This window comes from Azonexus sp., assembly GCF_049652925.1.
In the GTDB taxonomy this organism is placed as follows: Bacteria; Pseudomonadota; Gammaproteobacteria; order Burkholderiales; family Rhodocyclaceae; genus Azonexus.
This window is the reverse complement of the sequence record NZ_JBASFI010000001.1, coordinates 1-42450: the sequence shown is the minus strand read 5'-3', so window position 1 is coordinate 42450 and position 42450 is coordinate 1. Positions and strand designations below refer to the sequence as shown.

Below are 42450 nucleotides of genomic sequence, written 5' to 3'. Positions count from 1 at the left end.
CGAGAAGGTCGAGAAGGTCGAGAAGGTCGAGAAGGTCGAGAAGGTCGAGAAGGTCGAGAAGGTCGAGAAGGTCGAGAAGGTCGAGAAGGTCGAGAAGGTCGAGAAGGTCGAGAAGGTCGAGAAGCGGGAACGGCATTGATATGGCATTTTCATCGAGCACCATAAGACCACATTAAAATCATGGTTTTTTCCACATTCCATCAGGTACACGCTTGAAAACACGACTTCTCGCCGTTCTCTGCCTTCTGTCAGTTTTGCCCTGTCACGCTCAAAGCAGCCTGACCATGAGTACCGGCATCGATTACTCAACCGGGAAATACGGTGCATCCGAGAGCACCGACACCCTCTACATGCCTTTCGGCGTGAAATATGAAACTGGTGACTGGACTTTACGCGCGACTATTCCCTACGTCGAAACTAGCGGCCCTTCTACAGTTTCCGGCGCTGGCGCCGACCGGGTGACACTGACCAACGGCGAAGGCACGCGCAAGAAGGAAACCGGCCTTGGCGACATTGTGCTGTCCGGCAGCTGGAGCGCGCTGCAGCAAGGCCCTTGGCTCGTTGAGCTGGGCGCCAAAGTCAAGTTGGCCACGGCCGATGAGAACAAGGGACTGGGCACCGGCGAAAACGATTACTCGGTGCAGACCGAGGTTTATCGGACCCTGGACAAACACACGCTGTTCGGCACCCTCGGCTACAAGAAAATGGGCGACCCCGATGGCACTGATCTGAAAGACCCCTTCTACGCCTCACTGGGCTGGTCTTTCCGGGCCACTCAGGCAAGCGCACTGGGGTTGAGCTACGATTTCCGGCAAAAAGTCCAGGACGGTGGCACACCAATCCGCGAGGTTACCGGTTTCGTCACCCACAAGCTGGACCCTAACTGGAAATTGCAGGGCTATCTCGTGTCAGGCTATTCCAACGCCAGCCCGGATCTGGGTGGCGGCGTCTTCGTGATGTATACCTACTGAGCACTGGGGGCTTATTGCGCCTTCAGGCGAAAAGCCTGCGTAATCAGATTGATCGCTTCCGGGCCATCCCAGGCCCGCGAGCCGGCAATTTTCTTGATGACCCGACCTTCGCCATCGACCAGCACGGTGAGCGGCAGGCGGTCAGCACCGAGCATGTTTTCAAGGACCAAATTGCGGTCGATGTAATTCGGGAAGCTGACGCCGGAAACCTTGAGGAATTTGGCGGCTGCCCCCTGATCGTCGTCGGTCGAAATACCGACGACGTTGAAACCCTTGCTGCCGTAACGCTGGTACAAGCGTTCGATCGATCCCATTTCGGCTCGGCAGGGGCCGCACCAGCTGGCCCAGACGTTGATCAGCAGCGGCTTGCCGCGGAAGGACGAGAGCTTCGCAGCGCGGCCGACCAGCGCGTTGAGTTGCGCCTCAGGCAGCAGCGCACCGACTGGCACCTCGCCGGGCGTGCCGGCGACGGCAGTGGTGGCAAACTGCATCACGCACAAGCCGATCGCCAAGCACTTCATCGACAAAATCCCCCAGCCATTCCGACGCATGCCAAACTCCATGAGATCGTCTCCACGTGGGGCACTCCGCCCCGCCGAAGGCTGCTATCGTAAGGCATTTTCTTGATCTGTCTTGCCTTGACGCAGGCCAGCCCTATTTATAATCGAACGCTTATGGCAGCCACCACTTCTCTGGCTCAGCATCTTCAACTGGCGGCGACCGAAAGTCCGCAGGCCAGCGCGTTGTTGCATGCTGGGCAGCGCTACAGCTTTGCCCAACTGGTCGCTGACAGCCGTGATCTGGCCGACCGGCTGGCCGGCCGCCAGGGGACGATCATCGAAGCCGGCGACAGCCTGCATCTGGCGCGCCATGCCTACGCCTGCAGTTTTCAAAATCGGCCGTTTTTTCCGGTTGACCGTGGAAATGCGCTCCCGGCGATCAACCGGCCGCTTATCGACGTCGCGCTGATCATCGCGACCAGCGGCAGCGAGGGCAAGCCGCGCGCCGTGCTGCTCGGCAATGCCCAGCTCGACGCCGCTGCAGCCAATTCAAATGCCTGCCTGCCGCTGCACCCCGGCGACCTGTGGCTGAACTGCCTGCCGCTTTACCACATCGGCGGCCAGTCCATTTTGTGGCGCTGCGCCCGGGCTGGCGCCACCGTGCTGCTCCATGACGGCTTCAGCGCTGAGCAAGTTGCCACCGACCTCGCCGCCCATCCGGTCACGCACATTTCGCTGGTCCCGGCCATGCTCGCCCTTTTGCTAGACCTCGGCGCCAAACCGCCGGCCAGCCTGCGCGTCGCCCTGATCGGCGGCGCCGCGCTTTCCCGGACGCTCTACGACCGGGCCATCGCCGCCGGCTGGCCGCTCTACCCTAGCTACGGCATGAGTGAAACGGCGGCCCAGTTCGCCACTTTCAATCCCGCCGACGGCGCCTGGCACGAAGGCCTGGTCGGCCGGCCTATGCCCGGCCACGACATCCGCACCGGCGCCGATGGCCGCCTGCTGGTGCGCGGCCCGCAAGTCATGCGCGGCTATCTCGATGGCAGTGGCATCGACGCCGACGGCTGGCTGACTACCGGCGACCTCGGCCACATCGACGACGGCGGCCGCCTGACCATCCTCGGCCGCGCTGACGACATGCTGATCAGCGGTGGCCGCAACGTGCATCCGCAGGAGATCGAATACTGCCTCGCCGCCTGCCCAGGTGTGCTCGATGTCGCCGTCACCGGCCGGCCCGACCCGCTCTGGGGCGACCTCATCGTCGCTCTCGTCGTCGGCCCTGTCTCGCCGGCCGACCTGCTGGCCCACGCCCGCCACCATCTGCCATCTGCCGCCTTGCCGCGAAAAATACAGCCCATCGACCGCCTGCCGCGCAACGCCACCGGCAAGCTGGAACGCGCCGCGCTACGCCGACTCGCCGCCGAGGCCGAACGATGATCCACGCCCTGCGCCGCTGCCTGAGCGCACCGGAAACGCTGGCCCGGCTGGAAGCACTGGCCGCCGGCGCCCCGGCCTCGGCCCCGGTCAGTCTGCGTCTTTCGCTCGGCCGCGGCACGACTGACTGGCTGACGCTGCTGCCAGCCAACGCACCCTACTGGTATCGCGCCCGCCCCGATCACCATGAGTATCGTCTGGCCATCGGCCATGCCCTGCACGTTACAAGCGCCGGCCCCAACCGGCTGGCCGCGCTCGACAACGCCTTCGCCGGCTTTTGCCGCGACTGGCGACGCAACGGGCCGGCCTTCGCTTTCGCCGGTTTTGCCTTCGATGCCGCGAACAACGCACCGCTGCCCAACGCCCTGCTCGCCATCCCTGCCATCCTGCTCGAATCGGTTGCCGGCGAATGTTCTGTCACGCTCAGCGCGCCAGCCGGTCGCCTCGTCCAGGCCGCCGTTGAATGGCCGCAATGGCTGGCCACCCCGGCCATCGCCAGCGCCCCGCAACAACGTCCGAGCCGCCCCGAAACGCTGGCCGAACGCGCCTGGATCGGCCGCGTCAATGCCGCGCTGCGCGACATCGAGGCCGGCCGGATCGACAAGATCGTCCTCGCCCGCAGCCGGAAAATCGAGGCCGATACGCCGTTTTCGGCGGCCTCGGTACTCGGCCAACTGGTTATCCAGCAGCCATCGAGCCTCATCTACGCCCACGGCAATGATCAGTGCAGCTTTGTCGGCGCGACGCCGGAACGGCTGGTCCGCCTCGAAGGAAGCCGCGTCGATGCCGATGCACTGGCCGGCACCTCGTGGCCCGGCTCGCTGGCCCTGTCCGAAAGCAAGAACCGGCACGAGCAGGCGCTGGTCGTCCAGGCCGTCTGCGCGGCGCTGGCGCCATTCTGCGAAAAACCGCCGGTCGCTGAACCGGCGCAGGAACACGCGGCCGGCCAGCTCCTGCATCTGCGCAGCCGGGTGACTGCCACCATCCGCCCGGGCGCGACGCTGTTCGAACTGGTCCGCGCCCTGCATCCAACACCGGCCATCGGCGGCTTTCCCGTCGCTGCCGCACAGACCTGGCTGGCCGCCCACAACGAGCAACGCAGCGGCTGGTACAGCGGCGGAATTGGCCTGCTGACGGCGGAGGGCGACGGCGAATTTTCGGTCGCCCTGCGTTCGGCCCTGCTCGCCGGGAACACGGCCGAACTGCAGGCCGGCGCCGGCATCGTCGCCGGTTCGGACGCCTCGCACGAACTGGCTGAAACCACCGCCAAGCTGGGCACCCTGCTCGCCGCATTGGCCCCGCCGATCACGCCGGAATCCGACGGCAGTCTTCGCGCCTGAGAATTTGGCCAAAATTTCCGGTTGACCGTGGCAAACAGCCGTCGAGTGTCATCGCACCGTAATCTTAGTGCAACAAAATGATGGACTTAAAGCCTATACTTCAGAAAAAACATGGAGATGACGCGATGACCCATCCGCTGCCAAAACCCCGCTTCCCGACCGAAAATTACCTCAACCGCGAACTCGGTTTGCTCGCCTTCAACCGGCGCGTTCTGGCCCAGGCCGAGGACGAGCGCATGCCGTTGCTCGAGCGCCTGCGCTTCCTGTGCATCGTCTCCAGCAACCTCGACGAATTCTTCGAAATCCGCATGGCCGGGCTCAAGGAGCAGGTCAAGGCGCACGCCACCGTCACCACCACCGATGGCAAGACGGCACAGGAGGCCTACCGGCTGGTCTCGGCCGAGGCGCACGCCATCGTCAACGAGCAGTACCAGCACCTCAACGACATCATCCTGCCGGCGCTGGCCGAACAGGGCATTCGCTTCCTGCGTCGTTCGACGTGGAACGAGGCGCAGCGCGAGTGGATCCGCAATTACTTCATCCGCGAAATGGTGCCGGTGCTGACGCCGATCGGGCTCGACCCGTCGCACCCTTTCCCGAAAGTGCTGAACAAGAGTTTGAACTTTGCCATCGAGCTCGAAGGCAAGGACGCGTTCGGGCGCAGCTCCAACGCCGCCATCGTCCAGGCGCCGCGCGTCCTGCCGCGCGTCATCCAGTTGCCGGAAGAACTGGCCGGCTGCGAGTACGGCTTCGTTTTCCTGTCGTCGATCCTCCATGAATTCGTCGGCGAACTATTCACCGGCATGACCGTGCTCGGCTGCTACCAGTTCCGCGCCACGCGCAATTCCGATCTCTTCGTCGACGAGGAAGAAGTCACCAACCTGCGCACCAAGTTGCAGGGCGAATTGCCGCAACGCCACTTCGGCAACGCCGTGCGCCTCGAAGTCGCCAACAACTGTTCGGAGGCGATGGCCGAATTCCTGCTCGCCCAGTTTGCCCTCAAGCCAGCCGATCTTTTCCGCGTCAATGGTCCGGTCAATCTGGTCCGCCTCATGCAGGTGCCGGACTGGGTTGATCGCCCGGACATGAAATTCCGCCCCTTCGTGCCCGGCCTGCCCAAAGTGGTCGGCAAAGGCGTCAATATTTTCGACACCATCCGCAAGACCGACGTCCTGCTCCATCACCCCTACCAGTCGTTCGCACCGGTTATCGAGTTTCTCAACCAGGCGGCGACCGACCCGCAGGTGGTTGCCATCAAGATGACGGTCTATCGCACCGGCACCGACTCGGTGCTCATGGAGTCGCTGATCCGCGCCGCCCAGAACGGCAAGGAAGTCACCGTCGTCGTCGAACTCATGGCGCGTTTCGACGAAGAGGCCAATATCAGCTGGGCAACCAAGCTCGAAGACGTCGGCGCCCACGTCGTTTATGGCGTCGTCGGCTACAAGACGCACGCCAAGGCACTGCTCATCGTGCGCCGCGAAGACGGCGGCCTCAAGCGCTACGCCCACCTTGGCACCGGCAACTACCACCCGCGCACCGCCCGCCTCTATTCCGACTTCGGCCTGATGACGGCCAACGAGGAAATCACCAACGACGTCAGCGAAGTGTTCAAGCAACTGACCGGACTGGGCAAGGCGCGCACGCTCAAACACCTGTGGCAGGCACCGTTCACGCTGCAGCAAAATGTCGTCGCCGGCATTCTTGCCGAAGCGGAAACCGCCAAGGCCGGCGGCAAGGCACGCATCGTCGCCAAGATGAATTCACTGCTCGAACCGGAAGTCATCGATGCGCTCTACCAGGCGTCGCAAGCCGGCGTCGAGATCGACCTCATCATCCGCGGCGTCTGCGCCCTGCGCCCTGGGGTTCCCGGGCTTTCCGACAAGATTCGTGTGCGTTCGATCATCGGCCGCTTCCTCGAGCATCACCGAATTTTCTACTTCCTGGCCGGTGGCAAGGAAACCGTCTATCTCTCCAGCGCCGACTGGATGGACCGCAATTTCTTCAAGCGCATCGAACTCGCCTTCCCCATCCTCGACCCCAAGCTCAAAAAACGCGTCATCACCGAAGGCCTCAAGTTCTACCTGGCCGACAACCAGCAAGGCTGGGACATGAACGGCCAAGGCAACTACCAGCGTCGCCGCTCCTCCCGCAGCAAACCGCACAATGCCCAAGGCGAATTGATGCTGACGCTGGGCACCAGCTGATCGAGACTTCCACGGTCAACCGGGTTTACTACGTGAAACGTAAAAAACAGCGAAAAATGAAATGCGGCTTGCGGGCCGCATTTTTATTGGCTTCGCGCCATATATTCCCCAAGCCTTGAGACGGCCTGAATATGCTTGAAATTCTGCGCCCGGAAAGCCCAGGCTGCATAGGCAGCCTGTGTTCAAACCTGACCTGGCCGAATCAATAATCAAGGGACTTTACGACATCATGGACCGTGCAATCGGGGCATAGCGCGCGCCGATCCACCAAGTCAAACCTCTTGAGCGGAAAACGCCCAGTGAATCCCCTTCTGTCGCGACGCTGGCTATCAGACCTGCCGACTGGCCACGAGGGGTGGAATTTCCTCGGCCGGCACGCCGGGGCTGCAGTAGAAACCCTGATATTCGTCACAGCGATGGTTGCGCAGGAATTCAAGCTGCTCAACCGTTTCGACGCCCTCAGCGATCACCTTGCGTTCAAGCTCCATCGCAATGCCAATCACCATGCGGATGATAGCTGCATCGTTGTTGCTGAGCTCCAGATCACGGACAAACGAACGGTCGATCTTGATCTTGTCGATCGGGAATCTTTTCAGGTAGGACAGACTGGAATAGCCCGTCCCGAAATCGTCAATCGATAGGCCGACCCCCAGCGTCTTGAGCTCCTCCATGATGCGAATGACCCGTTCCGGATCCTCGATGATGACGCTTTCGGTGATTTCCAGTTCGAGATAGCGAGGGTCCAGTCCGGAGATCTGAAGCGATTTCGACACCATGGCGACGATATCGGCACCATGGAACTGGACGGCTGACAGGTTGACGGCCACGACCTTGGGCGCCATTCCGGCATCCTGCCATGCCTTGTTTTGCCGACACGCCTCTTCCAGCACCCAGGTACCGATCGGCAGGATCAGCCGGCTTTCTTCGGCAAGGGGAATGAACCGTACCGGCGACACCATACCCAGTTCCGGATGTTGCCAGCGCAGCAGACACTCGAAACCGATGATTTCACCGTTGTGGATATCGACCTGAGGCTGGTAGTGCAGCAGCAGTTCATTGCGTGAGAGGGCCCAGCGCAAATCGCTCTCCAGACGCAGGCGTTCCGCCATGCGAACATTCATGTCGGCGGAGAAGAAGCGGAAGATGTTCTGCCCGGCATCCTTGGCGTGATGTAGCGCATTGTCGGCATTACGCAGCAGGGTTGGCACATCGTGGCCATCACTGGCCAAAAGACAAATACCGGCCGACGCCGTAGTCACGACGTCGCTTCCTTCGATCATCACCGGCTTGGCAATCGCATCGAGCAACTTGCGAGCGACCACTTCCGCCAGAATGGGGCGGGTGCCCTGAGCCAGCAGAACGCCAAACTGATCACCACCCAAGCGACCAAGGAAATCGCCATCGCGAAGTATCTTTCGCAAGCGCAGACTGATCCGGTGCAACACGGCATCGCCAGCAGCGTGACCAAAGGCATCATTCACCCGACTCAACTGATCAAGATCGATCAGGATCAGTGCCCCCTCTTTTGCCGCCGCCAGCCACTCGCCCATGATCCGGGAGAACCCCTGACGATTCGGCAGGTCGGTCAGCTGATCGACGTGGGTCAACGACTCGATGCGGGCCTCGGCCGCCTTCCGCTCGCTGAGATCGGTCACGAATACCGCCCAGTTGACTACCTTGCCAGCATCGTTGCGAATCGAGCTGATATTGCAATAGATCGGCAGCGCACCGCCATCCTTGCGCACGGCCTTCATTTCACCTCGCCAGGCGCCCTGCTCTTCAAGCGTTTGCACGATGCCATCCAGCAATACCTTGTCCTGAAAACTTTCCAGCATGAAGCGCGGCAGCTTTCCCCGAAGATCATCCAGGCTGTAACCGCTGATCGTCGTCACCGCCTTGTTCAGCGTGACAACCTTGCGTTCTGCATCAAGGATCAATACGGCATCGTTGGCATGATCGAAGAAGTGGGCAATCAGGCGCTGGCGTCCCTCGGCCTCATAACGGTCCGTCATGTCCCAGGCTACGCCTGCCAGGCCTTTTGGCTGACCGTCGTCGCGGTAGACCGGCACGCGAAGAAACTCGAACGGCGACAGCTTGCCACGCAGATTCAGCCAGACGACCTCGCGCACTGGCTCGCCCCGGCGATATACCTCAAGCTGGCCGGCACGCAGCACCTTGGCCTCTTCTGCCGGGAACAACTCATCGACGGTATGGCCAAGAACCTGATCCATCGGCAAGCCCTTGTAGTGACAGAAGGCTTCATTGACCGCCAGATAATGCCCCTCGTTATCGAGCAACCAGGCCGGGTCAGGAATCGAATCAAGCAAGGCTCTGCCTTCGCGGGACTTATCGGCAAAATCCTGGGCCAGCCGCTCGGCCAACGCCTCGGCCCGGCGATATCCCATCACCCAGGAACGCATCAGCGCAATCAGTGCAGCGACCAGTGCGAAACCGAGGAGCGCATAGACCACCGCCCGGTGTCGCCATTCGGCAAGCACCTCGGTTTCCGCCAGACCCACCGTGACGACAAACGGAAAGCCTTCAATGGCCCGAAAAACGAATATCCGTTGCACGCCATCCAGGCCACCCGCGCGACGGAAACTGCCCGTTTTCTCGCCCGCTTCCAGCCTGTCGGGAATCGGGGAGTCCGGCAGAGTTCGCCCCTGCCGGCCTGGCAACTCCGGCCAGCGGGCAAACAAGTCCATGTCCCGACTCCACAGCGCAATGACGCCATGCGGACCGACATCCAGATCATGGTAGTAACGTTCGAAGTAATCGGCACGCAAGGTGCCCAAGATGATGCCAGCGAAATTTCCTGCCCTGTCCTGCAAGCGACGAGCAAAAACAATGACTACATCGTTGGTAACGCGTGAAACCAGCGGCGGTGAAATGACCAGCCCGGCGTTGGGATCATCACGGAGACGAATGAAATATGGGCGGTCGGCAATATTGACATCAGACAGTATTCCACTGGCATCGTAAAGATAGCGACCTTCGGCATCGGCAACGCGAAAACTGTGTATTTCGGGAAAATGGACAAGGAAGTGCTTCAACTCGCCTTCAATGCGCTCACGCGGGACACGATCGACGACATCCTGTTGAAAACGCTGCGCAAAATCGGAGAGATGAAAATCGACCTTGCTCGCCGCACCCTGCAAATGGCTCTCCAGCAATTTTCCCAGCGTATGGCCGACATGCTCGGCAGCCTGCAATTCCCGTTCGCGCGATTGATAAAGATCGGTAGCAACCCATCCGAACAGAGATAGACATAGGAGCGCCACCAGCAGCGCACCAGAACGCATAGAAAAATTCGCTGCCATCTCCCCCCCAGGATTGAGCTTAAGCCCTAATTTGTTTCAGTTTACCATGTGAAACTTGGGAATCCGGGCGAATGAATCGCCGTATCCCCAGCTCTCACCAGATTGCCTGCGAATGGAGGTAAAGGATCAGGCGCTCAGGCACTTTCAGGGCTTGCTTGAATCATCCGGCGTAAAGAACAGGCCAACCCCCAGCACGATCAGCACCAGCGGCCACCATTTCCTGATCAGCCCGACCAGATCCAGTTCAAACAGGTCGAGATTGACGGCCAGGGCGATGGCGCCGATGGCAATCAAGGCGACGGCAGCGAAATTGCCTTTCATGCTTTCTCCCGGTTAGCCCGAATGCTCAGGCGCGGCGTACGCCGACGACGCCTTCGACCTCATGGATGAGGGTCAGCGTCTTCTGCATTTGTTGCAGGTTGGTGATTTCGACGGTAAAGCTCATGTGCGCCTTGCCCTGCTTGGACTGCGTGTTCACGCCGATGACGTTGAGGCGCTCGCGCGTGAATATTTCGGAAATGTCACGCAGCAGGCCCTGACGGTCATGGGCATCGACAATGATGTCGGCGGCAAAAACGCCCGTCGTCGTCAGACCCCAGTCGGTTTCGATGACCCGTTCCGGATGCAATGCGGCGAGATTGGAGAAATTGGGGCAGTCCATGCGGTGAATGGAGATGCCTTTGCCACGCGTGATGAAGCCCTGAATTTCATCGGGCGGAGCCGGCTTGCAGCAACGGGCGAGTTGGGTCAGCAGTTTGTCGACGCCAACGATCAGGATGCCCTGGTTGCCTTGGACCGGCTTGCTTGGCTTGGCCAGCACTTCGTCCGGCAGTTGGGTTTCGGCCAGCAGGTCGCCACCCTTGGCGACGGCCTGGAATTGCCGCTGATTGAGGTCGCCACGCGCGGCGGCGATATACAGGTCAGCGGCCTGGGTAAAACCGAGCTTGTGCGCCAGTTCGTCGATATTCGCCCCGGTCTGGCCGGCCCGCTGCAGTTCCTTGGCGATCAGGCCACGGCCTTCGCCCAGCGTTTCTTCGAGTGCCAGATTGGAGAACCAGGCACGGACCTTGACCCGGGCGCTCTTGGTGTGGATGTAGCCGAGCAGCGGGTTGAGCCAGTCGCGCGACGGACCGCCGACCTTGGCGGTGACGATCTCGACTTCCTGCCCGGTTTCGAGTGCCGTGTTGAGCGGGACCAGATGGCCGGCAATCTTGGCGCCCCGGCAACGGTGGCCGAGATCGGTATGCACGCGGTAGGCGAAATCGACCGGCGTCGAGCCGGCCGGCAAATCGACGACCTTGCCTTGCGGCGTGATGACGTAAATGGTCTCGTCGAGCGCCGCCTGCTTGTAGTGCTTGACCCAGTCCGAGCTGTCGGCGACTTCGTCCTTCCAGGTCAGCAGTTGACGCAGCCAGGCGATCTTTTCGTCGTAGTCGTCCTCGGTCGTCCGCTTGCTGCCTTCCTTGTAGCGCCAGTGGGCGGCGACCCCGAGTTCGGCGTGCTTGTGCATTTCCCAGGTACGTATCTGGATTTCCAGACTGCGCCCGTCCGGACAGCGCACGGCGGTATGCAGCGAGCGATAGTTGTTGCCCTTGGGATTCGAGATGTAGTCGTCGAATTCCTTGGGGATCGGCAGCCACAGGTTGTGCACGATGCCGAGCGCGGTGTAGCACTCGCGCAGGTCGTCGACGATGATGCGCAGGGCGCGCACGTCATAGACCTCCGAGAACTCGACGCCTTTTTTGCGCATCTTGTTCCAGATGCTGTAGATGTGCTTCGGCCGGCCGTAGATTTCGGCGTTATGCACGCCGGCCGCTTCGAGTTCGGTGCGCACCCTGGCCACGGCATCGACGATGAACTGCTCGCGTTCGCTGCGTTTTTCGTCGAGCAGTTTGGCCAGTTTCTTGTAGGTGTCCGGATGAATGAAGCGGAAGGACAAATCCTCCAGTTCCCACTTCAACTCCCAGACGCCAAGCCGGTTGGCCAGCGGCGAATAGAGTTCCAGCGTTTCGCGCGCCACCTGGACGCGCAGGTCGTCCGGATTGGCCGCGTAAAAACGCAGGGTCTGCGTCCGGCTGGCCAGGCGCAGCAGAACGACGCGAATGTCTTCGACCATGGCCAGCAGCATCTTGCGCAGCACTTCGATCTGCGCCTTCATCTCGACCGGATTGACCTCGCCGGCCTCGATGTTGGTGGCGACAAAACCCTTGGCAATCGGCCGCAACTTGTTGAGGCGCGAAATGCCCTGCACGAGATGCGCCGCCGGCTTGCCGAAACGCGTTTCGATGCTGGCTATGCCGTGCTCGTCCTGGGCCGGAATGGCGAAGAGCAGCGCGGCAATGCGCGATTCAACATCGAGCTTGAGGCCGGTGATGATCACCGCCATGCCCAGCGCGTGCGCCCAGATTCGCTCGCCGCTGCCCAGCGTGCGTTCGCCGTAGGTGGTCCAGGCGTATTCGACGGCAGATTTTAGACGTTCCGCGTCGGCAGGGGCCAAGCCCTCTGCCAACGTGACCAGGAACTGTTCGAAGTCGCTTTGCGAGGCGACAGAATGGACGACGGAAACCATGCGGTAATTATAAGACCGATCACCCGGGGCCAGCATGACAAGCGCCAAATTGCCCGCGACACGGCCACGCAGCCCGAGCCACGGCCCGATCAGGCATAATCCGGCGACCATGAAAAAACTGTTCGCCAACCCCTATCTGCTGCTGATCCTGACCGTTCTTTTCTGGTCCGGAAACATGGTGATCGGCCGTGGCGCCCGCGGCGACATTCCTCCACTGGGCTTCGCCTTCTGGCGGTGGACCATCGCCTTCGCGCTGATCCTGCCGCTGGCCCTGCCCCACCTCAAAACGCAATGGCCGCTGCTGAAAAAAGGCTGGCGCCCCTTGCTCGTGCTTGGCCTGCTCGGCGTCGGCGGCTACAACACCTTCGCCTACATCGCCCTGCAGGACACCAGCGCGACCAATGCCGCGCTGCTAAACTCTTTCGTGCCCATCGCCACCATCGCCATCTCCTGGGCCTTTCTCGGCAAGCACCTGCGCCGGGCCGAAGGCATCGGCGTCTTCATTTCGCTGTGCGGCGCACTGACCATCGTCTCGCGCGGCGACCTGGCCGTGCTCGCCCATCTCAACCTCAATGTCGGTGACGTCTGGATGCTTGTCGCCGTGCTCGACTGGGCCATCTACACCGTCGCCCTGGCCTGGCGTCCGGCCGGCGTGCACCCCATGCTCATGCTCGGGGCGACCACCGCCATCGGCCTCTGCGCCCTCGGCCCGGCCTACGCCTGGGAACTGGCGCAAGGCCGGCACATCAACATTCACCTCGGCTCGCTGACCGCGCTGGCCTACGTCGGCATCTTCCCGAGCTTCCTTGGCTACATTTTCTACAACAAGGGCGTCGCCGAAGTCGGCGCCAACAAGGCCAGCCTGTTCATCCACCTCATGCCGGTTTTCGGGACGCTGCTCTCCTTCCTGTTCCTCGGAGAAGTTCCGTTCTGGTACCACTACTTCGGCATCGCCCTGATTTTCTCGGGCATCTGGCTGACGATGAAAAAATGAGGCGCTGGCTCGACAGGTTGCGTGGCAAGAAGGTTGCGGAGATTCCCGACGCCTTGTGGGCAAGCACCGTCGCAGCGCTGCCCTTTCTCGACGATCTCACGGTCAACGAGAAAAAAGAGCTAAAAATGAAAGCCGAAGCCTTTCTCACCGAGAAGGAATTCAGCACCGCTGGTGGCCTCGATCTGACCGACGAAATCTGCGTGTCCATCGCCGCCCAGGGTTGCCTGCCCATCCTCAAGCTCGGGCTGGCAGCCTACCGCGAGTGGGTCGGCATCGTCGTCTACCCGGATGAATTCGTCGTACCGCGCCGCATCGAGGACGAATCCGGCGTCGTCCATGAATACGACGACGTGCTCTCCGGCGAAGCCTGGGAAGGCGGCCCGCTGATCATTTCGTGGCACGACGTGCAAATGGCCGGCGACGGCTATAACGTCGTGATCCACGAATTCGCCCACAAGCTGGACATGCTCAACGGCGAGGCGGACGGCATGCCGGCGCTGCATTCGGGCATCACTGAAACGGAATGGGAAGCCAAGTTTACCGACGCCTATGACAACTTCTGCCAGCGCGTGGACAGCGGCGAAGATACGCCTATCGATCCCTATGCCAGCACCGACCCCGCCGAGTTTTTCGCCGTCCTGTCGGAAAGTTTCTTCGACATTCCCGACGTCGTCGCCAAGGAATATCCGGCAATCTATGGCCTGCTTTGCCGCTACTACCTACAGGATCCGCTGACCCGCCGATTGACCTGCCGCCCTGACCATTGACCGCGCCAAGCCTCGGCCGACAGCTACCTGAATAGCAGGCAAGCCAGCGGCAAGGCAAATTCCCACACCTTGGAGAGGGGTATGATGTCTGGTCATAACCGACTTAAGCCTGAAAAAAGTTTGTTCGATGTCCTGCGAAACACAAAGCGAATCCTTCCGAGCTACCTTGCATAGCGCCATCCTCAACGAGGCGCCGGACAGCATTCTGGTCGTTACCCGGGAAAACACGGTTGCCTCGGTTAATGAGCGCTTTTTTGCAGTGTGGGACATGCCCTGCCCGGCTTCGCCGCTCGAAACACTGACCGGCACCTCCGACTCCCTTATTCTCGAACAAGCGCTGGACCGTGTCCGTGACAAAGACGTATTCCTGACGCGTATCCGCACGCTTTACGCCGACCCGAGCCTGAAAGACGATTGCAACATCCCGCTCAAGGATGGACGCACCCTGCACCGCCATTCGGCAGCGCTGCAGGGCGACGACGGCCGATACTTGGGCCGGGTGTGGTTCTTCCGCGACATCAGCGACATCATCCTCTCGCAGCAAGCAAAGGAGGACAGCGAAAGGCGTTACGCCACGGCCTTCGAGACAACGCCCGACGCTATCGCCATCACCAGCCTGGAGGGCGGCATTTACATCGACGTAAACCAGGCCTTCGTCGACATGAGCGGCTACACGCGCCAGGAACTGATTGGCCGCAGTTCGCTGGAACTGTCAATCTGGGCCGACCCGCTGGATCGCCAGAATTTCAGCCAGAAACTCCGCGAAAAAAAGTCGCGCTTGAACTTCGAGGCCCGCTTTCGCAAAAAGTGCGGCGAACTCTTCTGGGGCATGTTCTCGGTCTCGCCGATGAGCTTCAACGGTCAGCCCTGCCTGCTTTCCATCACCCGCGACGTGACCGAGGCCAAGGCAGCCCAGGATGAACTGGCCAGCCATCGCGACCGCCTCGAACAACTCGTTGCCGAGCGCACGGCCGAACTCTCGCGCGCAAAGGAAGCGGCCGAAACGGCCAGCATCGCGAAAAGCGCTTTTTTGGCCAATATGAGTCACGAAATCCGGACTCCGCTCAATGCCGTCACCGGGATGGCCCATCTGATCCGGCGTGGCGGCCTGACCCCGACGCAGTCCGGACAGCTCGACAAGCTGGAAAACGCCGGCCAACACTTGCTCGGCATCATCAACGCCATTCTGGAATTATCGAAGATCGAGGCCGGAAAACTCGTTCTCGCCGAAACGCCCCTCCACATCGTACAGATTCTCGATAACGTCCTGACCATGCTGCAAACTGCCGCCCAGGCCAAGCAACTGAATCTGGCCAGCGAAACCGATGATCTGCCGCCCAATCTGCTGGGCGACCCGACTGCGCTTCAACAGGCCTTGCTCAACTACGCCGCCAATGCCGTCAAATTTACCGATGTCGGCAAGGTTACCCTGCGGGTTCGCCTGCTGGCCGACGAGCAGGATAGTGCGGAGCTGCGCTTTGAGGTGGAAGACACCGGCGTAGGCATCCCGGCGGAAGCCATGCCCAGATTGTTTGCAGCCTTCGAACAGGCCGACAACACACTGACCCGAAAATACGGCGGAACCGGCCTCGGGCTGGCCATCACCCGCAAGCTGGCTGAGCGCATGGGTGGCACGGCTGAGGCCAGCAGTACGCCGGGGCGGGGCAGTATTTTCTGGTTTACGGCCCGCCTGAAAAAGGGGACCCAGCTACTTCCAAACATCCCGGACCACACCCCGAGCCATCCCGAAACCCGGCTGTTGCTGGAATTCCCGGGACGTCGCATCCTGCTCGTCGAGGACGAACCGATCAACCGCGAGATAGCCGAAATCATCCTGAACGAGGCCGGACTCAGCGTAGAAACGGCCGAAGACGGTGAACAGGCTGTGTCCATGGTCCGCCTCAATCGTTACGACCTGATCCTCATGGATGTCCAGATGCCAACCCTCGACGGGCTGGCAGCAACCCGGCTGATTCGTGCCCTGCCCAATGGCCGGCAGGTGCCGGTCATCGCCATGACGGCCAACGCCTATGCCGAGGATCGTGCTCTTTGCCTGACCGCCGGCATGGACGACTTCATTACCAAACCGGCCAGCCCCGAACTGCTCTTTGCCACGGTACTCAACTGGCTGGAAAAGGCCGACCCGGAAGGTCGGGCCGACTCAGAACTTAGCTGCGAAAGCAGCTAGGGCAGCCAATACCGCCCCTTCCTGATCGCGGTGCGGCGAGTGACCACATTCGGCCAGTTTGAGCATTTGCGTACCGGGTAGCTGTTCGGCAATGGCATCAATCTGGCGCATCGTGGCGTACTCGTCGTCATCGCCCTGAATGGCCAGCACCGGGCAACGGATTCTCGGCAGATATTCTTCAATATTCCAGTCGCGGAAGGCCGGCGACAACCAGGTGTCGTTCCAGTCGCTGAACACCCGCTCGGTCTGCGCATGGTGGTAGCGCGCCAGTTTTGCCGGCAGATCGGTCGTTTGCCAGGCCGTCCTGGCCTCACGGATACCGGCCAGTGTGACCTCTTCGACGAATTCGTGCGGCGCCATGACAGCGATGCCAAGCGGCTCTTCCGGGAAGGCCCCGGCGAAGATCAGTGCGATGCTGCCACCGTCACTGTGGCCGATGAGCAGGGGTCGTTCGATCTCCAGCGCGGCGATCAAGGCCGGTAACATTTCCTCGCCCTCGCGGTGCATGTAGCGCGGTGTGCGGGGCTCCGAATACGCCTGCGAACCACCATAGCCGGCGCGCGACCAGACGATCAGCCGACAGCCAGTCGCCGCCGCCAGCTTTTCGGGAAAATGCCGCCACATGCTGACGCAGCCGAGGCCTTCGTGGAGCAGCAACAGCGTTGGCCGGCCTTCTGCGGTAGCCGGGTAATCGCGATATTCGAGCTTCAGCCCATTAACAACGATGTGCTTCATGCGCTCAACAGGAAATCACGAACGACGGCAATCTGATCCTCCGACTGGAACATCGGCGCATGGCCGACGCCTTCGATTTCGGCCAGTTTTGCCCGTGGACCGCAGTCGGCCATCTTTTGCCAGGTATCGCGGGTCAGCAGGTCCGACTGGGCGCCGCGAATAACCAGCGTCGGGCACTTGATCTGCTCGTAGAGCGGCCAGAGGTCGACATCCTTGTCGGCGAAAGCGGCCCGGAACGGTTCGGCGATCAGCGGATCGTAACGGAAGCGCCAGCGGCCGTCGGCGCCCTGGACAATGCCGGTCTCGGTCAGGTGATACCACTGCGCCTCGGTCAGCGCACCGAAGGGCTCGCTGACGAACTTGACGAAGGCCAGCGCCTCGTCGAAGGTCGCCCAATCCGGGTTGGCGCCAACATAGGTGCCGATGCGCTGCAGCGATTCGGCAGTGATCACCGGCCCGACATCGTTGAGCACCATCTTGCGGATCGGCGAGCCTTCCTGGGCGGCCAGCCCCATGCCGATCAGCCCGCCCATCGAGGTGCCGACCCAATGCACGCTCTCGACATTGAGGCGGGCGATCAGCGTCACCATGTCGGCGACGTATTGCGGAATGGCGTAGGCGGCCGGGTCACGTAAATGGCTGCTCTGGCCGCGGCCGACAACATCCGGACAAATAACGCGGTAATGCGCGGACATGGCCTCGGCCAGCGCATCGAAATCGCGGCCGTTGCGGGTCAGGCCATGCACGCAGATCAGGACGCGCGGATTATCGCGGGCGCCCCACTCGGTGTAAGCCATCCGGTGCAGGCCTGATGGCCCGAGGCATTGCACGATCTGTTGCTTGAATTGCATGATTTTCTCCTCCGCTGCCAATGTATCACCGGCCATGCCAATAGCGACGATGTTCGGTTCGCCATCCTGACAACCCCATGTTGCCCTCGGCCAGCCGGATGTTCACGGCGCCATCGCGGTCGGTTCGCCAGATGTTTGCACCCATTGCCGCATAGCGCGCCAGCACTTCGGCCTTGGGGTGGCCGAAGCGGTTGCGATAGCCGACCGGGATGACTGTCTGTGTGGCGCCGACCGCCTGCAGGAAAGCCGGCGTCGATGAGGTCTTTGACCCATGGTGCGGCATGAGCAGAATGTCGGCTGCCAACCCGTCCGGATAGCGTTGAAGCAAGGCCGTTTCGTCGGGCGCTTCGATGTCGGAGGTCAGCAGCATGCGCTTTCCACCAGCATCAACGCGCAGCACGCAGGACAGGTGATTCGGCTTGCTGTCGGCAGCATAAGCCTCGGCCACCGGGTGCAGCACCTCGAAAACGACACCATCCCATACCCAGCGCTGACCGGCCGTGCACTGCCGGCCACCAATACCGGTGACCGACGAATAGACCTCATCGACCGCCAGCGCAGCCCGAACCGACGCAGTGCCGCCCGAGTGATCGGTATCGCGATGGGTGACCATCAAGACGTCCACATCGCCGATGCCCTGCGCCCGCAAATACGGCACAACGACGCGCTGCCCGGCATCCGACTCGGCGCTGTAGAGCGGGCCGGGATCGTAGATCAGCGTGTGTTCGCGCGTCCGGATGACGCTCGCCAACCCCTGCCCGACATCGAGCACGCTGATCCACGCCTCGCCCTCGGGTGGCTTTTCCACCGGCCAGAACAAGGCCGGCACGAACAGCACGGCGCCCAGCCAGCGTCCCGGCAAGCCGCGTGGCAATAGGCATATCGCCACCCCGACGCCCGCCGCCAGCGCTGCCCATAACGGTGGTGCCGGGGCCAGCCAGACCGGCCAGGTGGCACACCAGTCGAGAAAAACCATGAGCCAGGCCATGACCTGATGCGCCAGCCAGAGGATTGGCCACCACGGCACCAGCGCACCGAGCAGCGCCAACGGTGTGGCGATGAAACTGATCACCGGAATGGCCAGCGCATTGGCCAGCGGCGAGACCAGCGAGAACTGCTGAAAAACGAGCAGCAGGATAGGCAACGAAGCAAGCGTCGCCGCCCACTGCACGACGCCCCAGGCGCGGATTTTGGCCCAGCGGTCAGTCGCCTCGCCGACCGCGGCCGAGCCGATGTAAAGCAAGGCACCGACCGCGCCGAACGACAACCAGAAGCCGGCAGCCAACACCGCCCAAGGATCGAACAGGAGCACGACGAGCAAGGCCAGGCACAGGATTCGACTCGGCGCCACGATACGCCCGGAGAGCATGGCCGCGGCGGCAACCAGCAACATGTAGAGCGTGCGCTGGGCGGGCACGGCAAAGCCGGCGAGCAGCGCGTAGGCCAAGGCACCCAGGCAGGCGGCGAGCAGTCCCGCCTTTTGCGCCGGCAGTCTCAGGGCCAGCGCCGGAACACGCCGCCCGCCAAACGACACCAGCCAGCCGAACAGTGCGGCGACCATTGTGACATGGAGCCCGGAAATCGACATGAGGTGCGTCGTTCCGGTCCGGTTGAAGGTCGTCCACAGTTCACCCTGAATCGCCTTCTGATCGCCGATTACCAGCGCCACGAGCACGCCGGCCCACGGATATTCAGCTTCCGGCAGGATGCTGGCAAATGAATCACGGATGACGTTGCGCAGCCGTTCGATGACGTAATCCGCCCGCCACACCATGTCGCCCAACCGCTGCTGCGGATTCGGGCGGATGTAGCCGGTCGCCCGGATATTGCGTTCGAGCAGCCAGGCTTCGTAATCGAAGCCACCCGGATTGGCGTTGCCATGCGGCCGCTTCAAACGCACCGTAAAACGCCAGCGCTCGCCGGGACGCACCTGCAGACGCTCGAATTGCTCGTCGTCGCGCCGGCCCTGATACCACGAGAGCATGATCCGCTCGGGAACGACGGGTTTGACGGATTCCACGGTCAACCGGAAATTGACGTCAAATTCGAAACGCGTACCGTTGCTGAAATCCTGCGGCAAGCCGGCGACGACGCCGACCACTTCGACATCGCGCCCCTCCCAGTCGGCACCGAGTTGGTCGGCCAGCCGAACTTCGGCCCGCCAGGCGCCCCACGCCACCCAGAGGGCCAGACAGCCGAGCAGCGCGAGAAGACGAACCGGCCAGCCCGACCAGCGCAGCCGGGGCAACACCAACAGCCCGCCAGCTGCCGCCCACAGCGCCCAGCCGGGTAGTTCCGGCTGCATTTGCACGCCGAGGACACCGGCGGCGAAGGCGAGAATATTCAGGCGCATGCTGCAATAATACGAGCATGCGCCGGACCCTGAAAAAATACCTGCCCGATCCGCAAACGATCCGCGACAACCCCTGGCTGAGACCGTTTGCCTCATCGCTGCTGCACCCACGATTGTGGCACCTGAACCGCCATTCGGCGGCCGGGGCAGTGGCGGCCGGCCTGTTCTGCGGACTGATTCCCGGACCGCTGCAAATGCTCGGCGCTGCCGCCTGCGCGCTGGTCTTTCGCGTCAATCTGCCGCTGGCGATGCTGATAACGCTCTACACCAACCCGTTCACCATCGTCCCGCTCTACCTGTTGGCCTACCAGATCGGTCGGCTGACCATCGGCGAAAGCAACGGATTCATTACGCCACCAACCTTCAGCGCAACGGATTTCGTTGGCTGGACGACTGCGATGCAAACCTGGATGCTGACCGTCGCCCAGCCGCTGGGCATCGGCCTGATCCTGCTCGCCAGCGGACTGGCGGTAGTCGGCTACTTTGCCACGCGCGCGGCGTGGCGGGCTTACCTGATCAGCGCCTGGCGGCGCCGGACGAAACTCAGGTCCGGAAGCGGGCGATAGCCGTCGTCAGCGCGTGCGCCAGCTTGCGCAGCGTATCTGACGTATCGGCGTTGCCACTCGCCGCTGCGCTGTTTTCCTCGGCCATCTGGGCGATGCGCTCGACGTTCTGGGCGATCTCGGTGCTGGCCGCGGCCTGTTCCCGTAAGGCCACGGAAATCTCGGAAACGGCATTGAGAACCTGACGCGACTGGGCCTGAACCTGACCAATCGCTTCGCCGGCCAGGCGCGCCTGTTCGACGCCGGACGACACCCGCGCAACGCCTTGTTTCATGCTCGATACCGCCGTCGCCGTGCCTGACTGAACGGCCGAGATCATGGCCGAAATTTCATGCGTCGATTTGGTCGTCCGTTCCGCCAGCTTTCTGACCTCATCGGCCACGACGGCAAAACCACGACCCGACTCGCCGGCCCGCGCCGCCTCGATGGCAGCATTGAGCGCCAGCAGGTTGGTCTGGTCGGCAATATCCTTGATTGTGCCGACGATGGCCGAGATCTGCCCGGATTGCTGACCGAGCGCCTCGACCGCGGCGGCCGACTCATTGACGGTCAGGGCAATGCCCTGAATTTCATTGACCACACCCTGCACGATCTGGCCACCACGTGTCGCGACCTCATCGGATTCCCGCGAGTACATCTGCGCATCCTGCGCATTGCGGGAAATATGATCGATGCCAACGGTCATTTGCTCGACGGCAGCCGCCATGCTTGAAGCAGAATCGCTCTGTGCCGCCGTGCCCGAAGAAATCTGCTGGCTCGACGAAGCCAGTTGTTCAGCCGCCTGATTGAGTTGCCGAACGTCTCCCTGAATGCCGCCGAGCAATTTGCGGAAGGCTGCTGCCATGCCATTGAAATTCTGGCCGGCGCCATGAAGTTCATCGACACCCTGCGTATCGAACTCGGTCGTCAGGTCACCATCGGCCAAACGGCTGGCGCCCCGGGAGAAGTCCCCGACGCTGTTGATGACCGAATAATAGGTACCAATGCCAAGATACATGACGAGCAGGGCAATGCCGACAGCCATCCCGACCTGGAACACCAGCACCTGGCGCGACCGATCTATCCGACCCTGCAATTGATGCTCGAATTGCGGAATCAGCGTGTCGAACATGACCTTGTAGCCGAGATCGATGACCTGCGTCGTCATCGCAAAATAATCCTGCGGGGCGGTCGCGTACTTTTCCCCAAGAATATCGTCGCGAACCAGGGCAAAAATCTTCTCAGCTCCCGCTGAAAAGTCCCTGGTCGGCCCGGAAAGCGCCGACTGCAGGGCCGGCGAAAAGCGCATCACCTTTTCCAGATTGATGTTCTGGGCGCGCAGCGTGCCTTCCATCTGCGCCAGGATCGACGAAAACTCGACCCGCTGCTGTTGCGACAACTCCTTCTTGGTCAACAGGCCAGTGCCACGCGCCCGCGTGATCCCCATCTGCTCGAGCATCGCCGGCATCTTGGTGACCAGCGTGTCCATGAAATAGTAGGTATCCATGACCGGATCGAGGGTCATTTGCGTCTCGTCGGCCACCGTCACCATGAATTGCAGGACGTTGCCGATCATTTGCGTGTGGCGCTTGATATTCTCCGGCGGCGTCCAGGTAAGCCCTTGCCCGGCAATGGAGTCCCAGTCCCGACGTATCGCCTTCCAGTCAGCCGTCTCGCGCAACAAGGGCGAGAGTGCCGCATCGGTCGCCACGATGGCTGCAGCCACCTCTTTTTCCTTGGCCGCCCGCTTGTCCTTCATTCCCTCGTTGCCGTTGAGCACGCCAGACGACAATCCACGATGCTGCTGCATTGCCTGTGCCAGGCGATTGATCGGCTTGATCATCTGCAGCCCGGCCATTTCCTGCTCAGCGGTGTCGATATCCCGACTCAAAAAGGAAAAAACCGAATACAGGAGGACCACCATGACAACCGCCACCGCCGAACCGAGCAGCAAGAACTTGCTGTTGTAACGAAGCCGGTTCATCAGGGCAACTGCCGGGGAAAAAAGGGCTTGCATCTCAGGTCTCCTCGGCATCGCGCCAGTAGCAATAGATGCTATGTTAATTTAATCATATTTAAATTCTCTGACGCTTATCAAACTATTAGCAAAGAACGCCGTCATTCAGATTAAGCACCCGATCCGCCCTTGCTGCCAGGCGCTGATCGTGCGTTACGACGATCAGGCTGGCTTGCTGCTCGCGCACCCGATCGATCAGCAGGCCAAAGACGACAGATGCTGTATGACTATCAAGATTGCCGGTTGGTTCATCGGCAAGTAAACATGACGGATCGCTGACCAGGGCACGGGCGATGGCGGCGCGCTGGCGTTCGCCGCCAGAAAGTTCACCGGGGCGATGCTCCAGCCGATGACCGAGACCGACGGCAGTCAGTATCTCGCCCGCCTTGGCCAGTGCTGCACCGCGTTCCATGCGACGAATCAGCAGGGGCATGGCGACATTTTCCAGTGCCGAGAACTCGGCCAGCAGATGGTGGAACTGATAGACGAAACCGAGGTGCTGGTTGCGCCAGTCGCCACGGGCAACCTCGCCGAGCGAAGAAAAATCGCGGCCCATCAGCGTCACGTCGCCTGCCGACGGCGTATCCAGCCCGCCCAGCAAATGCAGCAAGGTGCTCTTGCCGGAGCCGGAGGCACCAACTACGGCGACCGTTTCGCCGGGATTGACCTGCAGATCGATACCGGACAGCACCGGCACTTCCAGCCCGCCGCCACGAAATATTTTGGACAGCCCGCGGGCGATCAGAATGGGTTCACTCATAGCGCAAGGCCTCCGCCGGATTAACGCGGGAAGCCCGCCAGCTGGGGTATAGCGTCGCCAGCAAGGCGAGCACGAAGGCGATCAGCGTGACGCCCCAGACGTCGCCCCACAGCAACTCGGAAGGCAGGTCGGAGATGTAATAGACCTCCTTCGAGAGGAAATGCACGCCGAGCATCTGTTCGATGAAAGGCACGACGGTATCGATATTGAGAGCCAGCAACACGCCACCGACGATGCCCAGGCCGAGGCCAATGAAGCCAACCAGCGCGCCCTGCACGACGAAGACAGCCATGATCGACAGCGGCCGCGCCCCCAGCGTGCGCAGGATGGCAATGTCGGCCTGCTTGTCGGTAACCGCCATGACCAGCGTCGAGACGAGGTTGAAGGCGGCGACGGCGACAATCAGCGAGAGGATGATGAACATCATGTTCTTCTCGATTGCCACGGCGCGGAAGAAATTCGCGTGGCTCTTCGTCCAGTCGCTCAGGTAGGCATCGGCATCGATGTAGCGGACCAGTTCGCGGGCGATGCGCGGCGCCTGGAAGAGGTCGTCGACCTTGAGCCGCACGCCGGTCACCCTGTCCTCCATCTGGTAGAGCTTCTGGGCGTCTTCGAGGTTGATCAGCGCCAGCCCCGAGTCGTACTCGAACATGCCGACCTCGAAAATACCGACGACCTTGAACGACTTCAGCCGCGGCATCACGCCGGCCGGCGTCACCGTGCCCTGCGGCGCGATGAGCGTCAGCTTGTCACCGGTAAAAACTCGCAGCGAACGGGCCAGATCTGAGCCCAGCACGACACCAAACTCGCCCGGCCGCAGGTCGTCGAGGCTGCCGCTCTGAATGCTCTTGCGAAAATCCGCAACGCGGTCCTCCTGATCGGGAATGATGCCGCGCACGATGGTGCCCTTGACCGTGCCATCAACGCTGAACATCCCCTGCGACTGGACGAAAGGCGCGCTGGCGCGGACTTCCGGATGCTTGGCGGCCTGCTCGGCGACCAGTTGCCAGTTCGGCAACTCACCATTGATGCCGGTGATCTGGATGTGCGAAGCAACGCCGAGAATGCGCGTCCGCAGCTCCTTCTGGAAGCCGTTCATGACCGACAAGACGACGATCAGGGCGGCAACGCCGAGGCCGATGCCGAGCATGGAAATCAGGGAAATGAATGAAATGAAGTGATTGCGTTTCTTGGCGCGCGTGTAGCGCAGGCCAATCAGCAACTCGTAGGGTAATGCCATCGGTATTCCCGCAATGCAACAAAACCGCTATGGTACACGCACCCGGAAAAAGCCGGCCCATCAACCTGTTCAGGAAGCTTTCGCAATGATCGTCACCAATATTGAAACCGTACCCGGCCAGACCATCGTCAAGCACCTCGGCCTGGTCAGCGGCAACACCGTGCGCTCCAAGCACGCCGGTCGCGACCTGATGGCCGGCCTGAAAAACATCTTCGGCGGCGAACTCAAGGGCTACACCGAATTGCTCACCGAATCGCGCGAGGAAGCTGTGCAGCGGATGATCGATCAAGCCAAAGCAGTCGGTGCCAATGCCATTGTCAACGTGCGCTTCTCGACGTCATCGGTCGCCGCCGGCGCCGCCGAGCTGTACGCCTACGGCACCGCCGTCGTCGTGGAATAACCATGTACGACCTGATATTTTTCGCCGTCCTGCTGCTGCTCGGCTACGTCTTCGGTCAACGCGCCGAAAAGAGCCATTTCCGTTCGATCATCGAACGCGAAAAGCAGCTGCGCGACATCCTGGTCTTTTCCGAGCGACGCATTCCCGACGAGGACAAACTCGACGGCACCCTGGTCTGCGGCAGCGTTGTTGTTTCGGTCGACTTCTTCAAACGCTTCGTCGCCGGCCTGCGCAATCTTGTCGGCGGCCGCGTCAGCGCCTACGAATCCCTGCTCGAACGGGCCCGCCGCGAGGCCATCCTGCGCATGAAGGAAGAAGCGCGACGGACCGGGGCAAAGAGCATCTGGAATACCCGCCTCGAAACATCGTCGATCTACAAGGGGGCGCAGCAGAGTATCGGCGCGGTCGAAGTCCTGGCCTACGGGACCGCCGTCAAACCGCGCTGACCAGATGGCCGAATACGAAAATCCGGTGATTCCGGAGGGCATCAATGTCAGCTCGACCCACCCGCTCAAGGATTTCGCCCTGCTCGTCGCCGGCATCAGCGCGCTGATCATCGTCGCGGTGCTGGCCCTGTCGCTGCTCGCCGGCCAGCTTGCCCGCCACATCCCGTTCGCACAGGAACGGGCCTTGGCAGCAAGCCTTGGCCGCTGGCTGCCGGAGCCGCCTGATTCGGCGGTCGCCCGGCAGCGCCAGCAATATTTGCAAACCTTGACCGACCGCCTGGCCAACGCAATGGCCCTGCCGCCGGACATGCCGATTACCGTGCATTACTCGTCGAGCAAAACGGTCAATGCGATGGCCACGCTAGGCGGCCACGTTGTCGTCTTCCAGGGCCTGATCGATACCCTTCCCAGCGAAAATGCGCTGGCCATGGTCCTGGCCCACGAAATCGCCCACGTCCGCCACCGCGACCCGGTTGTCGCCATGGGCCGCGGTTTTGCCGTCATGCTCGCCCTCTCCAGCCTGGCCGGCTTCGGCGACGGCGCACTGCAGCAATGGCTGGGCGGTGTCGGCATGCTGCCTATCCTCTCCTTCAGCCGCAGCCAGGAGGAAGCCGCCGACAGCACCGCGCTGCAGGCAGTACTCGACCTCTACGGCCACGTCGGCGACGCCGCCGCCTTTTTCGAGGCAGTAGCCGAGCGCCAGTCGGCGGCACATACACCGACGATGTTCAACACCCATCCCGACGTTGACCAACGAATTGCCCGCATCCGCGAATTCTCGGCGCGCCATGTGAAGCCGGAACAGGCTCCGGCGACGCCCCTGCCGGCCTTCATGAAGGCCACCTGACCGGCGATGCGGCGCCGCCTGCCGGCCGATGATAGACTCCCGGCTTCCCCAGCCTGAAGCCCTCCCCGTGCGCCTTACCCTGCTTGTCCCCGAACTGATCTGGCCAGAACCGAACGACCAACTGACCCTCGGGAAACTGGCTGCCCCCGGCTTTGAATGGCTGGCCGCCCATGCTGAGTTTTCCCGCCTTCCGCGCCGTGCCTTCGAACACAACCTGGCTGACCACTTCGGGCTGACCGACGCGCCTTTCGGCGCCCTGCGCCTGCTTGGCGAAGCGGGGAAAAAGCAGGTGAGCGAAGGCAACTGGCTGTGCGCCGACCCGGTTCACCTGCGCTTTCATCACGAACGCATTGTCCTTGCCGATGCCGGCGCATTCGAACTCGAACTGGAAGAAGCGCAGGCCATCACGGCCGCCCTGAACTCGGAATTTGCCGACATCGGGCGATTTCATGTCGCCACCGCCCGCCGCTGGTATCTGCAATTGCATTCCACGGTCAACGAGAAATTTGCCCCAATTTCAACAATTGCCGGCCGTCGCCTCGATAGCGACCTGACCGACAAGAACGGCCGGCTCAACCGCTGGCTCAACGAAGTGCAGATGTTCCTGCACGGCCACCCGATCAACGAGCGCCGTCAGGCCGAAGGCAAGCCGGCCGTCAACAGCGTGTGGCTGTGGGGCGGAGGGCCGCTGGCCGAAGTGCCGGCCCCGCACTTTTCCGCCGTGTGCAGCGACAATCCGCTGGCCACCGGCCTGGCGCTCGCTGCCGGCATCGAGGCCCCGCCCTGCCCGGCCAGCCTGAGCGCCCTGCTCGCCGACGCGGCGCCCAACGACAACCCGCTGGTCGTCCTCGACAGCCTGCTGCCGCCGGTGCTCTACGAAAACAGCGAAGACTGGCGCAACGCCTTCGCCGCGCTCGAACGCGACTGGTTCGTCCCGCTGCGCGCCGCGCTCGGCAGCAAGGTCGAAAGCCTGAGCATCATCGCCCCCACCATCTACGGCCAGTTGACCTGGACGCTGCACGGCAAGGACCGCTGGAAATTTTGGCGCAAGGGTCGCCCGCTGCAGAGCATCGCCAAAGAATTGGCTGAAAATCAGGCCGAAGGAACGCCCCCGTGACCAACATCACTACCCGCAGCGCACCACAGCGCGTCGTCTGGCAACTCGAACAACAGGGCCTGCACCCGCTGCTCGCCCGGCTCTACGCCGCACGCGGCATCAAGGACAAATCCGAACTCGACTACGAACTCAAGTCGCTGATTCCGCCCACCGCGCTGACCAACGCCACCGCCGCCGCCCAGCTGCTGGCAGACGCCATTGAGGCCGAGGCGAAAATGCTGATCATCGGCGACTACGACTGCGACGGCGCCACCGCCACAGCCGTCGGCATGCGCGCCCTGAAGTCGCTTGGCGCCGATGTCGATTTCCTGCTGCCCGACCGCTTCAAGCTCGGCTACGGTTTATCGCCGGAAATCGTCGATGTCGCCGCTCAGCAGTCGCCTGACCTCATCATCACCGTCGATAACGGCATTGCCTCGCTCGAAGGCGTCGCCCGCGCCCAGCAACACGGCATCGCGACGCTGATCACCGACCACCATCTGCCGGCCGAAACCCTTCCCGAGGCCGATTGCATCGTCAATCCCAACCAGCCCGGCTGCGACTTCCCGTCCAAATGCATCGCCGGCGTCGGCGTCATGTTCTACGTCATGCTCGCCCTGCGCGCCGAACTGCGCGAACGCGGTTATTTTGCCGAACGCCCCGAACCCAATTTCGCCACCCTGCTCGACCTCGTCGCGCTGGGCACCGTCGCCGACGTCGTCAAGCTCGACCGCAACAACCGCATCCTCGTCAGCCAGGGTCTCAAGCGCATGCGCGCCGGCCAGATGCAGGCCGGCATCGCTGCCCTCTTCAAAGCCGCCGGTCGCGATCCGAAGAAGGCCACGGCGATGGACCTCGGTTTCATCCTCGGCCCCCGCCTCAACGCCGCCGGTCGCCTGGCCGACATGCGCCTCGGCGTCGAATGCCTGCTCACCGACGACGCCAGCCGCGCCCTGCAGATCGCCCAGGAACTCGACACCCTCAACCGCGAACGCCGCGAAATCGAATCCGGTATGCAGGAACAGGCTTTGATCCTGCTCGAATCCCTCGACGCCAACGACGCCACGCCTGGCATCGCGCTCTTTGACGAAAGCTGGCACGAAGGCGTCGTCGGCATTCTCGCCTCGCGCATCAAGGACAAACTGCACCGCCCGGTCTTCGCCTTCGCGCCCGGCGAAGGCGGCATCGTCAAAGGCTCCGGCCGTTCTATCCCCGGCCTGCACCTGCGCGACGCCCTCGACCTCGTCGCCAAACGCGCCCCCGGCCTGCTCATCCGCTTCGGTGGCCACGCCATGGCGGCCGGTGCCACGGTCAACGCCGAAAACTTCGAAAAATTCAAAGAACTATTTGCGCAAGTTGCCGGCGAACTACTCGCCCCGGCCGACCTGACCCGCACGCTGGAAACCGACGGCAACCTCGAAGACAGCTACATCTCGCTGGCCACCGCCCGCCTGCTCGAAAACGAAATCTGGGGCCAGGGCTTCCCGGCACCGCTGTTCATGGACGATTTCGAGGTCGAACAGCAACGCGTGCTCAAGGACAAACACCTCAAGCTACGCCTGCGCAAAGGCGATACCCGCATAGACGGCATCCAGTTCAACTTCAGCACCCAGCCTGGCAACCGCACCTGCCTCGCTTACCGGCTGACCATCAACGAATACATGGGCGTCGAAACCCCGCAGCTGATGGTTGAACATATTGAGGTGAGGCCCTAGCTCCCATCCATATAGCCGAGCGTGCCGGCAAGGGGTTCAGGGCAGAACCCGCTACTTGGCGAAGACGATCTTGCGCTTTTCGTCCACCTTACCCAGATAGTAGATATCGCCCTCGCCCTTGAGGATGGTGGCACACCATGTTTCGTGAACCGACTTCCAGTCTACGTCGAAGCAGTACTTGCCTTCATCGTTGACCTTCCAGGTTCCAGCATTGCCGGTTGTCCGAGAGCCGGTACCGCTGCCAAATATCTTGTTGTTCGTGGTCGCATACAGGGTGCCATCAGGCTCGTTGGTCCAGTGGCGCTCGCTCCCGCCAGCATTGATGTGAGTCACCTTGGTGCCGGGCAGGAATGACAACAATTCGTCCCGGGTCATTTTCACGGCAACATCCTGGGCAAAAACATTCATCGCCACAAGTCCTGCAAGGGATGCAAAAAGAAGTTTTGACATGGCTTTTTCCTTTCCAGAAACGACAGCAAGAACAGAATACTCATTTGATATTAGGCCTATATCAAGTTGCTGCTGGAAAGATTTGTCGATATCAGTCCCTCAATAACGAACCCCGTCCGGCGGCACAAACGAATTCAGGACATGCAGGTAGGACGCCCGGGCAAAGGTACTCGGATTGGGTGAATTTTGCTGGCTCATCGAGCCTTTCATCTGGGCGACCGAGGTGTATTCGCGCTCGCGCAGCCAGTTGGTCATACCTTGCAGCATTTCGCTGAGTGCCTGCGGGCCGCGTTTGAGCAGGGCGCTGGCCATGTGCACGACATCGGCACCGGCGAGAAGCATTTTGAGCGCGTCGGCTGCCGTGTGTACGCCGCCGGTGGCGGCCAGCGACAGGTTGGTGCTGCCGCGCAGGATGGCGATCCAGCGCATGGCGAGCAGCGTGTCGGCCGAGGACGACAGTTGCACGCGGTCGACGACGCTCAGGGTTTCCAGGTCGATGTCCGGCTGGAAGAAGCGGTTGAACAGGGAGATGCCGGCTGCCCCGGAGGCTTCGGCCTGATGGACGAAATGCGGCAGCGAGGAGAAGAAGGGCGACAGTTTCATGCCGACTGGAATGGTCACCGCGCCCTTGAGCTCCTGCAGCAGCGAAATGTGGTGATCCTCGATCGCCTCGCCGGAAATCTTCGGATCGCTCGGCATGTACCAGGCGTTGAGCTCGAGTGCATCGGCGCCGGCCGACTCAAGCTCCTTGCCCAGTTCGACCCAGCCGTTCAGCGTCGAGCCGTTGAGGCTGGCGACGACGGGGATGGACAGACGCGACTTGAGGCGGAGGATTTTTTCGAGATAGCTATCAAGCCGGCTTTGGTAATCATGACCAAAAGGCAGGTGGCCGGCCGATTCGCCGAAGGTGTCGGGATGAACGAGGAAGCGGTCGATCATCCGCTCGTCGTGGCGAACATCCTCCTCGAACAGCGAGTGCATGACAATGGCCGCGGCACCGGCATCTTCGAGGTGGAGCACGGCATCGAGATCATGGCTGAGCGGGCTCGATGACGGCACCAGCGGGTTCTTCAGGTGCAGGCCGAGGTAGGTTGTGGACAGATCAGGCATTTGGCTCTTCCTTCTTGTCGGCGGCCTCCTGGGCCTCTTTGACTTTTTCGTCGATGGCGGCTTCGGGCAACACCATTTCCGAGAGTTCGACATATTCCTGATGGCGCAGGCGGGCGTCCTTGCCGGCTTGGGCCATGAAGTAGACCGACGCGTCCGGCTTCAGTCGCTCAAGAATGGTAAAGCGTGCCTCGTTACGGGCGAAATCGCTGAACGGGATGCTTGGCGCGGCGCTGTCGACCGTTAGCGGATTTTCGCCCTGCTGACGTCGGCGCGGGTCGTAGCGGAGCAGCGGCCAGTGGCCGGACTTCACGGCCAGATCCTGCTGGCGATGGTTGTTCGACAGATCGACGCCATGCGCGATACACGGGCTGTAGGCGATGATGATCGAGACGCCGGGATAGCTTTCGGCATCGAGGAAGGCCTTGAGCGTATGGACATCCTTGGCACCGTAAGCGACCTGGGCGACGTAGACGTTTTCGTAGTCCATGGCGATGCGCGCCAGATCCTTCTTGCGGTTGGGCTGGCCACCGGCCGCAAACTTGGCGACGGCGCCGCGTGGCGTGGCCTTGGAATTCTGGCCGCCGGTGTTGGAATAGACCTCGGTATCGAGCACCAGAATATTGACATCCTCCCCCGACGACAACACATGGTCGAGGCCACCGAAACCGATGTCGTAGGCCCAGCCATCACCGCCGATAATCCACACGCTGCGGCGGATCAGGTATTCGGCCACTGCGGCGAGATGGTCGGCGGCCGGCGAACCAATGGCCGACAGCTTTGCCTGCAGTTGAGACACCCGTTGGCGCTGGTCATGGATGCCGGTTTCGCTTGTCTGGTCAGCGTTCAACAGCGCCTGCACCTGGGCGTCACCGATTTCCAGCGCCATGGCGCGTAGTTGCACGCGTGCCGTTTCGGCCAGTTGGTTGGTGGCAAGGCGCATGCCGAGACCGAACTCGGCGTTGTCCTCGAACAGCGAATTGCTCCAGGCCGGGCCGCGGCCGTTGGCGTCGGTGGTGTACGGCGTGGTCGGCAGGTTTCCGCCATAGATCGATGAACAGCCAGTAGCGTTGGCGACCAGCATGCGGTCACCGAAGAGCTGCGTGGCCAGCCGGATGTAGGGCGTCTCGCCGCAGCCGACACAGGCGCCGGAAAACTCGAACATCGGCTGCAGCAGCATCGAGCCGGGAATGGTGTTGCGCTTGGCAACGGTGCGGTCGTAATCGGGCAACTTGAGGAAGAAGTCCCAGTTCTCGGCTTCCGGTGTGCGTAGCGGGGCCTGTTCGGCCATGTTGAGCGCCTTGCGCGAAACATTCGACTTGTCGCGAATCGGGCAAACCTCGACGCACAGCGTGCAGCCGGTGCAATCCTCGGGCGCCACCTGGTAGCTCATCTTCCAGCCGGCCGGGTAATCCTTGCTGCGGATGGCCATGGTCTTGAACGTCGCCGGCGCCTCGGCAACCAGTTCGGGCGGGTAAGCCTTGGCACGGATGGCCGAATGCGGGCAGACGAAAACGCACTTGCCACACTGCGTGCACAGGTCGGTTTCGAGGACCGGTATTTGCAGCGCCAGATTGCGCTTTTCGTATTTGGCCGTGCCGGTCGGGAAGGTGCCGTCGATCGGGAAGACCGACACCGGGAGACTGTCGCCCTTGCCGGCGATCATCGGCAACGTGAGCTTGCGGACGAATTCGGAGGCTTGTTGGACGGTGCGTTCGGGAATGCGAATGTCGGAGACGGCATATTCGGCCGGCACAGCCACTTCATGCAGGCAGACCAGCGTCTTGTCGATGGCCTTGTAGTTCAGTTCGGCGATGCGCCGGCCCTTGCGGCCGTAGGTCTTTTCGACGGCATGCTTGATCGCGGCGATGGCTTCGTCCTGCGGCAGGATGCCGGAAATGGCGAAGAAGCAGGTTTGCATAACCGTGTTGATGCGCCGGCCCATGTCGGCTTCGAGAGCGACCTGGTAGGCGTCGATGACGTGAAAGCGGATGCGCTTGGCGATCATCTGCTGCTGCATTGCAACTGGCAGCGTAGCCCAAACCTTGTCGGCCGGCACCGGCGAGTTGAGCAGGAAGACAGCGCCCGGCGCGGCGTGGGCCAGCAGGTCGTGGGTTTCCAGGAAAAGCGGCTGGTGGCAGGCGATGAATTTGGCATCGCCCTCGCCGGTCAGGTAGGTGGCACGGATCGGCTGCGAGCCGAAACGCAGGTGCGAGACGGTCATCGCCCCCGACTTCTTGGAGTCGTAAACGAAATAGCCCTGGGCGTGCAGGTCGGTTTCGTCGCCGATGATCTTGATCGAATTCTTGTTGGCCGAAACGGTGCCATCCGAACCCAGGCCGTAGAAGACGGCGCCGAAGGTCTCGCGCACGGCGTCGGTACGGAACGCGGCGTCGTAAGGCAGCGACAGATGCGTCACGTCGTCGTTGATGCCGACGGTGAAGTGGCGCTTGCCCATTCCCACGGTCAACCGGAAAAACACGGCAAAAACCATAGCCGGTGTGAATTCCTTGGAGGCCAGCCCGTAACGCCCGCCGAGCACTTTCGGCAAGGTGGCGAAACGCGGCGACTCGCTACCGACATTTTCGGCCAGCGCGACCAGTACATCCTTGAACAAGGGCTCGCCATCGGAGCCAGGTTCCTTGCAGCGATCAAGAACAGCGATGGCCTTGGTCGACAGCGGCAAGGCAGCAAGCAAGGCTTCCGGCGCCCACGGCCGGTAGAGGCGAACCTTGAGCAGGCCGACTTTCTCGCCCTGCCGATTCATGTGCTCCACGGTTTCCTGTGCCGTTTCGGCCCCGGACCCCATCATGATGATGACGCGCTCGGCATCGGGTGCGCCGACGTAATCGAACAGCTTGTATTGCCGCCCGGTCAGCTCGCCGTACTGGTCCATGGCCTGCTGGACGACGCCCGGGAAGGCATCGAACCACGGGTTCTGCGCTTCGCGGGCCTGAAAGAAGACATCGGGATTCTGCGAACTGCCACGCAACACCGGGTGTTCCGGCGACAGGGAGCGGTGACGCAAGGCGGCGATCTGCTCCTGCGGCATCATTTTGCGCAGGACGTCGTCGTCGACACCGGTAATCTTGGCCACCTCGTGCGAGGTGCGGAAACCGTCGAAGAAATGCAGCACCGGCAGGCGGCCGGCCAGCGTCGCCGCCGAGGCAATGGCCGCCATGTCCTGAGCTTCCTGCACCGAATTCGACGAAAGCAGCGCGAAGCCGGTGCCGCGCGTCGCCATCACGTCGGAATGGTCGCCGAAGATCGACAGCGCGTGCGTCGCGATGGCGCGGGCGGCGACGTGGAAGACCGTCGGCGTCAGTTCGCCAGCGATCTTGTACATATTGGGGATCATGAGCAGCAGGCCCTGCGACGCCGTGAAGGTCGTCGCCAGCGAGCCGGCCTGCAGGGCGCCGTGGACAGTACCGGCGGCGCCGCCTTCGGACTGCAGTTCGACGACGCGCGGAACGCAGTCCCAGACATTGGTTTTGCCTTGCGCTGCCCATTCATCGGACAGTTCGCCCATGCCGGACGAGGGAGTGATCGGGTAAATCGCGATCACTTCGGAAACGCGGTAAGCCACGTTGGCGACGGCTTCATTGCCGTCGATGGTCAGCATCTTGTTCATGTTCAGTCCAGCCCCGAAATGTGTGCCGCCCAGGGAGAGTACTCTCCTCTCCTCTTAATGTTGCGGCGCAACAACCCCATTCTACGCCCGTGTGGCGGGGAGTTATGCCATCGGAGACGAAAAAAATGCATACCAAAACGCCACATGATTGCGCCACCTAAAGCTTTATAATGTCCGGTTTTCAAGTATCTGGACGCCCGACCATGGAAGCCGAACACATCAACAGCATCTCCAACAAGCTCGACGATCTGGCGCAGCGCGCCGCCGAGCTGCGGAGGTATCTTTGACTACGATCAGAAACGCGAGCGCCTGACCCTCCTCACCCAGGAGATGGAAGACCCGAAGATCTGGGACGACGCCAAGCGTGCCCAGGAACTCGGTCGCGAGAAGAAATCGCTGGAAAACATCGTGCTGGTTCTGGAAGAAGTCCAGTCCGGGCTCGACGACGGCCGCGAATTGTTCGACATGGGCAAGGAAGATGGCGACGAAGAGACGCTGCTTTCCGTCGAGGCCGATAACGCCGAACTGGAAAAAAAGATCGCCGCCCTCGAATTCCGCCGCATGTTCAACAACCCGATGGACCCGAGCCCGTGCTTCCTGGAAATCCAGGCCGGCGCCGGCGGCACCGAAGCTCAGGACTGGGCCTCGATGCTGTTGCGCATGTATTTGAAATATGGCGAGAAAAAAGGGTTCACCGTGGAAGTCATGGAAGAATCCGAAGGTGAAGTCGCCGGCATCAAGGGCGCTACCGTCAAGTTCACCGGCGACTACGCCTACGGCACGCTGCGCACCGAAACCGGCATCCACCGCTTGGTCCGCAAATCTCCGTTCGACTCGGCCGCCCGCCGCCACACCTCGTTCACCAGCATCTTCGTCTTCCCGGAAGTCGATGACTCGATCGAGATCAACATCAACCCGTCCGACGTGCGTACCGACACCTACCGCGCTTCCGGCGCCGGCGGTCAGCACATCAACAAGACCGACTCCGCCGTGCGTCTCACCCACGTCCCGACTGGCATCGTCGTCCAGTGCCAGAACGACCGTTCGCAGCACCGCAACCGCGACGAAGCCTGGCAAATGCTGCGCGCCCGCATCTACGAGTTCGAATTGCGCAAACAGCAGGCCGAGCAGCAGAAGCTCGAAGACGCCAAGTCCGACATTGGCTGGGGTCACCAGATTCGCTCCTACGTGCTCGACCAGAGCCGCATCAAGGATCTGCGCACCAACCACGAAACCGGCAACACTCAGGGTGTGCTCGACGGCGATCTCGATCCGTTCATCGAAGCCAGCCTGAAACAGGGCGTCTAAGTCGGTGATCGCCAGCCCATGAGGCAACTCCTCAAACGGCTGGCGATCGCGTTTCTACTGCTGTTGGTTGCCGGTTTAGCGCTGGTCCTGCTCGCTACCGACGAAACAGCGCTGGTCGACCGTGGCGAGGCTATCTCCCCGGATTCGGTCGCTCAGGCAAAACGTCTTTTGGCCAACAACGACCCGCGCCGCCAACAGGCTGGCGAAGTCCGCACGGTAACGATCCCGGCCGCGCTGATCGACGAAGCGACCAACTATGTCGCAAGCCGATACCTGAACGGCCGGGGCTCATTCAGCCAAACCGAAAGCAACGGGGATATTTGGACAAGCATCGCCGTGCCGGGCAAGCGTTTCCTGAATTTAAACACCCGTATCCAGGCCATCAACGGCCAGCCCAAAATCACCCAGGCCAAACTTGGCTCTCTCGAACTACCGACCACGCTGGTCGAATTCGCCATCGCAAGGATGGTGGCCACCTATGGCTACGACAAAGAATGGCAACTGGCAGCAAAAGCCATCCAGAAAATCGCTTTCGAGCCGAATGCAGGCACTATTTCCGTCACCTACATCTGGGAGCCGATGATTCTTGATCGAGCCCGCGCCGTAGCCATGCAGGAAGATGACGTCAAACGCCTGCACACCGCTCAGAAATCGCTCGCCGCACTCGTCGCACATCGCGCCACAGGTTCCCGGATCACGCTGGCCGAAATTCTGGAAGCGATAATCCCTGTTGCCGGTGGCGACACATTCAAGCAAGGCCGAGCCGGCCTGCTGGTTTTAGCCAGCCTGATGGCGGGAAAGGATCTGGCTGCACTGGTTCCGGCCGCCAAAGGCTGGCCACGCGTTCGCTGGGTACACGTCACCCTGGCCGGGCGCCATGACCTTGCCCAGCATTTCTTGATTTCGGCCACCCTGGCAGCGTGGGCAGGAGAGCCGGTGGCTGACGCCATCGGCCTTTACAAGGAACTCGAAGATGCTCGCCATGGCAGCGGTTTTTCCTTTATTGACCTGGCGGCCGACCGAGCGGGAACCCGCTTTGGCACAATCCTGACCAAGGACCCAGAGCGCCTGATCGACACCATGAAAAACAACTTTGGCGACAAACAACTGCTCCCACCCGTTGCCGATCTGCCGGAATTCCTGCACCAGGAGGAATTTGAACGGCGGTTCGAAAACCGTGAAAGCCCAGCTTTCCAGGCCATGCAAGTTGAAATCGAACGCCGCCTGGACACCCTTGCGCTCTATCGCTGAATCAGGACCATGCCCGACAACCTGTTTGCCAACCTTCCCCCGCTCGGCGCAACCGAGGAGCAATTCACACCTCTGCTCAACGAACCGGGCCTGATCGTTCGGCGCATAGTGTCAACCGGACAATCCAGCCCACCAGGATTCTGGTACGAGCAGCCGGAAGCCGAATGGGTGCTATTGATCAGCGGCGAGGCCGCGCTCCGCTTCGAAGACGAAACCGTCGTGCATCGCCTGAAACCAGGTGACTATCTTGATATTGCTGCCGGACGTCGCCACCGCGTCGACTGGACAACGCCCGATGCACCAACCATCTGGCTAGCCATACACCGGCCCTTCGTCGATTAACACTACGACGCCACTGGTCTCAGACGCAACGCTCGCAGCAAGGCCTTGACCCCCCGCTTCAGCGGTCTTCCCACGACATTCTTCAAGCCATGAAAGATGCCCCGACGAGTTGAGGTATTGAAGGCCAGGAAGCCGTAATACTCACGCGAGTCCTTCATCCACCCGCCTTTGTAATCATCTTCCCCATAACCAAAGTCGATTCGTTCGACATGATCATTGTCGAGGACGTGGGCAATCATGAAATTAGTCAGCACCACGCCAACCGAAAGATGCTTGTAGTCCTCGTGATAACCCAGACGAGCACAATGAGCCACGCCACCGGTGACAATCCAGAACTGCGCCGCCACAGGTACCCCGTCAAGGCGCAGGATGCCAAAGCGCAGACAAGCTTTCGTCGCCGTCAAACGAATCAAGCCGAGCATATCGTCTGAAACCATGCTCTCAGCCTCCTTCCAGCTTGCCAGAGAAACGCTGACATAGTCTGCAATAGCCGCCTCCAGACCCGCAGAGTCCCGATGGAGCGCAAACTCCAGCGCCCCACTTTTTTCCAGCGCCCGTTGTCGCCGTCGGATGCTGTAACGCAGATTCGCGCTGCGGCTCGTCAGATAAGCCTCGTAACTCATCCCGGCCGTATTTTCATAACGGTTATAGGAATTGCTATAGATCTGCGTCACGAATCCCGCACGCCTCAAGGCTCGATGCAGCACTCTTCCCTGCTCGGCATCGGTCTGAACCGGCCATAGACGCAGCATATCGACCGGTAGCTCGGCAAGCCCTTCCCCTCCCGTCCGGAAAGAACGCAGCAGATGTGTTAGCAGGGTCTCTTCATCATCACACTGCTCAGCGAACATGAATGCAACGGTTGCGTAATTTTCAGGATGGCTGATTGACCCAAGCGTCCGTGCGCCAAACGCCGAATAGTCGAGCTGGCAGGCCCGCAAAGGCATCAAGAGCACGGGCTCGCCATTTTCAACGCGCTCAAGGGCATAAACTCTGACTTGATGCCCGGTCTGATAAAAATGGGTCATCAGATGCGTAAACCACGCCGGTGAGCGGAAGAAATCATGCATTTCCGCCGCCGCAACCAAGGCACGATGAGCTATCGGCAACTCATGAAACCCGTTAAAACATCGAACCCTGAACATTGCCCCAAACCTCAGCGTAATTTTTTAAATTCCGTCATGCCGCCATGATATTGGCAAAACAACGCGATCAATACCCTTCTATCGGGCAAAATCACGCTATCAATTCAAAAGCCAAAACACGCTGCGATGCTCACCCAGCTCCCGGACAAAACAGCCTGGCCAAGTCAAGACGACGCTGGCTACATCGGGCTTCCCGTGCAAACAAGGGCCTGGATGCAGGCGCGGACCAACCTGGTGCCCGCAGAAGCAATCCGGACTTTCTCGATCAATTGCGGAGAACAGCCAGCGGCCGTGGCACCATTCGTCGCATATCAAAACTGGCTGCGCGAACTCCCCAGCATGTTCGAGCCCAGCGATTTGATCTGGAGCTCCCAAGAAAGCCTGTACCGACTTGCCAAGAAAATAGCCCGCCAGTCCATGCCATTGCAACTGGAACGGATTCCGGCTGACTCGCCGACGATTCCGGCCTTGCGGCGCGCCTACCGGGGACGAGGTCTGGTCATAACCCGTCCGGCCATGCCAACGCCGGTTATTGACCTCGCCCTCAAGGATTTCGAAACAACACTAACAACAAGGCGACGCTCAGACTTGAGACGTGCCGAACGGCAAGCGCATGAATTTGGCGAAGTACGCTATGAACTGCACACCCCTCGCTCAGCGGAAGAATTGGACGCATTGATGGCCGAAGCACTCAGCGTTGAAGGACGTAGCTGGAAGGTTGCAGCCGGAACGTCGCTCACGACCGATGCGGTACAGGGCAGTTTTTTCACCCGCTTCACCCAGGCCGCCATGAACGAAGGTCACTTGCGCATCGCCCTTATGCGCATCGACGGTCAAGCGGTTGCGATGCAGATTGCCTGCGAATGGAATCAACGCTTCTGGCTCTTCAAAATCAGCCATGACCAGGCATTCTCGGCCTGCTCTCCGGGTCAATTGCTGATCCAGCACACCTTGCGCCAATCGATGGAACGCGGTTTGCTGTCCTACGAGTTCATGGGCATCAAGGATCGCTGGACCGAACATTGGACAAAAGTTCAACGACGCTATGTGCACCTTTATGCCATCCCGTTCAATCCAAAGACTTTCAAGATGTTAGCCAAACGCCTGGCACATTCGGCTTACGGCAGATTTCGTCGATTCGCGAGGTAGGTATGCTTAAAGCCCGTATCCGCCAATTGGCGAAGACACCATTGAACCTTGCACTGCATGCCGCGGGCAGAGCATACGTTCCCGGTTACGAACTCCGTGATGCACTCGCTACCGCCCATCGACTGCTGACCGACAACGCCAGCATTACCCTTGGCTACTTCCATGGCGCCTTCGAGCCCCCAGGAAGAATCACCGGGATCACGCATCAAATCATCGAGGCCGTCGCAGCGCAGCAACCCAAGGGATATCTATCGATCAAGGCCCCCGCGCTAAATTACGACGCGGCTCTTCTGGCGGGCATTGTGAATAGCGCAAATCAGCACCACATTCTTGCCCACTTCGACTCGCATGAGCACTTCACGGCCGAAGCCACCATGAACTGCGTCCGTCAGGCGGTTTCACTCGGCGGCGACGTTGGCCTAACCATTCCCGGGCGCTGGCAACGCAGCCTTGATGACGCCGATGAGGCAAACGCCCTGGGCGTTCGAGTGCGGGTAGTCAAAGGCGAGTGGGCGGACCCTGGTGCCCCGCACATCGATCTGCGCCAAGGATATCTCGATGTAGTCGACCGGCTCGCCGGCAAGGCCCGGCAGGTCGCTATCGCCACACATGACCCCTGGCTTGCCCGTGAATCCTTGTCACGCCTGCAAAAGGCGGGAACAAGCTGCGAACTGGAATTGTTGAACGGCCTCCCTCGCCGGGAAATGCTGGGCCTTGCCAAGCAATTCAATGTCCCTGTTCGTTTCTACATTCCTTTTGGCATCGCCTGGCGCCCCTATGCCTTGAGCAAAGCCCTGGAAAATCCACGCATCATCGGCTGGCTCGTGAAGGATGCCGCGCAAGGCTTATTCGCCAATCTGAAAAAACGCATGGTCAAATAGTCCTCGCTGATCGTGCGCTGACAAAGCCATCCGGAAGCCGCTATTTCTTGATCGGCTGATTGCGCCCGGAAAGTTCGTCGCTCATGCGCATGGCTGCGTCGCTGATCAGACCAGTCGGATTCCGGCTGCAATATTGATTCAGTTTCAATTCCAGCGTACCGCTCGAAAAGCTGGAAACCTGCTGGCTTGGCAAGGCGTAGTTATGACCGGTCAAGAAGCCACGCACCCAGACAACGTAAGCGGCCCGCAGGTCGGGGTTGTCTTTCGACTTGTTCCAGGTCAGGCAGGACATGTCGTCGAAACCGAGAAGGTTCACTGGCGCCGCCATGGCGTTGCCGATCATCAGGCCGGCGCCGGCAGCAAGGATCAAGCGGATCAATTTTCGTCTGTTCATACAGCGAGTATATGTCCGACGGTGCGTACAGCGATACCGATACAGGCACCGAGGGCAGCCGGTTTCCACACTGCCGCGATACGCGGCCCGGCCGAAATGAGCACCGCCACGCCCGGCAGGTCGAAGGGCGAAATCAGGAACCCGGCGCTGGCATTGAGCAGTTCGGCGCTGATCTGACCGGCTTTGCGCATTTCATCCATGACGCCCATCATCGCCGTGCCGCCGGCCATGTACTTGGTCAGCGTCGGCAGGATCAGCGCGCTGTCGATGGAAGCGGCGGTTAAAACCGGCGCCAGCAGGTGCGTCAGGGCATCGATGGCGCCCCCGGCACGCAGCGCGGTGACGACGACCAGCGACAGCACGAGCATCGGTATCGCCCCGACGGACAGCTTGAACGCTTCGGCACCAGCGCGGTTGATGACATCGAGAACGCCCTTGGCGCTCTCGGCGACCGGATGGTGCAGGGTTTCGTCGAGCCGGCTCTCGCTGCTCGAAAGCGTCCGGCCGAACAGGTAATAGGTCGCCGCCGCAGCGGTCAGGCCACCAATCAGCGAATAAGTCAGGGTCAGCGCCAGATCGAGGCCCATGGTCATCATCGGCAGCGCCGCGTTGGCCTGCGACATGGCGAAGACCATGGCCAGCGTGGCAGCGATGTGGCGGTCGGAGGCGCCACGCTGTTCCATCATCGTCAGCGTCGCCATCGGTGCGGCGAAGCTGACGAAATTGATCTGCAGGGCGGCGAATACGCCCAACCCGGTCAAGCCGACCGGCTTGAGCAGCGGGGCGAGACGGGCGACCACCCAGTCGAGGACGCCTCGTGCTTCGAGCAGGCGCATTAGCGAGAGCATGACGACCATGACTGGGAGCAGGACGAAGAAGGCCAGTTCGACGGCGGAACGGCCGGCTTTGAGGATGATTTCGATGAGGATTTCCATAAGGGGGGATTATTGCATTGGCGGATGTTGGTTGTTGTATTGGCGAGTTCCCTTGATCCTCTGAATTGGCTTGGGGTTCCGTCTTGCTGGCGGGCGTACTTTTTCTTGCTTCGCCAAGAAAAAGTAGCCAAAAAGAAGGCGACCCCGGGGGCAGCGCCGGCTACGCCGGTCCCTTGCGCTACTCGGAACGCCGGGCGGCTGGCTAAACTCGCCTGCGGCTCAGACAACGCCAGCCGACTGCCCCCGGCATTCCTGCGTTGCTCAGCGCCTTCCACGGGGACCCCAAAGGCGTCCGGGCTCGACCGGTTTGCCCCAAAAATTACATTCCCACGGTCAACCGGAAAAAAAGTCCAAAATTGAAATCCAAAGGTTCAGCGTGGACGCCTTACCGGGCCCCTTGAGAGGTGCCGAGCAACGCAGGAAGGCCGGGGGCAGTCGGCGAGGACTGTCTGAGGGGCGCAGCCCCGAGTTCCGCAGCCGCCCGGCGTTCCGAGTAGCGCAGGGAACCGGCGTAGCCGGCACCGACCCAGGGGTGGCCTTTTCTTTGGCTACTTTCTTTTGG

At 61.3% G+C, this 42450-nt stretch carries 34 protein-coding genes; 18 read left to right on the top strand and 16 right to left on the bottom strand.

All coding sequences use genetic code 11. The features are described from left to right. The first annotated feature begins 284 nt into the window (after positions 1-284). Positions 285-971, top strand: a complete 687-nt coding sequence (locus WBK19_RS00170; protein ID WP_511285818.1) for a hypothetical protein — start codon at positions 285-287, stop codon at positions 969-971. Between the two features lie 11 nt (positions 972-982). Here WBK19_RS00170 and WBK19_RS00165 read toward each other — a convergent pair whose 3' ends face one another. Next, positions 983-1522 carry a TlpA family protein disulfide reductase gene (locus tag WBK19_RS00165; protein WP_511285816.1) on the bottom strand — a complete coding sequence of 180 codons (540 nt, stop codon included), beginning with the start codon at positions 1520-1522 and terminating at the stop codon, positions 983-985. A gap of 123 nt (positions 1523-1645) precedes the next feature. Between WBK19_RS00165 and WBK19_RS00160 the strand changes: the two genes are divergently transcribed. The 3 genes from WBK19_RS00160 (at position 1646) to ppk1 (ending at position 6455) form a co-directional block, all read left to right on the top strand. Continuing rightward, positions 1646-2911: a class I adenylate-forming enzyme family protein gene (locus WBK19_RS00160; RefSeq protein ID WP_511285814.1), complete on the top strand. Its 1266-nt coding sequence runs from the start codon at positions 1646-1648 to the stop codon at positions 2909-2911. Further along, the gene (locus WBK19_RS00155; RefSeq protein WP_511285812.1) at positions 2908-4248 is read left to right on the top strand and encodes an isochorismate synthase; all 1341 of its coding nucleotides are present in this window, start codon (positions 2908-2910) and stop codon (positions 4246-4248) included. The genes WBK19_RS00160 and WBK19_RS00155 overlap by 4 nt, the downstream gene beginning before the upstream one ends. A gap of 125 nt (positions 4249-4373) precedes the next feature. After that, on the top strand, positions 4374-6455 hold the full coding sequence (gene ppk1, locus WBK19_RS00150) for a polyphosphate kinase 1 (RefSeq protein ID WP_511285810.1): 2082 nt from the start codon (positions 4374-4376) through the stop codon (positions 6453-6455). Between the two features lie 329 nt (positions 6456-6784). Here the strand turns inward: ppk1 and WBK19_RS00145 are convergent, their stop codons facing one another. The 3 genes from WBK19_RS00145 to WBK19_RS00135 all read right to left on the bottom strand — a co-directional run bounded on the left by WBK19_RS00145 (position 6785) and on the right by WBK19_RS00135 (position 12344). Continuing rightward, complete coding sequence (locus WBK19_RS00145; RefSeq protein WP_511285808.1) at positions 6785-9736, bottom strand: bifunctional diguanylate cyclase/phosphodiesterase; 2952 nt, start codon at positions 9734-9736, stop codon at positions 6785-6787. 183 nt (positions 9737-9919) lie between these two features. Continuing rightward, entirely contained in the window at positions 9920-10096 is a 177-nt protein-coding gene (locus tag WBK19_RS00140; protein WP_511285806.1) for a LiaI-LiaF-like domain-containing protein, read from the bottom strand. 25 nt (positions 10097-10121) lie between these two features. After that, on the bottom strand, positions 10122-12344 hold the full coding sequence (locus tag WBK19_RS00135) for a RelA/SpoT family protein (RefSeq protein ID WP_511285820.1): 2223 nt from the start codon (positions 12342-12344) through the stop codon (positions 10122-10124). A 109-nt stretch (positions 12345-12453) separates the two neighbouring features. Between WBK19_RS00135 and WBK19_RS00130 the strand changes: the two genes are divergently transcribed. From WBK19_RS00130 to WBK19_RS00120, 3 genes are all read left to right on the top strand, one after another. Continuing rightward, complete coding sequence (locus tag WBK19_RS00130; RefSeq protein ID WP_511285804.1) at positions 12454-13338, top strand: DMT family transporter; 885 nt, start codon at positions 12454-12456, stop codon at positions 13336-13338. Beyond that, a complete protein-coding gene (locus WBK19_RS00125) occupies positions 13335-14105 on the top strand; it encodes a M90 family metallopeptidase (protein WP_511285802.1) in 771 nt (256 codons plus the stop codon). Before WBK19_RS00130 ends, WBK19_RS00125 begins: the two co-directional genes overlap by 4 nt. A 166-nt stretch (positions 14106-14271) precedes the next feature. Continuing rightward, the gene (locus WBK19_RS00120; protein WP_511285800.1) at positions 14272-16293 is read left to right on the top strand and encodes a PAS domain-containing hybrid sensor histidine kinase/response regulator; all 2022 of its coding nucleotides are present in this window, start codon (positions 14272-14274) and stop codon (positions 16291-16293) included. Here the strand turns inward: WBK19_RS00120 and WBK19_RS00115 are convergent. The 3 genes from WBK19_RS00115 to WBK19_RS00105 are packed head-to-tail and all read right to left on the bottom strand — an operon-like array spanning position 16267 to position 20232. Then, complete coding sequence (locus WBK19_RS00115; RefSeq protein ID WP_511285798.1) at positions 16267-17028, bottom strand: alpha/beta fold hydrolase; 762 nt, start codon at positions 17026-17028, stop codon at positions 16267-16269. The two genes, WBK19_RS00120 and WBK19_RS00115, sit on opposite strands and share 27 nt — an antisense overlap. Further along, positions 17025-17879 (bottom strand): alpha/beta fold hydrolase, encoded by an 855-nt coding sequence (locus WBK19_RS00110; RefSeq protein ID WP_511285796.1) that lies wholly within the window; start codon positions 17877-17879, stop codon positions 17025-17027. The genes WBK19_RS00115 and WBK19_RS00110 overlap by 4 nt, the downstream gene beginning before the upstream one ends. Positions 17880-17904: 25 nt before the next feature. Further along, positions 17905-20232: a DNA internalization-related competence protein ComEC/Rec2 gene (locus tag WBK19_RS00105; protein WP_511285794.1), complete on the bottom strand. Its 2328-nt coding sequence runs from the start codon at positions 20230-20232 to the stop codon at positions 17905-17907. 17 nt (positions 20233-20249) lie between these two features. Between WBK19_RS00105 and WBK19_RS00100 the strand changes: the two genes are divergently transcribed. Next, positions 20250-20798 (top strand): DUF2062 domain-containing protein, encoded by a 549-nt coding sequence (locus tag WBK19_RS00100; protein ID WP_511285792.1) that lies wholly within the window; start codon positions 20250-20252, stop codon positions 20796-20798. Here WBK19_RS00100 and WBK19_RS00095 read toward each other — a convergent pair. From WBK19_RS00095 to WBK19_RS00085, 3 genes are all read right to left on the bottom strand, one after another. Next, complete coding sequence (locus WBK19_RS00095; protein ID WP_511285790.1) at positions 20776-22791, bottom strand: methyl-accepting chemotaxis protein; 2016 nt, start codon at positions 22789-22791, stop codon at positions 20776-20778. The two genes, WBK19_RS00100 and WBK19_RS00095, sit on opposite strands and share 23 nt — an antisense overlap. 85 nt (positions 22792-22876) lie before the next feature. After that, positions 22877-23551 (bottom strand): lipoprotein-releasing ABC transporter ATP-binding protein LolD, encoded by a 675-nt coding sequence (gene lolD, locus WBK19_RS00090; protein WP_511285788.1) that lies wholly within the window; start codon positions 23549-23551, stop codon positions 22877-22879. Continuing rightward, a complete protein-coding gene (locus tag WBK19_RS00085) occupies positions 23544-24791 on the bottom strand; it encodes a lipoprotein-releasing ABC transporter permease subunit (protein WP_511285786.1) in 1248 nt (415 codons plus the stop codon). The genes lolD and WBK19_RS00085 overlap by 8 nt, the downstream gene beginning before the upstream one ends. An 85-nt stretch (positions 24792-24876) precedes the next feature. Between WBK19_RS00085 and WBK19_RS00080 the strand changes: the two genes are divergently transcribed. The 5 genes from WBK19_RS00080 to recJ all read left to right on the top strand — a co-directional run bounded on the left by WBK19_RS00080 (position 24877) and on the right by recJ (position 29295). Next, positions 24877-25191, top strand: a complete 315-nt coding sequence (locus WBK19_RS00080) for a YbjQ family protein (protein ID WP_310493674.1) — start codon at positions 24877-24879, stop codon at positions 25189-25191. Between the two features lie 2 nt (positions 25192-25193). Beyond that, entirely contained in the window at positions 25194-25637 is a 444-nt protein-coding gene (locus WBK19_RS00075; RefSeq protein ID WP_511285784.1) for a YbjQ family protein, read from the top strand. A 4-nt stretch (positions 25638-25641) separates the two neighbouring features. Continuing rightward, on the top strand, positions 25642-26484 hold the full coding sequence (locus WBK19_RS00070; protein WP_511285782.1) for a M48 family metallopeptidase: 843 nt from the start codon (positions 25642-25644) through the stop codon (positions 26482-26484). A gap of 67 nt (positions 26485-26551) precedes the next feature. Beyond that, complete coding sequence (locus WBK19_RS00065) at positions 26552-27601, top strand: hypothetical protein (protein WP_511285780.1); 1050 nt, start codon at positions 26552-26554, stop codon at positions 27599-27601. Continuing rightward, positions 27598-29295, top strand: coding sequence for a single-stranded-DNA-specific exonuclease RecJ (gene recJ, locus WBK19_RS00060; RefSeq protein WP_511285778.1), 1698 nt, complete (start codon positions 27598-27600; stop codon positions 29293-29295). The genes WBK19_RS00065 and recJ overlap by 4 nt, the downstream gene beginning before the upstream one ends. A 51-nt stretch (positions 29296-29346) precedes the next feature. Here recJ and WBK19_RS00055 read toward each other — a convergent pair whose 3' ends face one another. The 3 genes from WBK19_RS00055 to nifJ form a co-directional block, all read right to left on the bottom strand. Next, positions 29347-29745: a DUF995 domain-containing protein gene (locus WBK19_RS00055; RefSeq protein WP_511285776.1), complete on the bottom strand. Its 399-nt coding sequence runs from the start codon at positions 29743-29745 to the stop codon at positions 29347-29349. A gap of 99 nt (positions 29746-29844) precedes the next feature. Continuing rightward, complete coding sequence (locus tag WBK19_RS00050) at positions 29845-30855, bottom strand: dihydroorotate dehydrogenase-like protein (protein ID WP_511285774.1); 1011 nt, start codon at positions 30853-30855, stop codon at positions 29845-29847. Next, entirely contained in the window at positions 30848-34483 is a 3636-nt protein-coding gene (gene nifJ / locus WBK19_RS00045; protein ID WP_511285772.1) for a pyruvate:ferredoxin (flavodoxin) oxidoreductase, read from the bottom strand. Before nifJ ends, WBK19_RS00050 begins: the two co-directional genes overlap by 8 nt. A gap of 203 nt (positions 34484-34686) precedes the next feature. On the opposite strand from nifJ, the gene prfB reads away from it, so the two are divergent. From prfB to WBK19_RS00030, 3 genes are all read left to right on the top strand, one after another. Beyond that, positions 34687-35791 (top strand): peptide chain release factor 2 gene (prfB, locus tag WBK19_RS00040; protein WP_511285770.1). Its coding sequence is split into 2 segments (ribosomal slippage): positions 34687-34767 and positions 34769-35791, totalling 1104 coding nucleotides; the frame shifts between segments, so codons are not numbered across the junction. A gap of 18 nt (positions 35792-35809) precedes the next feature. Then, complete coding sequence (locus tag WBK19_RS00035; protein ID WP_511285768.1) at positions 35810-37042, top strand: hypothetical protein; 1233 nt, start codon at positions 35810-35812, stop codon at positions 37040-37042. A gap of 9 nt (positions 37043-37051) precedes the next feature. After that, positions 37052-37384 carry a cupin domain-containing protein gene (locus WBK19_RS00030; protein WP_511285766.1) on the top strand — a complete coding sequence of 111 codons (333 nt, stop codon included), beginning with the start codon at positions 37052-37054 and terminating at the stop codon, positions 37382-37384. A 2-nt stretch (positions 37385-37386) separates the two neighbouring features. On the opposite strand, the gene WBK19_RS00025 is transcribed toward WBK19_RS00030, so the two are convergent. Beyond that, positions 37387-38454, bottom strand: a complete 1068-nt coding sequence (locus WBK19_RS00025) for a GNAT family N-acetyltransferase (protein WP_511285764.1) — start codon at positions 38452-38454, stop codon at positions 37387-37389. Positions 38455-38655: 201 nt separating this feature from the next. On the opposite strand from WBK19_RS00025, the gene WBK19_RS00020 reads away from it, so the two are divergent. Both WBK19_RS00020 and WBK19_RS00015 read left to right on the top strand, forming a co-directional pair. Next, positions 38656-39678: a GNAT family N-acetyltransferase gene (locus WBK19_RS00020; protein WP_511285762.1), complete on the top strand. Its 1023-nt coding sequence runs from the start codon at positions 38656-38658 to the stop codon at positions 39676-39678. A gap of 2 nt (positions 39679-39680) precedes the next feature. After that, the gene (locus WBK19_RS00015) at positions 39681-40559 is read left to right on the top strand and encodes a hypothetical protein (protein WP_511285760.1); all 879 of its coding nucleotides are present in this window, start codon (positions 39681-39683) and stop codon (positions 40557-40559) included. Positions 40560-40599: 40 nt separating this feature from the next. Here the strand turns inward: WBK19_RS00015 and WBK19_RS00010 are convergent, their stop codons facing one another. Both WBK19_RS00010 and WBK19_RS00005 read right to left on the bottom strand, forming a co-directional pair. Next, positions 40600-40953 (bottom strand): hypothetical protein, encoded by a 354-nt coding sequence (locus WBK19_RS00010; RefSeq protein WP_511285758.1) that lies wholly within the window; start codon positions 40951-40953, stop codon positions 40600-40602. Next, on the bottom strand, positions 40950-41888 hold the full coding sequence (locus WBK19_RS00005) for a nucleoside recognition domain-containing protein (protein WP_511285756.1): 939 nt from the start codon (positions 41886-41888) through the stop codon (positions 40950-40952). Before WBK19_RS00005 ends, WBK19_RS00010 begins: the two co-directional genes overlap by 4 nt. Positions 41889-42450 lie beyond the last annotated feature (562 nt).

Bases quoted from the DNA above. Each gene is read 5' to 3' on its own strand.
- WBK19_RS00170 (WP_511285818.1), top strand. From the start codon at position 285: ATGAGTACCGGCATCGATTACTCAACCGGGAAATACGGTGCATCCGAG.
- WBK19_RS00165 (WP_511285816.1), bottom strand. From the start codon at position 1,522: ATGCGTCGGAATGGCTGGGGGATTTTGTCGATGAAGTGCTTGGCGATC.
- WBK19_RS00160 (WP_511285814.1), top strand. From the start codon at position 1,646: ATGGCAGCCACCACTTCTCTGGCTCAGCATCTTCAACTGGCGGCGACC.
- WBK19_RS00155 (WP_511285812.1), top strand. From the start codon at position 2,908: ATGATCCACGCCCTGCGCCGCTGCCTGAGCGCACCGGAAACGCTGGCC.
- ppk1 (WP_511285810.1), top strand. From the start codon at position 4,374: ATGACCCATCCGCTGCCAAAACCCCGCTTCCCGACCGAAAATTACCTC.
- WBK19_RS00140 (WP_511285806.1), bottom strand. From the start codon at position 10,096: ATGAAAGGCAATTTCGCTGCCGTCGCCTTGATTGCCATCGGCGCCATC.
- WBK19_RS00135 (WP_511285820.1), bottom strand. From the start codon at position 12,344: ATGGTTTCCGTCGTCCATTCTGTCGCCTCGCAAAGCGACTTCGAACAG.
- WBK19_RS00130 (WP_511285804.1), top strand. From the start codon at position 12,454: ATGAAAAAACTGTTCGCCAACCCCTATCTGCTGCTGATCCTGACCGTT.
- WBK19_RS00125 (WP_511285802.1), top strand. From the start codon at position 13,335: ATGAGGCGCTGGCTCGACAGGTTGCGTGGCAAGAAGGTTGCGGAGATT.
- WBK19_RS00115 (WP_511285798.1), bottom strand. From the start codon at position 17,028: ATGAAGCACATCGTTGTTAATGGGCTGAAGCTCGAATATCGCGATTAC.
- WBK19_RS00110 (WP_511285796.1), bottom strand. From the start codon at position 17,879: ATGCAATTCAAGCAACAGATCGTGCAATGCCTCGGGCCATCAGGCCTG.
- WBK19_RS00105 (WP_511285794.1), bottom strand. From the start codon at position 20,232: ATGCGCCTGAATATTCTCGCCTTCGCCGCCGGTGTCCTCGGCGTGCAA.
- WBK19_RS00100 (WP_511285792.1), top strand. From the start codon at position 20,250: ATGCGCCGGACCCTGAAAAAATACCTGCCCGATCCGCAAACGATCCGC.
- WBK19_RS00095 (WP_511285790.1), bottom strand. From the start codon at position 22,791: ATGCAAGCCCTTTTTTCCCCGGCAGTTGCCCTGATGAACCGGCTTCGT.
- lolD (WP_511285788.1), bottom strand. From the start codon at position 23,551: ATGAGTGAACCCATTCTGATCGCCCGCGGGCTGTCCAAAATATTTCGT.
- WBK19_RS00085 (WP_511285786.1), bottom strand. From the start codon at position 24,791: ATGGCATTACCCTACGAGTTGCTGATTGGCCTGCGCTACACGCGCGCC.
- WBK19_RS00080 (WP_310493674.1), top strand. From the start codon at position 24,877: ATGATCGTCACCAATATTGAAACCGTACCCGGCCAGACCATCGTCAAG.
- WBK19_RS00075 (WP_511285784.1), top strand. From the start codon at position 25,194: ATGTACGACCTGATATTTTTCGCCGTCCTGCTGCTGCTCGGCTACGTC.
- WBK19_RS00070 (WP_511285782.1), top strand. From the start codon at position 25,642: ATGGCCGAATACGAAAATCCGGTGATTCCGGAGGGCATCAATGTCAGC.
- WBK19_RS00055 (WP_511285776.1), bottom strand. From the start codon at position 29,745: ATGTCAAAACTTCTTTTTGCATCCCTTGCAGGACTTGTGGCGATGAAT.
- WBK19_RS00050 (WP_511285774.1), bottom strand. From the start codon at position 30,855: ATGCCTGATCTGTCCACAACCTACCTCGGCCTGCACCTGAAGAACCCG.
- nifJ (WP_511285772.1), bottom strand. From the start codon at position 34,483: ATGAACAAGATGCTGACCATCGACGGCAATGAAGCCGTCGCCAACGTG.
- WBK19_RS00035 (WP_511285768.1), top strand. From the start codon at position 35,810: ATGAGGCAACTCCTCAAACGGCTGGCGATCGCGTTTCTACTGCTGTTG.
- WBK19_RS00030 (WP_511285766.1), top strand. From the start codon at position 37,052: ATGCCCGACAACCTGTTTGCCAACCTTCCCCCGCTCGGCGCAACCGAG.
- WBK19_RS00025 (WP_511285764.1), bottom strand. From the start codon at position 38,454: ATGCATGATTTCTTCCGCTCACCGGCGTGGTTTACGCATCTGATGACC.
- WBK19_RS00020 (WP_511285762.1), top strand. From the start codon at position 38,656: ATGCTCACCCAGCTCCCGGACAAAACAGCCTGGCCAAGTCAAGACGAC.
- WBK19_RS00015 (WP_511285760.1), top strand. From the start codon at position 39,681: ATGCTTAAAGCCCGTATCCGCCAATTGGCGAAGACACCATTGAACCTT.
- WBK19_RS00010 (WP_511285758.1), bottom strand. From the start codon at position 40,953: ATGAACAGACGAAAATTGATCCGCTTGATCCTTGCTGCCGGCGCCGGC.
- WBK19_RS00005 (WP_511285756.1), bottom strand. From the start codon at position 41,888: ATGGAAATCCTCATCGAAATCATCCTCAAAGCCGGCCGTTCCGCCGTC.